The organism is Streptomyces sp. NPDC059828, from assembly GCF_042731955.1.
Classification (GTDB): Bacteria; Actinomycetota; Actinomycetes; order Streptomycetales; family Streptomycetaceae; genus Streptomyces.
In genome coordinates this window covers 1-49,346 of sequence record NZ_JBHWIW010000055.1, presented here as the reverse complement: position 1 = coordinate 49,346, position 49,346 = coordinate 1, and the positions used below count along the sequence as shown (strand labels likewise).

The 49,346-nt window shown below is 70.3% G+C and carries 44 protein-coding genes; 29 read left to right on the top strand and 15 right to left on the bottom strand.

All coding sequences use genetic code 11. The features are described 5' to 3' along the window. Positions 1 to 41: 41 nt before the first annotated feature. From ACFV6V_RS26880 to ACFV6V_RS26865, 4 genes are all read right to left on the bottom strand, one after another. The gene (locus ACFV6V_RS26880; protein ID WP_385569809.1) at positions 42 to 812 is read right to left on the bottom strand and encodes a succinate dehydrogenase/fumarate reductase iron-sulfur subunit; all 771 of its coding nucleotides are present in this window, start codon (positions 810 to 812) and stop codon (positions 42 to 44) included. After that, a complete protein-coding gene (locus ACFV6V_RS26875; protein WP_385569806.1) occupies positions 809 to 2,782 on the bottom strand; it encodes a fumarate reductase/succinate dehydrogenase flavoprotein subunit in 1,974 nt (657 codons plus the stop codon). Before ACFV6V_RS26875 ends, ACFV6V_RS26880 begins: the two co-directional genes overlap by 4 nt. Positions 2,783 to 2,817: 35 nt before the next feature. Continuing rightward, a complete protein-coding gene (locus ACFV6V_RS26870; protein WP_385569803.1) occupies positions 2,818 to 3,645 on the bottom strand; it encodes a hypothetical protein in 828 nt (275 codons plus the stop codon). A 79-nt stretch (positions 3,646 to 3,724) separates the two neighbouring features. After that, a complete protein-coding gene (locus ACFV6V_RS26865; protein ID WP_385569801.1) occupies positions 3,725 to 3,949 on the bottom strand; it encodes a hypothetical protein in 225 nt (74 codons plus the stop codon). A 329-nt stretch (positions 3,950 to 4,278) separates the two neighbouring features. Between ACFV6V_RS26865 and ACFV6V_RS26860 the strand changes: the two genes are divergently transcribed. The 12 genes from ACFV6V_RS26860 to ACFV6V_RS26805 all read left to right on the top strand — a co-directional run bounded on the left by ACFV6V_RS26860 (position 4,279) and on the right by ACFV6V_RS26805 (position 21,224). Next, a complete protein-coding gene (locus ACFV6V_RS26860; RefSeq protein ID WP_385569799.1) occupies positions 4,279 to 6,939 on the top strand; it encodes an ABC transporter substrate-binding protein in 2,661 nt (886 codons plus the stop codon). Positions 6,940 to 7,178: 239 nt separating this feature from the next. Continuing rightward, entirely contained in the window at positions 7,179 to 9,086 is a 1,908-nt protein-coding gene (typA, locus tag ACFV6V_RS26855; protein WP_385569796.1) for a translational GTPase TypA, read from the top strand. Between the two features lie 443 nt (positions 9,087 to 9,529). Next, on the top strand, positions 9,530 to 11,155 hold the full coding sequence (locus ACFV6V_RS26850; RefSeq protein WP_385569794.1) for an ABC transporter substrate-binding protein: 1,626 nt from the start codon (positions 9,530 to 9,532) through the stop codon (positions 11,153 to 11,155). Between the two features lie 154 nt (positions 11,156 to 11,309). Beyond that, entirely contained in the window at positions 11,310 to 12,233 is a 924-nt protein-coding gene (locus ACFV6V_RS26845) for an ABC transporter permease (RefSeq protein WP_385569791.1), read from the top strand. After that, a complete protein-coding gene (locus tag ACFV6V_RS26840; RefSeq protein ID WP_385569788.1) occupies positions 12,226 to 13,182 on the top strand; it encodes an ABC transporter permease in 957 nt (318 codons plus the stop codon). The genes ACFV6V_RS26845 and ACFV6V_RS26840 overlap by 8 nt, the downstream gene beginning before the upstream one ends. Before the next feature lie 10 nt (positions 13,183 to 13,192). After that, positions 13,193 to 14,251, top strand: a complete 1,059-nt coding sequence (locus tag ACFV6V_RS26835) for an ABC transporter ATP-binding protein (protein ID WP_385569786.1) — start codon at positions 13,193 to 13,195, stop codon at positions 14,249 to 14,251. Beyond that, a complete protein-coding gene (locus ACFV6V_RS26830) occupies positions 14,244 to 15,392 on the top strand; it encodes an ABC transporter ATP-binding protein (RefSeq protein ID WP_385569783.1) in 1,149 nt (382 codons plus the stop codon). The genes ACFV6V_RS26835 and ACFV6V_RS26830 overlap by 8 nt, the downstream gene beginning before the upstream one ends. Positions 15,393 to 15,562: 170 nt before the next feature. After that, a complete protein-coding gene (locus ACFV6V_RS26825; RefSeq protein WP_385569780.1) occupies positions 15,563 to 17,200 on the top strand; it encodes an ABC transporter substrate-binding protein in 1,638 nt (545 codons plus the stop codon). A 55-nt stretch (positions 17,201 to 17,255) separates the two neighbouring features. Next, a complete protein-coding gene (locus ACFV6V_RS26820) occupies positions 17,256 to 18,179 on the top strand; it encodes an ABC transporter permease (RefSeq protein WP_385569778.1) in 924 nt (307 codons plus the stop codon). Beyond that, positions 18,172 to 19,167 carry an ABC transporter permease gene (locus tag ACFV6V_RS26815; protein ID WP_385569775.1) on the top strand — a complete coding sequence of 332 codons (996 nt, stop codon included), beginning with the start codon at positions 18,172 to 18,174 and terminating at the stop codon, positions 19,165 to 19,167. Before ACFV6V_RS26820 ends, ACFV6V_RS26815 begins: the two co-directional genes overlap by 8 nt. Before the next feature lie 13 nt (positions 19,168 to 19,180). Beyond that, the gene (locus ACFV6V_RS26810) at positions 19,181 to 20,158 is read left to right on the top strand and encodes an ABC transporter ATP-binding protein (protein WP_385569773.1); all 978 of its coding nucleotides are present in this window, start codon (positions 19,181 to 19,183) and stop codon (positions 20,156 to 20,158) included. Next, positions 20,151 to 21,224, top strand: a complete 1,074-nt coding sequence (locus ACFV6V_RS26805) for an ABC transporter ATP-binding protein (protein WP_385569770.1) — start codon at positions 20,151 to 20,153, stop codon at positions 21,222 to 21,224. The genes ACFV6V_RS26810 and ACFV6V_RS26805 overlap by 8 nt, the downstream gene beginning before the upstream one ends. Here the strand turns inward: ACFV6V_RS26805 and ACFV6V_RS26800 are convergent. Then, positions 21,221 to 21,832 (bottom strand): GNAT family N-acetyltransferase, encoded by a 612-nt coding sequence (locus ACFV6V_RS26800; RefSeq protein WP_385569768.1) that lies wholly within the window; start codon positions 21,830 to 21,832, stop codon positions 21,221 to 21,223. The genes ACFV6V_RS26805 and ACFV6V_RS26800 overlap by 4 nt on opposite strands. Positions 21,833 to 21,864: 32 nt before the next feature. Further along, positions 21,865 to 23,937, bottom strand: coding sequence for a penicillin acylase family protein (locus ACFV6V_RS26795; RefSeq protein ID WP_385569766.1), 2,073 nt, complete (start codon positions 23,935 to 23,937; stop codon positions 21,865 to 21,867). Positions 23,938 to 23,998: 61 nt separating this feature from the next. Between ACFV6V_RS26795 and ACFV6V_RS26790 the strand changes: the two genes are divergently transcribed. Then, positions 23,999 to 24,727, top strand: a complete 729-nt coding sequence (locus ACFV6V_RS26790; protein WP_385569764.1) for a siderophore-interacting protein — start codon at positions 23,999 to 24,001, stop codon at positions 24,725 to 24,727. Positions 24,728 to 24,884: 157 nt separating this feature from the next. Here ACFV6V_RS26790 and ACFV6V_RS26785 read toward each other — a convergent pair whose 3' ends face one another. After that, complete coding sequence (locus tag ACFV6V_RS26785; protein WP_385569761.1) at positions 24,885 to 27,089, bottom strand: prolyl oligopeptidase family serine peptidase; 2,205 nt, start codon at positions 27,087 to 27,089, stop codon at positions 24,885 to 24,887. Between the two features lie 156 nt (positions 27,090 to 27,245). On the opposite strand from ACFV6V_RS26785, the gene ACFV6V_RS26780 reads away from it, so the two are divergent. The 4 genes from ACFV6V_RS26780 (at position 27,246) to ACFV6V_RS26765 (ending at position 31,332) form a co-directional block, all read left to right on the top strand. After that, complete coding sequence (locus tag ACFV6V_RS26780) at positions 27,246 to 27,440, top strand: hypothetical protein (RefSeq protein WP_361278816.1); 195 nt, start codon at positions 27,246 to 27,248, stop codon at positions 27,438 to 27,440. A 266-nt stretch (positions 27,441 to 27,706) separates the two neighbouring features. Further along, positions 27,707 to 28,600 (top strand): N-acetyl-1-D-myo-inositol-2-amino-2-deoxy-alpha-D-glucopyranoside deacetylase, encoded by an 894-nt coding sequence (mshB, locus tag ACFV6V_RS26775; RefSeq protein WP_385569758.1) that lies wholly within the window; start codon positions 27,707 to 27,709, stop codon positions 28,598 to 28,600. Further along, positions 28,597 to 29,049, top strand: a complete 453-nt coding sequence (locus ACFV6V_RS26770; RefSeq protein ID WP_385569755.1) for a DUF6113 family protein — start codon at positions 28,597 to 28,599, stop codon at positions 29,047 to 29,049. Before mshB ends, ACFV6V_RS26770 begins: the two co-directional genes overlap by 4 nt. A 186-nt stretch (positions 29,050 to 29,235) precedes the next feature. Continuing rightward, positions 29,236 to 31,332 carry a hypothetical protein gene (locus tag ACFV6V_RS26765; protein WP_385569752.1) on the top strand — a complete coding sequence of 699 codons (2,097 nt, stop codon included), beginning with the start codon at positions 29,236 to 29,238 and terminating at the stop codon, positions 31,330 to 31,332. Positions 31,333 to 31,454: 122 nt separating this feature from the next. Here the strand turns inward: ACFV6V_RS26765 and ACFV6V_RS26760 are convergent, their stop codons facing one another. The 3 genes from ACFV6V_RS26760 to ACFV6V_RS26750 form a co-directional block, all read right to left on the bottom strand. Next, positions 31,455 to 31,802, bottom strand: coding sequence for an NTP pyrophosphohydrolase (locus tag ACFV6V_RS26760; protein WP_385569749.1), 348 nt, complete (start codon positions 31,800 to 31,802; stop codon positions 31,455 to 31,457). A 435-nt stretch (positions 31,803 to 32,237) separates the two neighbouring features. Beyond that, complete coding sequence (locus ACFV6V_RS26755) at positions 32,238 to 33,077, bottom strand: tetratricopeptide repeat protein (protein ID WP_385569747.1); 840 nt, start codon at positions 33,075 to 33,077, stop codon at positions 32,238 to 32,240. Between the two features lie 26 nt (positions 33,078 to 33,103). Further along, a complete protein-coding gene (locus ACFV6V_RS26750; RefSeq protein ID WP_385569745.1) occupies positions 33,104 to 34,120 on the bottom strand; it encodes a GNAT family N-acetyltransferase in 1,017 nt (338 codons plus the stop codon). A gap of 139 nt (positions 34,121 to 34,259) precedes the next feature. Between ACFV6V_RS26750 and fdxA the strand changes: the two genes are divergently transcribed. Together fdxA and dapC are read left to right on the top strand one after the other, a co-directional pair. Beyond that, positions 34,260 to 34,580 (top strand): ferredoxin, encoded by a 321-nt coding sequence (gene fdxA / locus ACFV6V_RS26745; RefSeq protein WP_010474859.1) that lies wholly within the window; start codon positions 34,260 to 34,262, stop codon positions 34,578 to 34,580. A 124-nt stretch (positions 34,581 to 34,704) separates the two neighbouring features. Continuing rightward, on the top strand, positions 34,705 to 35,799 hold the full coding sequence (gene dapC / locus ACFV6V_RS26740; RefSeq protein ID WP_385569743.1) for a succinyldiaminopimelate transaminase: 1,095 nt from the start codon (positions 34,705 to 34,707) through the stop codon (positions 35,797 to 35,799). Between the two features lie 131 nt (positions 35,800 to 35,930). Here the strand turns inward: dapC and ACFV6V_RS26735 are convergent, their stop codons facing one another. Both ACFV6V_RS26735 and ACFV6V_RS26730 read right to left on the bottom strand, forming a co-directional pair. After that, positions 35,931 to 36,602 (bottom strand): ATP-binding protein, encoded by a 672-nt coding sequence (locus ACFV6V_RS26735; protein WP_385569742.1) that lies wholly within the window; start codon positions 36,600 to 36,602, stop codon positions 35,931 to 35,933. Positions 36,603 to 37,026: 424 nt separating this feature from the next. Next, positions 37,027 to 37,983 (bottom strand): hypothetical protein, encoded by a 957-nt coding sequence (locus tag ACFV6V_RS26730; RefSeq protein ID WP_385569739.1) that lies wholly within the window; start codon positions 37,981 to 37,983, stop codon positions 37,027 to 37,029. A gap of 71 nt (positions 37,984 to 38,054) precedes the next feature. Between ACFV6V_RS26730 and dapE the strand changes: the two genes are divergently transcribed. After that, the gene (dapE, locus tag ACFV6V_RS26725; protein WP_385569736.1) at positions 38,055 to 39,134 is read left to right on the top strand and encodes a succinyl-diaminopimelate desuccinylase; all 1,080 of its coding nucleotides are present in this window, start codon (positions 38,055 to 38,057) and stop codon (positions 39,132 to 39,134) included. Between the two features lie 107 nt (positions 39,135 to 39,241). Then, a complete protein-coding gene (locus ACFV6V_RS26720; protein ID WP_385569811.1) occupies positions 39,242 to 40,024 on the top strand; it encodes a TIGR00730 family Rossman fold protein in 783 nt (260 codons plus the stop codon). 96 nt (positions 40,025 to 40,120) lie between these two features. Here the strand turns inward: ACFV6V_RS26720 and folP are convergent, their stop codons facing one another. After that, entirely contained in the window at positions 40,121 to 40,993 is an 873-nt protein-coding gene (gene folP, locus ACFV6V_RS26715) for a dihydropteroate synthase (RefSeq protein WP_385569733.1), read from the bottom strand. 112 nt (positions 40,994 to 41,105) lie between these two features. Here folP and ACFV6V_RS26710 point away from each other — a divergent pair, with 112 nt between their 5' ends. Beyond that, complete coding sequence (locus ACFV6V_RS26710; RefSeq protein WP_385569730.1) at positions 41,106 to 41,462, top strand: DivIVA domain-containing protein; 357 nt, start codon at positions 41,106 to 41,108, stop codon at positions 41,460 to 41,462. Continuing rightward, complete coding sequence (locus ACFV6V_RS26705) at positions 41,459 to 42,040, top strand: DNA-3-methyladenine glycosylase I (RefSeq protein ID WP_385569728.1); 582 nt, start codon at positions 41,459 to 41,461, stop codon at positions 42,038 to 42,040. Before ACFV6V_RS26710 ends, ACFV6V_RS26705 begins: the two co-directional genes overlap by 4 nt. A 52-nt stretch (positions 42,041 to 42,092) precedes the next feature. Here the strand turns inward: ACFV6V_RS26705 and ACFV6V_RS26700 are convergent, their stop codons facing one another. Further along, positions 42,093 to 42,893, bottom strand: coding sequence for an enoyl-CoA hydratase/isomerase family protein (locus ACFV6V_RS26700; RefSeq protein WP_385569725.1), 801 nt, complete (start codon positions 42,891 to 42,893; stop codon positions 42,093 to 42,095). A gap of 359 nt (positions 42,894 to 43,252) precedes the next feature. Between ACFV6V_RS26700 and ACFV6V_RS26695 the strand changes: the two genes are divergently transcribed. Continuing rightward, positions 43,253 to 43,420, top strand: coding sequence for a DUF3117 domain-containing protein (locus tag ACFV6V_RS26695; RefSeq protein ID WP_003966491.1), 168 nt, complete (start codon positions 43,253 to 43,255; stop codon positions 43,418 to 43,420). A gap of 110 nt (positions 43,421 to 43,530) precedes the next feature. On the opposite strand, the gene ACFV6V_RS26690 is transcribed toward ACFV6V_RS26695, so the two are convergent. Next, positions 43,531 to 44,196, bottom strand: a complete 666-nt coding sequence (locus ACFV6V_RS26690) for an O-methyltransferase (RefSeq protein ID WP_385569723.1) — start codon at positions 44,194 to 44,196, stop codon at positions 43,531 to 43,533. A 161-nt stretch (positions 44,197 to 44,357) separates the two neighbouring features. Here ACFV6V_RS26690 and sigE point away from each other — a divergent pair, with 161 nt between their 5' ends. The 5 genes from sigE to ACFV6V_RS26665 all read left to right on the top strand — a co-directional run bounded on the left by sigE (position 44,358) and on the right by ACFV6V_RS26665 (position 49,285). Continuing rightward, entirely contained in the window at positions 44,358 to 45,140 is a 783-nt protein-coding gene (gene sigE / locus ACFV6V_RS26685) for an RNA polymerase sigma factor SigE (RefSeq protein WP_385569720.1), read from the top strand. Beyond that, positions 45,137 to 45,970 carry an anti-sigma factor family protein gene (locus ACFV6V_RS26680; RefSeq protein WP_385569717.1) on the top strand — a complete coding sequence of 278 codons (834 nt, stop codon included), beginning with the start codon at positions 45,137 to 45,139 and terminating at the stop codon, positions 45,968 to 45,970. Before sigE ends, ACFV6V_RS26680 begins: the two co-directional genes overlap by 4 nt. Before the next feature lie 128 nt (positions 45,971 to 46,098). Next, positions 46,099 to 47,835, top strand: coding sequence for a trypsin-like peptidase domain-containing protein (locus tag ACFV6V_RS26675; protein WP_385569716.1), 1,737 nt, complete (start codon positions 46,099 to 46,101; stop codon positions 47,833 to 47,835). Between the two features lie 108 nt (positions 47,836 to 47,943). Beyond that, the gene (locus ACFV6V_RS26670; protein WP_385569713.1) at positions 47,944 to 48,378 is read left to right on the top strand and encodes a sec-independent translocase; all 435 of its coding nucleotides are present in this window, start codon (positions 47,944 to 47,946) and stop codon (positions 48,376 to 48,378) included. Between the two features lie 241 nt (positions 48,379 to 48,619). Next, positions 48,620 to 49,285, top strand: coding sequence for a hypothetical protein (locus tag ACFV6V_RS26665; protein WP_385569711.1), 666 nt, complete (start codon positions 48,620 to 48,622; stop codon positions 49,283 to 49,285). The last annotated feature ends 61 nt before the right edge of the window (positions 49,286 to 49,346 follow it).

The following is a 49,346-nucleotide window of genomic DNA, read 5'->3' as shown; positions in this document are numbered from 1 at the left end:
GCCGCGAAGCGTACGGCCTTGGCCACCCGCACCGCGACCTGTCACTGCGTCCGGCGCCGGATCCTGCTCCCCAGCCAGACCAGCGGGTCGTACTTGCGGTCCACCGCACGTTCCTTCAGAGGGATCAGCGCGTTGTCGGTGATCCTGATGCCCTCGGGGCACACCTCGGTGCAGCACTTCGTGATGTTGCAATAGCCCAGGCCGTGCTCGTCCTGGGCGGTGCGCTTGCGGTCGATGCCGGAATCGGCGGCGGCGTCGAGGGGGTGCATGTCCAGCTCGGCGACCCGCATCAGGAAGCGGGGGCCGGCGAAGGCGGACTTGTTCTCCTCGTGGTCACGCACCACATGGCAGGTGTCCTGGCACAGGAAGCACTCGATGCACTTGCGGAACTCCTGGGAGCGGTCCACATCGGACTGCTGCATGCGGTACTCGCCCGGGGCGAGCCCGGGGGGCGGGACGAAGGAGGGGACCTCACGGGCCTTGGCGTAGTTGAAGGAGACATCCGTGACCAGATCGCGCACCACCGGGAAGGCCCGCAGCGGGGTGACCGTGATCGTCTCCTCGCGCGAGAAGACCGACATCCGGGTCATACACAACAGCCGCGGGCGGCCGTTGATCTCCGCGCTGCAAGAGCCGCACTTGCCCGCCTTGCAGTTCCAGCGCACCGCCAGATCCTGTGCCTGGGTGGCCTGGAGCCGGTGGATGATGTCGAGGACGACTTCACCGTCGTGGACCTCGACCGTGAAGTCCGAGAGACCCCCGCCCTCCTGGTCGCCCCGCCACACCCTGAACCGAGCGTCGTACGTGCTCATGCGTACAGCTCCTCTTCGGCGAGGTACTTGACCAGCTCCTCCTTCTCGAACAGGGCGAGCAGGTCGTTGCGGATGGGCTCGGCGTTCGTGCGGACGAGTTCGATCTGCCCCCGCGCCGGGTCGGTGGCCGCGAGTGCTCCTGTGGGGTCCGCCAGCCGGCACAGCAGATTGACCCGGCGCCACTCGCGGTCCATCCCGGGGAAGTCCTCACGGGTGTGCCCGCCACGGCTCTCGTTGCGTTCCAGCGCCGCCCGGGCGATGCACTCGCTGACCAGCAGCATGTTCCGCAGATCCAGGGACAGGTGCCAGCCCGGGTTGAACTGCCGGTGCCCCTCGACCCCGGCACGCCGGGCGCGGACCCTGAGCTCCGCGAGCTTCTTGAGGGCCTGCAGCATCTCGGGCTCGCGCCGGATGATGCCGACCAGGTCGTTCATGGACTGCTGGAGCTCCTGGTGGAGCGTGTACGGGTTCTCGGGCGCCGCACCGGGCTCCGGGCTCTCCGCACTGAACGGCCGCAGCGCCTCCGCCGCGGCCGTGTCGATCTGGGCCCCGTCCACGACCGGCCTGTTCCCGTCGAGGCTCGCCGCATACCGGGCGGCGTGCAGCCCCGCCCGGCGGCCGAACACCAGCAGGTCGGAGAGCGAGTTGCCACCCAGACGGTTGGACCCGTGCATTCCCCCCGCGACCTCGCCCGCCGCGAAGAGGCCGGGGACGCCGACCGCGGCGGCGCTGTCGGACTCGACCGCGACACCGCCCATCACGTAGTGGCAGGTGGGTCCGACCTCCATCGCCTCCGCCGTGATGTCCACGTCCGCCAGCTCCTTGAACTGGTGGTACATGGAAGGCAGCCGACGCCGGATCACCTCGGCGGGCATCCGGGTCGACACATCGAGGAACACCCCGCCGTGCGGGGAGCCACGGCCCGCCTTCACCTCGGCGTTGATGGCGCGGGCCACCTCGTCACGAGGGAGCAGCTCGGGTGGTCGCCGGTTGTTGTCCGGGTCCTCGTACCAGCGGTCGCCCTCCTCCTCGGACTCCGCGTACTTCTCCTTGAAGACATCCGGGACGTAGTCGAACATGAACCGCTTGCCGTCGCTGTTGCGCAGCACCCCTCCGTCGCCACGCACCGACTCGGTGACGAGGATCCCCTTCACCGACGGCGGCCAGACCATCCCGGTCGGATGGAACTGCACGAACTCCATGTTGACCAGCGGAGCCCCGGCGAGCAGCGCCAACGCCTGACCGTCGCCCGTGTACTCCCAGGAGTTCGAGGTCACCTTGAAGGACTTGCCGATCCCGCCGGTGGCCAGCACCACGGCGGGCGCTTCCAGCACGAAGAAGCGGCCCGACTCGCGCTCGTAGCAGAAGACCCCCGAGACACTGCCCCCGAGCCCCCGGCCGGGGGGTGCCCCCGCCTCGCTTCGCCCGTCGTCCTTGAGGACGCGGGTCACCGTGCACTCCTGGAAGACCTTCAGCCGGGCCTCGTAATCCCCGAACGTGGCCTTGTCCTCCTGCTGGAGGGAGACGATCTTCTGCTGGAGGGTCCGGATCAGCTCCAGGCCCGTCCGGTCGCCGACATGGGCGAGGCGCGGATACTCATGGCCGCCGAAGTTGCGCTGGGAGATCCTCCCGTCCTTCGTGCGGTCGAAGAGCGCGCCCCAGGTCTCCAGTTCCCAGACCCGCTCGGGCGCCTCCTGGGCGTGCAGTTCCGCCATCCGCCACTGGTTGAGGAACTTGCCGCCGCGCATGGTGTCGCGGAAGTGGACCTGCCAGTTGTCGTGGGCGTTCGCATTGGCCATGGAGGCGGCGATCCCGCCCTCCGCCATGACTGTGTGGGCCTTGCCGAAGAGCGACTTGCAGATCACGGCGGTACGTGCGCCCTGCTCGCGCGCCTCGATGGCGGCCCGGAGTCCCGCACCCCCCGCGCCCACCACGACGACATCCCACTCCTGGCGTTCCAGCTCGGTCATCGATGAGCACCTTCCCTAGCACCTGGACGAAGCACCTAGAAGAACCGCGGGTCGGCGAAGGCGCCGCTGGCGAGCAGATACACGTAGAAGTCCGCGAGCGCCACGCTGACCAGCGATGCCCAGGCGAGCAGCATGTGATGCCCGTTCAGCCTGCTGACCAGGCCCCACAGGCGGTAGCGCACCGGGTGCTTGGAGAAGTGCTTCAGGCGGCCGCCGATGATGTGCCGACAGGAGTGACAGGACAGGGTGTACGCCCAGATCAGCACGATGTTGACGAGGAAGACGAGCGTGCCGAGCCCCATGTGGCCCCAGGCGTAGTGCTCGTCGCGAAACGCCAGCACGGTGTCGTAGGTGAGGATTCCGGCGACCGGCAGCGCCAGGTAGAAGAAGTACCGGTGCACGTTCTGGAGGATCAGCGGGAAGCGGGTCTCACCCGTGTACGTGCTGTGCGGCTCGGCCACCGCGCAGGCCGGTGGTGACGCCCAGAAGCCCCGGTAATAGGCCTTGCGGTAGTAGTAGCAGGTCAGCCGGAAGCCGAGCGGGAAGATCAGGATCAGCAGCGCGGGGGACAGGCCCCACCAGCTCCCGAAGATCTCCCAGTTGGGCCCGCCCCGCATGGTCTCGCAGTTCTCGGCGAGGCAGGGCGAGTAGAACGGCGAGACATAGGGCGCGGCGTAGTAGTCGCTGTTGGCGAAGGCTCGCCAGGTCGAGTAGACGACGAAGGCGAGCAGGCCGGCCGCGGTGACGGCGGGCGCCAGCCACCAGCGGTCGGTCCGGAGATGGCGGGGGGTGATGGCGGCGCGGGACGCGCTGTGCACGCCCGTCCCGCTGTGAGCGCTATGAGGTTGGGTGCCTGTGGCCAACGAGGTCTCCTTGGACAGCTCTTTCGGGGGCGTGCGTCAGCGGCACGCGAGCCTTACGAGTCCGGAGGAACGTCGGCCGTTACGGGGCGTGTCGGTCGCGCGCGCCCAGGCCCTCGTCGTCCGAGTCCGTCCACAGGGTGCTGTCGTATGGAGTGTCGGGAATGCTGACCAGGTGCTCGGGGCGGTGGACCGACTGGGCGCGGGAGGCGTCCTCACGCAGAAGGCTCTGCTCCAGCCGGTTGACCGTACGGGTCAGGTCGTCGAGACAGCGCTTGACCGCCGTCAATTCGTCCTGCACGGACATGTGTTGCCCTCACTTCCGCGGTCGCGGGTGGCATGCGGGTGTCTGGGGTTGCTCCCCAGAGGGCTCCTTGTGCGCCTGCGAGTGTCGCGCGTCACATCCCCCGTTGTGAAGGCGTGTGCACCGATTCCCGCCGCGCGCCACCCGGAGGAGGGCATCCCCGGTGGGCCGCATGGGTGGGTTTGCCGGCCGCCCCGCCGTGTCGGCGGCGCGCCCTTGCCACCGTGCCTTTCAGTGTAGGCGGAATCAGTGTGATCATCCCTAAATTTCCCTGTCAGCCTGAAGTGTCCTGAACCGGGACGAATCCGAACCAGCACGAAGAGGTACAGGCCATGCCCGACGTCGTCGCCGTGCGCCGGTTGCGCCGCAGGACCCTGCGCTCCGCTCTCGCCCTCCTCACCAGCGGGGTGATCGCGCTGCCCGTGCTGGCCGGGTGCACCACGGCACAGCCGGGGGCGCGCGCGAAGCCGGTGCCCATGGACATCGGTGCAGCCGCCCCCGACCGGCTCGACGACGGCGGCACCGTGCACTGGGCCGTCGACGCCGTGCCGGCGACCTTCAACGCCTTCCAGGCCGACGCCGACGCCGCGACCTCCCGGGTCACCGGCGCGGTGCTCCCGGCCCTCTTCCGGCTCGACGAGCACGGCCGTCCGCAGCGCAACGCGGACTACCTGGTATCGGCCGAGGTCACACAGCGCGAGCCCCGGCAGGTCGTGGTCTACAAGCTCAGCGAGCAGGCGGTCTGGGGCAACGGCCGGGAGATCGGGGCGCCCGACTTCGTCGCCCAGTGGCGGGCGCTGAGCGGCAAGGACACGGCGTACTGGAGCGCGCGCAATGCCGGCTACGACCGGATCGAGAAGGTCGAGCGCGGCAAGAACGACCTGGAGGTCCGGGTCACCTTCGCCAAGCCCTACGCCGACTGGCAGGCCCTGTTCACACCGCTTTACCCCAAGGAGGTCATGGGGGCTCCGGCGGCGTTCAACGAGGAGGCCCGCAACGCCCTGAAGACCTCCGCGGGCCCCTTCATGCTCCAGTCCACCAACCGCGAGGCCGGGACGGTGACACTCGTCCGCAATCCGCGCTGGTGGGGGACGCCCGCCCGGCTCGACTCGCTTGTGCTGCGGGCGGTGGCGCGCGACAAGCGCGCCACCGCGCTCGCCGCGGGCACGGTCGACGTGGCCGATGTCGACCGGAGTGTCGCGGACCGAATCGCCGTCGCCGTACGGGACGGGAAGAACGGTCCCACCGCGCGGACTTCCGGTGCCCCCGGCATGGGGTCCACGCCGACCTCCCTGGCCAAGGCCTACGGGGCCGACGAGGACGAGGCCGAGACGGCCCAGCTCGCCGGGGGACCCGGCGAGGCCGCCCAGGCGGAGTACGCGAAGGAACAGATCGCGCTGCGGGACTTCGTGGTCCGCAAGTCGCTGGAACCCGCGTACACCCAGCTCGCCCTCAACGGGGAGTCCGGGCCGCTCGCGGACGAGCGGGTACGCCGTGCGGTGGCCCGCGCGCTCGACCGCAAGGCGCTCGCGGAGACCGTGCTGGGGCCGCTGGGTCTGCCCGCCCAGCCGGTCGGCAGCCATGTCGCGCTCGTCGGCCAGCGGGCCTACGCCGACAGCAGCGCGGCACTCGGCGGTCACGACACCGAGGAGGCGCAGGCGCTGCTCGCTGACGCGGGCTGGACGAGGGAGGGCGCACGCCAGAAGGTCCCGGACGGGACCAAGGCGGGAGCGGAGGCGGACGCGGGCCGGGGCACGGCCGGGAAGACCCCCGCAGCGCAGCCCCCCGCCGCGCAGACCCCGGCCGCTCCGGGGGCCGCTGCCGAGAGCTCCGCCGCGCAGACCCCGGCCGTGCCGTCCGGCGGGGTGACCGGCGCCGAGTCCCCAGGCGCGGCCGAAGCCGGCTCCGGTGACCAGGCCCAGGACCCGGACCAGGCCCAGGACCCGGACCAGGCCCAGGACCCGGACCAGGCCCAGGACCGGTACGTCGGCGGCAACGGGTCCGACGACATGGACAGCTCCGGCGCCCAGGACGAGTCCGACGACAGCGTCTCCGACGAGGACGGCGGAGCCGCGGGCTTCGCACCGGACGACGACGAGGCAATGCCGGACGAGGACCCCGGCAACCCCAGTGACGACAAGCCCGGCGATGTGGTCCCCGGCCGTGAGGCGGGATGGAACGTCTTGGCTCCCGCCCGCAGCGCCGCCGTCCAGCGCGCGGCCCTGCGCCGTCAGGCCGACGCCCTCGACCGTGTCGACAGCGACCGCACCCGCGACATGGACGTGTACCTCGGTGACGGCACCCGCGACGACTCCGCGGCCGGTGACGACATGGACGCGTACGGGTACGGGACCGGGGACGCCAAGCAGGGCGGGGGCGGTATGGCCGGCGCCTACGCCCCTGTCGGCACCCGCGCCCCCGCTCCCGCGGGCACCGCCGGGCACCCGGCGAGCGGCCCGCTCGGCAAGGACGGCAAGCCGCTCACCCTGAGGTTCGTCCTCCCCTCGGGTCCCGGCTCGGGGACCCTGCGCACCGTGGGCAACCGGATCGCCCGCATGCTGGACGAGGTCGGCATCCGCACCGAGATCACCAAGGTCGCCGACGAGAGCTACTTCAAGGACCACATCGCGTCCGGCCAGTACGACCTCGCCCTCTATTCCTGGCCCACCAGCGCCTTCCCCGCGACCGACGCCCGGCCGATCTTCGCCAAGCCCCGTCCCGCCGCCGACGGCTCCCTGCTGGTGGAGCAGAACTACACCCGGGTCGGCACGGACCGGATCGACCAGCTCTTCGAGCGGGCGCTCTCGGAGCTGGACGAGAAGGACTCGGCGGAGCTGGTGAAGCAGGCCGACGCGCACATCTGGGCAGCAGCCGGATCCATTCCCCTCTACCAGCGCCCGCAGCTCGTGGCGGTCAGGCACGATCTGGCCAATGTCGGGGCCTTCGGCTACGCGTCGCCCCGCTACCAGGACATCGGCTTCAAGCAGCCGTAAGCAGCCCCAAGCGGCTGTAAGTGATCAAGAACGTCCGAACCGGAACACAACCGCGGATACATCCCTGCCCGCCGGGAACCCCGGCGGGCAGGGCCATGCCCGGAAGCCCTCGGAATCGGGCCGGGAAGCCCCTTCCGCGACGGCCCCGTACCATGGACACAGCCGTGGCGCGTCCGCCCGGCGGGCGTACGAGCACACAGACGCCGCATCCCACGATCCGAGAGAAGCGCAAGCCACTCATGCCCACGCGCCACGACATCCGTAACGTAGCCATCGTCGCCCACGTCGACCACGGCAAGACGACCATCGTCGACGCCATGCTGAAGCAGGCGGGAGCCTTCGCCGCGCACCAGCTCGACTCCGTCGACGACCGCGTCATGGACTCGAACGACCTGGAGCGTGAGAAGGGCATCACGATCCTCGCCAAGAACACGGCGGTGAAGTACCACCCCAAGGACGGCGGGGCCCCGATCACGATCAACATCATCGACACCCCCGGCCACGCCGACTTCGGCGGTGAGGTCGAGCGCGGTCTGTCGATGGTCGACGGCGTCGTGCTGCTGGTGGACGCCTCCGAGGGCCCGCTGCCGCAGACCCGTTTCGTGCTGCGCAAGGCGCTCCAGCGGCGGATGCCCGTCATCCTCTGCATCAACAAGACGGACCGTCCGGACTCCCGGATCGACGAGGTCGTCAACGAGACCTACGACCTCTTCCTCGACCTGGACGCCGACGAGGAGCAGATCGAGTTCCCGATCGTCTACGCCTGCGGCCGTGACGGCATCGCCTCGCTGACCAAGCCGGAGGACGGTACCGTCCCGGCCGACAGCGAGAGCCTGGAACCGTTCTTCTCCGCCATCCTGGATCACATCCCGGCGCCGGTCTACGACGACGAGGCGCCGCTCCAGGCGCACGTCACCAACCTCGACGCCGACAACTTCCTCGGCCGTATCGCGCTGCTCCGGGTCGAGCAGGGCGAGCTCCGCAAGGGGCAGACGGTCGCCTGGATCAAGCGGGACGGCTCCATCGCCAACGTCCGCATCTCCGAGCTGATGATGACCGAGGCGCTCACCCGCAAGCCCGCCGAGAAGGCGGGCCCCGGTGACATCTGCGCCGTGGCCGGTATCCCCGAGATCATGATCGGTGAGACCCTGGCCGACCCGGAGAACCCGATCGCGCTGCCGCTGATCACGGTCGACGAGCCCGCGATCTCGATGACCATCGGTACGAACACCTCGCCCCTGGTGGGCCGCGGCGCCACCGGCAAGGGCGCGGACAACAAGGCGGCCGTCAAGGACCGCAAGGTCACCGCCCGCCAGGTGAAGGACCGTCTCGACCGCGAGCTCATCGGCAACGTCTCGCTGCGCGTGCTGGACACCGGGCGCCCCGACGCCTGGGAGGTGCAGGGCCGTGGTGAGCTCGCCCTGGCCATCCTGGTCGAGCAGATGCGCCGCGAGGGCTTCGAGCTGACCATCGGCAAGCCGCAGGTGGTCACCAAGGAGGTCGACGGCAAGGTCCACGAGCCCGTCGAGCGCATGACGATCGACGTGCCCGAGGAGCACATGGGTGCGGTCACCCAGCTCATGGGCGTGCGCAAGGGCCGCATGGACAACATGTCGAACCACGGCTCCGGCTGGGTGCGCATGGAGTTCGTCGTTCCCTCCCGCGGCCTCATCGGCTTCCGTACCGAGTTCCTGACCCAGACCCGCGGCACGGGCATCGGCCATTCCATCCACGAGGGCCACGAGCCGTGGTTCGGCACCCTGACGACCCGCAACAACGGCTCGCTGGTCGCCGACCGCTCCGGCGCCGTCACCGCGTTCGCGATGACGAACCTCCAGGAGCGCGGCGTGCTGTTCGTCGAGCCGGGCACCGAGGTCTACGAGGGCATGATCGTCGGTGAGAACTCCCGTTCCGACGACATGGACGTGAACATCACCAAGGAGAAGAAGCTCACGAACATGCGGTCCTCGTCGGCCGATTCCTTCGAGGCCATCGTCCCGCCGCGCAAGCTGTCGCTCGAGCAGTCCCTGGAGTTCTGCCGGGACGACGAGTGCGTCGAGGTGACCCCGGAGGCCGTGCGTATCCGCAAGGTCAACCTGGACGCCCGTGAGCGTGCCCGCGCCGCCTCGCGCGCCAAGCACGGCTGACCTAGCGACGACGAAGAACCGGCCCCGCAGATCCTGCGGGGCCGGCCGTCGTTCACCCCTGTGCGTACGAGGCGTCCGGCCTCCTGGACTGCCCGGACTCCGCGGAAGCGGAGTCAACCACTTTTCGGTGCGAGCGTCCGGTTTCCGGACGTTGCTCGCCGGAACTTGTATTAACAGTCCGTTTCGCGGGTGTCTGTCTGTGCTCCCTTTGTCCGGATATTGGCCATCTGGGCACGAGTGATGTTGTCAAACCGAGACTCTTTAGGTGTGGTTTACGGCGCGAAGGTAGCCAATAGTTGGCTTCATTGAGCTCGGGTCAACGGGTCAAGCGCTGTGGGGAGCGCCGACTCACGAGCACACTCAGGGTGCGGAAGTCATCGCCGTCAGGGGTGTCGGCGATTTTTTGTGCCCTTCTCGAAGTGACAACTCATGAGGAGGAACCCATGCGCGGTGCCAAGAGCGCCAAGTGGGTCGCGGGTGCGATCGTTGTCGCCCTGGCCGCGACCGCCTGTGGTGGCGGTAGCGGTAGCAATGGCAAGGGCGGCGCTGCCCGTCAGATCGTGATGGAGCTCGGGGAGCCCCAGAACGGTCTGGTCCCGTCGAACACGTACGAGTCCGAGGGCTCCGAGGTCATGAACGCCCTGTTCACCGGCCTCGTGCGGTACGACGAGAAGAACGAAGCCCAGCTGGACATGGCTGCGTCGATCGAGACCAAGGACAGCAAGGTCTGGACGATCAAGCTCAAGGACGGCTACACCTTCCACAACGGTGAGAAGGTCACCGCGCAGTCCTACGTCGACGCCTGGAACTACGGCGCCAACCAGGACAACACCCAGGAGACCAACCCGCTGTACGCCAAGATCGATGGCTACGCGGACCTGAACCCGGGCGAGGGCAAGAAGCCGGCCACGGACAAGATGAAGGGCCTGAAGGTCGTCGACGAGAAGACCTTCGAGGTCACGCTCTCGGCGCCGTTCAGCAGCTTCAAGACCATGCTGGGCTTCAACTCCTTCTACCCGCTGCCGAAGGCGTTCTTCTCGGACCCGAAGGGCTTCGAGACCGCCCCGATCGGCAACGGCCCCTTCAAGATGGACGGCAAGTTCGTCCACAACCAGCAGATCAAGACGGTCAAGTACGACAAGCACCCCGATGTCAAGGACATCAAGATCGCGGGTGTGACCTTCAAGATCTACAACAACCAGGACACGTCCTACCGCGACCTGCTCGGTGGCGCCGTCGACATCATGGACAACATCCCGACGTCCGCGATGGCCACCGCCTCCAAGGACCTCGGCGAGCGTTACATCGAGGGCACGGACTCCGGTGTCGGTTACCTCGGCTTCCCGCCGGCGACGACCAACAAGGCCTACTCGAAGCCCGAGATCCGCAAGGCCATCTCGATGGCGATCGACCGGAAGTCGATCACCGAGAAGATCTTCCTCAACACCCGTACCCCCGCGGACGACTTCATCAACCCGCTGGTTCCGGGCTACCGCCAGGGTGCGTGCGGCGACGCGTGCAAGTACAACCCGACCGAGGCGAAGAAGGCCTTCGACGCCGCGGGCGGCCTGCCGGGCAACAAGATGGAGCTCGGCTACAACGCCGACGGCGGCCACAAGGAGTGGATCGAGGCTCTGGCCGCGCAGCTCGAGAAGAACCTCGGCCTGGACGTCACGGTCAAGCCGTTCGAGCAGTTCGGCGCCATCCTCGACGACCTGGGTGCCAAGAAGTACAAGGGCGCGTTCCGTATGGCCTGGTCGATGGACTACCCGGCCGCCGAGAACTACCTGCGTCCGATCTTCTCCGAGGACGCCATCACCAACGGCTCCAACTACTCGGGCTACGTCAACAAGGACGTCGAGAAGTTCCTGGACCAGGCCGACACGGCCACCAGCGAGGACGCCGCGGTCAAGGCCTACCAGCAGGCGGACGACGTCCTGCTGAAGGAGCTGCCGTACATCCCGGTGTACTTCTACAAGCTGAACGCCGGTACCAGCAAGAACATCAAGCCGGGCTTGCGTATCGACAACATGACGCAGGTGGACTGGACTTCGGTCAACCCCGCCTGACGGTTCACGGGACCTTCTGAGAGGTCCTGACAGCATGGGGGTGACGGGACTAAGCGCCCGTCACCCCCCTCTGCCGTCTCCCTGTCGATAACCCCACCCGGGTGTGCTGAAAACCCTCCGTTGTGCACCCGGTATCCGTACAACTGGAGACCTGATGGGTCGATACCTGATTAGGCGTCTGCTGCAGGCGATACCCGTACTGCTCGGCGCGACCATCCTTCTGTACTGCCTCGTCTTCCTGCTGCCAGGTGACCCGATCCAGGCCCTGGCGGGCGAGAAGAGAGCAGACCCTGCCATCGCGGCGCTGCTTCGGGAGCAGTACCACCTCAATGACCCGCTCTACATGCGGTACTGGTACTACATCTCGGGCGTCTTCACGGGTGACTTCGGCGAGACCTACACGGGTCGCCAGGTCTCCGAGATCATGAGCGAGCGTTTCCCGGTCACCCTGAACCTGGCGCTCATCGCGTTCGCCATCGAGGCGCTGATCGGTATCGTCGCCGGTGTCTTCGCGGCCCTTCGCCGCGGCAAGTTCCTCGACAACATCGTCCTCATATCGACTCTCCTTCTCGTCGCCGTGCCGTCGTTCGTGCTCGGTAACGTGCTCCAGCTGACGCTGGGCGTGAAGTGGGCCGTCGCGCCCATCTCGTACGACGCGGAGGACATGACGACCCTGATCCTCCCGGGTGTGGTGCTCGCCTCGGCGTCCCTCGCCTACATCGCCCGGCTCACCCGGACCAGCATGATGGAGACGATGCGCGCGGACTTCGTGCGTACCGCTGTCGCGAAGGGCCTGGGACGGGGACGGGTCATCGTCCGGCACGCTCTGCGCAACGCGCTCATCCCCATCGTCACCTTCCTCGGCGTCGACCTCGGCGCCCTGATGGGCGGCGCGATCATCACCGAGCGCCTGTTCAACATCCCCGGCATCGGCGGGCAGCTCTTCCAGTCCGTCTACCTGCGCGAAGGCCCGGTCGTCGTCGGCATCGTGACCGTGCTCGTCCTCGTCTACATCTTTGCCAACCTCGTCGTGGACCTTCTCTACGCCGTGCTCGACCCGAGGATCCGCTATGCCTGAGAACACCTCTGCAACCGTTGAGGACAGCGTGGCCGCGCCGGTGACCAAGACCGAGGGCGGCAAGAGCGGCAAGGGCAAGGAAGCGAAGCCCGAGCGCGTCGCCAGCATGTGGAGCGACGCCTGGCGCGACCTGAGGCGCAACCCGGTGTTCCTCATCTCCGCGGCGATGATCCTCTTCCTGCTTGTGATGTCCGCCGTGCCGCAGCTGTTCACGAGCGCCGACCCGTTCGCCAAGGGCTTCTGCGACCTGTCGCACTCCGTGGAAGAGCCCAGTGCCGCGCACTGGTTCGGGTTCGACGTCCAGGGCTGCGACATCTACACCCGGGCCGTCTACGGCACCCGCAACTCGATCATCGTCGGTGTGCTCACCTCCGTGCTCGTCACGCTGGTCGGTGGCGCACTCGGCATGATCGCCGGTCTGCGCGGCGGCCTGCTGGACTCCCTGGTCTCCCGTTTCACCGAGATCTGGTTCGCCATCCCCACCATGCTCGGTGGTCTGCTCGTCCTGGCGATGCTCGGCTCCGGCAACGTGGTCACCGTGTCGCTGATCATGGCGGTGCTCGGCTGGCCCCAGCTGTTCCGCATCATGCGCGGTGGCGTCATCACCAACAAGCACAACGACTACGTGGTGGCGGCCAAGGCGCTCGGCGCCAGCGGCTGGCGTATCGCCATGCGCCACGTCCTGCCGAACTCCCTCGCCGCGGTGATCGTCATGACGACGATCAACCTCGGTGTGTACATCTCCGCCGAGGCGGCCTTCTCGTACCTCGGCATCGGTGTCCAGTCCCCGAACATCTCCTGGGGTCTGATGATCAGCGACGGCCAGGACCGCTTCCTGTCCTCCCCCCACATGGTGCTGTTCCCGTCGCTGTTCCTGAGCATCACGGTGCTGGCCTTCATCATGCTCGGCGAAGCAGTGCGCGACGCCCTCGACCCGAAGCTGCGCTAGGAGGGCGTACGTGACCACCATCGACAAGACCAGTCCGGTCCCCGCGCCGCGCGGGGACGCACACGACAGCGCCCCGCTGCTCGAGGTGAAGGACCTCCATGTGGAGTTCCACACCCGGGAGGGCGTCGCCAAGGCCGTCAACGGCGTGAGCTACAACGTCCACTCCGGCGAGACCCTCGCGGTGCTCGGCGAGTCCGGCTCCGGCAAGTCCGTGACCGCCCAGGCGATCATGGGCATCCTGGACATGCCTCCCGGCAGGATCCCGCAGGGCGAGATCCTCTTCCGCGGTCAGGACATGCTGAAGATGTCCGCCGAGGAGCGGCGCAAGATCCGCGGCCGGCGCATCGCCATGATCTTCCAGGACGCGCTCTCTTCGCTGAACCCGGTGATGAGCGTCGGGTACCAGCTCGGCGAGATGTTCCGGGTGCACCTGGGCATGTCCCGCAAGGAAGCCAAGGCCAAGTCCATCGAGCTGATGGACCGGGTGAAGATCCCGGCCGCCAGGGCACGTGTCAACGACTACCCGCACCAGTTCTCCGGCGGTATGCGTCAGCGGATCATGATCGCCATGGCGCTGGCGCTGGAGCCTGACCTGATCATCGCGGACGAGCCGACCACCGCGCTCGACGTGACCGTCCAGGCCCAGGTCATGGACCTCCTCGCGGAACTCCAGCGCGAGGAGAACATGGGTCTGATCCTCATCACCCACGACCTCGGTGTCGTCGCCGACGTCGCCGACAAGATCGCGGTGATGTACGCGGGTCGCATCGTGGAGACCGCGCCCGTCCACGAGCTGTACGGGCGGCCTGCCCACCCGTACACCCGCGGACTGCTGGACTCCATCCCGCGCCTGGACCAGAAGGGCCAGGAGCTGTTCGCGATCAAGGGTCTGCCGCCCAACCTGATGAAGATCCCGTCGGGCTGCGCCTTCAACCCGCGTTGCCCCAAGGCACAGGACGTGTGTCGCACCGATGTGCCGCTGCTGCGCCCGGTGACCGAGGAGGACGGCGCCGAGCTGCCCGGCCGCGGCAGCGCGTGCCACTTCTGGAAGGAGACGATCCATGGCTGAGACAAGCAAGAAGGACGAGGCCGTGGACGCGACCCCGAACGTCACCGACGTCGAGACGGTCGACGCGAGCACCGATGCCGAGGCCGTAGCGGCCATCGAGGCTCCCGTCGACCGGGGTGAGCCGATCCTCCAGGTGCGCAACCTGGTCAAGCACTTCCCGCTGACCCAGGGCATCCTCTTCAAGCGGCACGTCGGCGCGGTCAAGGCCGTGGACGGGATCTCCTTCGACCTCTACCAGGGCGAGACCCTCGGCATCGTCGGCGAGTCCGGCTGCGGTAAGTCCACCGTCGCCAAGCTGCTCATGCTGCTGGAGACCGCGACCGCCGGTGAGATCTTCTACAAGGGCCAGGACATCACCAAGCTGTCCGGCCGGGCGCTCAAGGCCGTCCGCCGGAACATCCAGATGGTGTTCCAGGACCCCTACACCTCGCTGAACCCCCGGATGACCGTCGGTGACATCATCGGCGAGCCCTTCGAGATCCACCCCGACGTGGCTCCGAAGGGCGACCGGCAGCGCAGGGTGAAGGACCTGCTGGACGTCGTCGGTCTCAACCCGGAGCACATCAACCGCTATCCGCACCAGTTCTCCGGCGGACAGCGCCAGCGCATCGGCATCGCGCGCGGCCTGGCGCTCAACCCGGAGATCATCATCTGCGACGAGCCGGTGTCGGCTCTGGACGTGTCGGTCCAGGCGCAGGTCGTCAACCTGATGGAGAGGCTCCAGGACGAGTTCAACCTGTCCTACCTCTTCATCGCCCACGACCTGTCGATCGTCCGGCACATCTCCGACCGGGTCGGCGTGATGTACCTGGGCAAGATGGCGGAGATCGGCACCGACGTGCAGATCTACGACCACCCGACGCACCCCTACACCCAGGCGCTGCTGTCGGCCGTCCCGGTGCCCGACCCGGCGGTCCGCGAGGGGCGCGAGCGCATCATCCTCACCGGTGACGTCCCGTCGCCGGCGGACCCGCCGTCCGGCTGCCGCTTCCGCACCCGTTGCTGGAAGGCCCAGGACAAGTGCGCCACCGACGTGCCTCTGCTGGCGGTCCCCGAGCGCTTCCAGAGCGTGGACACGCCGGCCGCGCACGAGTCGGCGTGCCACTTCGCCGAGGAGAAGGACGTGGTCCACGTCGCCTGACAGGCGGCGGTGCCAGGTCCACGGCTTGCACACTCAAGGGCGCTCTTCCCGCGGGAAGAGCGCCCTTGGGCGTTTCCCCGTGCCACATCCGACATCACGGCTGCGCGTAATGTCAGGTTTTGGGGTGATATTGGGGTCTACTTGTCTCCCTGGACCCCGAGGAGGCACCCATGCGCCCAGCCGTGCATGCCACACCCGCCGCACGGGCCGCCGTCGCGTTCGCGCTCGCGTGCACTGCGGCTGCCTGCGGCGGTGGGAGCGGCGGCGGAGGCGGGGCCGACGGGATCGTGAGCTCGTCGTGGGGGGATCCGCAGAATCCGCTGGAGCCGGCGAACACCAACGAGGTCCAGGGCGGCAAGGTCCTCGACATGGTCTTCCGGGGGCTCAAGCGGTACGACCCGAAGACCGGCGAGGCGCAGAACATGCTCGCCGAGAAGATCGACACCACGGACTCCACCACCTTCACCGTCACCGTCAAGGACGGCTGGACCTTCTCCAACGGGGAGCCCGTCACCGCGCAGTCGTTCGTGGATGCCTGGAACTACGGCGCCCACCTCGAGAACAACCAGCGCAACGCCTACTTCTTCGGCTACATCGAGGGCTACGACCAGGTCCATCCGGCGTCCGGCGATGCCACCGCCCAGACCATGCGGGGTCTCAAGGTGACCGGTCCGCGGACCTTCACGGTGACGCTCAGCCAGAAGTTCTCCACCTGGCCCGAGACCCTCGGGTACGCCGCCTTCTCACCGCTGCCGAAAGCCTTCTTCACCGACCATGACGGGTGGCTGGCCAAGCCCGTCGGGAACGGTCCGTACACCGTCGATTCCTACGCCAAGGGCGCGCAGATGTCCCTGCGCCGCTGGGACGGCTACCCCGGCGACGACAAGGCGAGGAACGGCGGCATCGACCTCAAGGTCTACACCGACAACAACACCGCCTACACGGACCTGACGGCCGGAAACCTCGACCTGGTCGACGACGTTCCCGCATCGCAGCTCAAGAACGTGCAGGCCGACCTGGGCGACCGCTACATCAACACTCCTGCGGGCATCATCCAGACCCTCGCCTTCCCCTTCTACGACCCGGCCTGGAACAAGCCGGGTCAGGAGAAGGTCCGGCAGGGCCTGTCCATGGCGATCAACCGTGAGCAGATCACCGAGACCATCTTCAGGAAGACCCGCACCCCGGCCAAGGACTGGACCTCGCCCGTGCTCGGCCCCGACGGGGGCTATGACGACGCGCTCTGCGGCTCGTACTGCACCTACGACCCGGTCCACGCGAAGCAGCTGATCGCCGAAGGCGGCGGCATTCCCGGTGGCCGGCTGACGATCTCGTACAACGCGGACAACGGCTCGCACAAGGAATGGGTCGACGCCGTGTGCCACTCCATCAACAACGCCCTCGGAAACGACCGGGCCTGTACGGGGAGTCCGGTCGGCACCTTCGCCGACTACCGCGGCAAGATCACCCAGTCCAAGCTGAGCGGGCCCTTCCGGGCCGGCTGGCAGATGGACTATCCGCTCATCCAGAACTTCCTCCAGCCGCTCTACTACACCAACGCCTCGTCCAACGACGGCAAGTGGACCAACGAGGAGTTCGATCGGCTCGTCGACGCGGCCAACGCCGAGACCGACCCGGCCAAGGCCGTCGGCACCTTCAAGCAGGCCGAGGCCGTCGTGCGCGATCAGATGGCCGCGATCCCGCTCTGGTACCAGAACGGCAGCGCCGGCTACTCGGACCGGATCAGCGATGTCTCGCTGAACCAGTTCAGCGTCCCCGTCTTCAACGAGATCAAGGTGGCCGGCTGACGGGCGGCCACCCGGCCCCGTTCACCCGGACCCGTACCACCCCAGGGAGTCCGTGATGGGACGCTATGTGATCCGCCGCCTGCTCCAGATGATCCCCGTCTTCTTCGGCGCCACGCTGCTGATCTTCCTGATGGTGAACGTGATGGGCGACCCCATCGCGGGCCTGTGCGGCGAACGCCAGTGCGACCCTGCGACCGCCGCACAGCTGCGCAAGGAGTTCGGCCTCGATAGGCCCGTCTGGCAGCAGTACCTGACCTACATGGGCAATGTCTTCACCGGTGACTTCGGCACCGCCTTCAACGGACAGCCCGTCACCGAGCTGATGGGCACCGCCTTCCCCGTCACCATCCGGCTCACCCTCGTCGCGATCTTCTTCGAGATCGTCATCGGCATCACCCTGGGGGTGCTCACCGGACTGCGGCGCGGGCGGCCCGTCGACTCCTCCGTGCTGCTGCTGACCCTGGTGGTCATCTCCGTCCCCACCTTTGTGACAGGGCTGCTGCTGCAACTGCTGCTCGGTGTCGAATGGGGCTGGATCAGGCCCTCGGTCTCCTCCGAGGCGCCACTCGGCGAACTGCTCGTCCCCGGGCTCGTGCTCGCCTCCGTCTCGCTCGCGTACGTCACCCGGCTGACCCGGACCTCCATCGCCGAGAACCGGCGTGCCGACTACGTCCGTACCGCCATCGCCAAAGGGCTCCCGCGCCGCCGGGTGATCGGCCGCCATCTGCTCCGCAACTCGCTGATCCCGGTCGTCACCTTCATCGGTGCCGACATCGGGGCCCTGATGGGCGGGGCGATCGTCACCGAGCGCATCTTCAACATCCACGGTGTCGGCTACCAGCTCTACCAGGGCATCCTCCGCCAGAACACCCAGACCGTCGTCGGCTTCGTCACCGTGCTGGTGCTGGTGTTCCTGATGGTGAATCTGCTGGTCGACCTGCTCTACGCCGTACTCGACCCGAGGATCCGCTATGCATGAGCCGCAGCAGTACGACGGCGGGGGAGCGATCGCCCCGACCGGTGCCGGTGGCGCGATGGACCTGGCGACCAGCGAGGGCGCCACCCTGGAGCGGGGGCCGGCGGGCGGGCCGGGCGCGCCGCTCGGCGGCGGGCCCGCGGGGCGGCCCCGGAGCCTGTGGTCCGACGCCTGGCGGGATCTGCGCCGCAACCCCGTGTTCGTGATCTCCGCCCTGGTCATCCTGTTCCTGGTGGTCATCTCGATCGCACCCTCACTGATCGCCTCCGGCAATCCACTGGACTGCGACCTGGCCAAGGCCCAGCAGGGCTCCCAGCCAGGACACCCCTTCGGCTTCGACGGCCAGGGCTGCGACGTCTACACCCAGGTCGTCTACGGCGCCCGCACGTCCGTCGCCGTCGGCGTCTGCGCGACGCTGGGGGTCGCGCTGCTCGGGTCCGTACTCGGCGGTCTCGCCGGCTACTTCGGCGGTCTCGCCGACTCCCTGCTCTCCCGGCTCACGGACGTCTTCTTCGCCATCCCCGTGGTGCTGGGGGGCCTGGTGCTGCTCTCCGTCGTCACCAGCGACACCATCTGGCCGGTGATCGGCTTCATGGTGCTGCTCGGCTGGCCGCAGATCACCAGGATCGCCCGGGGCTCGGTGATCACCGTCAAGGAGAACGACTTCGTACAGGCCGCGCGAGCCCTCGGCGCGTCCCCCGCGCGGCTGCTGCTCCGCCATATCGCGCCCAACGCCGTGGCCCCGGTGATCGTCGTGGCCACCATCGCCCTCGGTACGTATGTCGCGCTGGAGGCGACGCTCTCCTACCTCGGTGTCGGGCTGCGCCCGCCCACCGTGTCCTGGGGCATCGAGATCTCCGCCGCGTCCCCGTACATCCGCAACGCCCCGCACATGCTGCTGTGGCCGGCCGGCGCGCTCGCGATCACCGTGCTCGCGTTCATCATGCTCGGCGACGCGGTGCGTGACGCGCTCGACCCCCGACTGCGCTGAGGAGCCAGCCGCCATGCTGCTCGAAGTACGCGATCTGCACGTGGAGTTCCGCACCAGGGACGGGGTCGCCAAGGCCGTCAACGGCGTCAGCTACGCCGTCGACGGGGGCGAGACCCTCGCCGTGCTCGGTGAGTCCGGCTCCGGGAAGTCCGTCACCGCCCAGGCGATCATGGGCATCCTCGATGTCCCGCCCGGCCGGATCACCGGCGGTGAGGTGCTGTTCCAGGGCAGGGACCTGCTGAAGCTCGGGGAGTCCGAGCGCCGCGGGATCCGGGGCGCCCGGATGGCCATGATCTTCCAGGACGCCCTCTCCGCGCTCAACCCCGTGCTGACCGTCGGCGACCAGCTCGGGGAGATGTTCACCGTGCACCGGGGCATGTCGAGGAAGGACGCCCGTGCCCGTGCCATCGAGCTGATGGACCGGGTCAGGATCCCGGCCGCCAGGGAGCGCGTCAGCCAGTACCCCCACCAGTTCAGCGGGGGCATGCGTCAGCGCATCATGATCGCCATGGCGCTGGCACTGGAGCCGGACCTGATCATCGCGGACGAGCCGACCACCGCGCTCGACGTGACCGTGCAGGCCCAGGTGATGGAGCTGCTCGCGGAGCTCCAGCGCGAGTACCGCATGGGCTTGGTCCTGATCACCCACGACCTCGGGGTCGTCGCCGATGTCGCGGACAGGATCGCCGTGATGTACGCGGGCAGGATCGTCGAGACCGCACCCGTCCACGAGCTCTACAAGGCACCCGCCCACCCCTACACCCGGGGTCTGCTGAACTCCATTCCGCGCCTGGACCAGAAGGGCCGCGAACTGTACGCGATCAAGGGGTTGCCGCCGAACCTGATGCACATCCCGCCCGGCTGCGCCTTCCATCCGCGCTGCCCGATGGCCCGGGACATGTGCAGGACGGACGAGCCCGAGCTGTCCGCCGTGGACCGGCCGGGCCGGTCGAGTGCCTGCTTCTTCTGGAGGGAGTGCCTCCATGGCTGAGCCGATCATCGAGGTGCGCGGGCTGCACAAGCACTACCCGCTCACCCGCGGTGTGCTGTTCAGGAAGCAGGTGGGGGAGGTGAAGGCCGTCGACGGGGTCGACGCCGACCTGTTCCCGGGTGAGACGCTGGGCATCGTCGGCGAGTCCGGCTGCGGCAAGTCGACGCTCGCCCGGCTGCTCGTCCATCTGGAGCGGCCGAGCAGCGGGCAGATCCGCTACAAGGGCGAGGACATCACCAGGCTGTCCGGTCGTGCGCTGAAGGCCGTGCGCCGCCAGATCCAGATGGTGTTCCAGGACCCGTACACCTCGCTCAACCCGCGGATGACGGTCGGGGACATCGTCGGGGAGCCGTACGAGATCCACCCGGAGGCCGCACCGAAGGGCGACCGGCGCCGCCGGGTGCAGGAGCTGCTGGATGTGGTCGGGCTCAACCCGGAGTACGTGAGCCGCTATCCGCACCAGTTCTCCGGCGGTCAGCGCCAGCGCATCGGCATCGCCCGCGGGCTCGCCCTGCGGCCCGAGGTCATCGTGGCGGACGAGCCCGTGTCGGCGCTGGACGTCTCCGTGCAGGCGCAGATCGTCAACCTCCTGGAGAAGCTCCAGGACGAGTTCCGGCTCAGCTATGTGTTCATCGCCCACGACCTGTCGATCGTGCGTCACATCTCGGACCGGGTGGGCGTGATGTATCTGGGCAGGATCGTGGAACTCGGCCGGAACGAGGAGATCTACGACCACCCGACGCACCCCTACACCCAGGCGCTGCTCTCGGCCGTCCCGGTGCCGGACCCCGAGGCACGGGAGCGGCGTGGACGGATCATCCTTTCCGGTGATGTGCCCTCCCCGGCGAATGTCCCGTCCGGCTGCCGCTTCCGCACCCGCTGCTGGAAGGCACAGGAGCGGTGCGCCACCGAGGTGCCCGCGCTCGCGGTGCCGGAGGCATTCCGCCTGGCCGAGGGATCCGCGAGGCACGACTCGGCCTGCCACTTCGCCGCGGAGAAGCGGGTGGTGCCCGGACCGGGCGGGGACGGCCCGCCCGGTCTCGGGGCCAGGCCCCGACAGGACTAAGCGGCGGTGGCTTCGAGCCTGGCGCGGTCGAGGAAGGCCAGCCGGGCCGCCTTCTGCGGGATGAACACCTCCGGGAGGTTCACCTCGGGCAGGACCACCTCGGCGCCCAGCTCGAAGCCGGCGCGCTCCAGCCGCCTCACTGCCTTGTCGTTGCGCAGATCGGGTTCCGCCACGACCCGCTGGATCCCGGGGTCCCGCAGGAGGAAGCCGGTGGCGAAGGACAGCAGCACGCCGGTGAAGCCGGGGCGCGGAGCGCCGTGGGCCGGGCCGACCAGGACGTGCAGGCCGATGTCCCCCGTTCTGGCGTCATAGCACTCGCTGACCCGGTCGGCCTCGGGGTCGTAGCTCTGGAACAGCATCAGGGGTGTGCCGTCGCTCTCCACCAGCCAGGCGTGATGGGTGGTGAGCGTGTCCATGTGCCGGTAGATGTCCCGGACCTCGTCGCGTGTGGTCTCACCCATGCCCCAGAAGCGGGCGCGGTCCTCGGTGACCCATGTGTGGATGAGATCGGCGTCGCGTTCGGGGTCCAGGGGGCGGATGCTCAGCGTTCCGAAGCCGTCGACGGCCTTCTCGTAGACGGCCGACCGGTAGGCGGGCTCAGTGGTCATGCCTCTCCTTGGTGCGGTACTGCTGGTGGTGCTCAGGCGGTGGGCTCGGGGCTGAGCCCGCTGAAGTCGGTGACGACGGGGACGAGTTCACCGCGCAGCCACAGTGGCAGCTGGTCGCGGTGGTGGGGGTCGCCCGGGATACCGCGGGCACCCAGCGGGACCACCCAGCGGCTGTCCTCGCGACGCCGCAGGTCCCAGACGTAGCGTGCGGCGGGACCTCGGGCGGCGTGGTCCGTGATGCCGGGGACGCTGGAGGTGGCCAGGACGCAGTCGTGGTCACCGGCCAGCCCCGGCCACTGCTCGTCGTCCAGCGGCAGCGCCCGCCAGGGCGCGAGCCGGTGCCGTTCGCCCCAGGCGTCCCGGGTGCGGGCCGGGTGCGCCGCGACCTCTTCGAGCGCCTCGCGGACCACTTCGGCGCGGTCGATGCCCGGCAGCAGCCGGGTCGCGAGCAGCCCCTCCAGGGCGTAGCCGACCTTCACCAGGAGGGTGAGCCAGGGCTGGAACACGTCTGGGTACGGCAGCGGTTCCCTCAGGCAGGCCAGTTCCGGGTGGACCGCGATCCGCCGGACCACCGCATGCCGCACCTCGGCGTACGCGGTGGCTGCCGTGCTGTCGGCGTCCATGCGCCGGTCCCAGGCCAGCAGTCGCTCGCGCAGTTCCGAGGCCGCCGGGCTGAGCCCGGCGGGCCCGTCGGGAGCGGCGATCAGGTCCAGCAGCGGGCGGGCGGACGCCAGATGGGTGTCCATGTGCACCGTCGTCATCTCCGCCGCACTCCAGCGGTCCGAGGCACGCAGCAGGCCGGCTATACGGTCCGCGCGGTGCGGCGGCGCGAACTCCACGCCCAGGGGTCCGGCCAGTACGCGTTCGTTGGCCATGACCGCGAAGTCGGCGACCTCGGTGCGTGGCATCGGCTCGTGCATGCCCTGCCACTCGTGCCCGTGCTCCCAGGCCGGCACCACCCGCAGCCGGTTGTCCCGGTGTCGCAGCGGCACGCGGCCCGCGGTCCGGTGCAGCAGCCCGCCCGAGGTGTCGGCGGCCAGCACCACGTTCACCGGCTCGACCCAGCGCTCGAACGCCCGGTCGACGTCGGCGACCGTACGCGCCCTCATCAGCTCGGCTGTCGCCGCGAAGCCCAGCTCCGCGGTGACGCGCGGGACGTACCGCAGGCTGACGGCCTCCGCGGTCCCGTCGCCGGCGGGGGCCTCACCGATGATCACCGGGCCGCGGGCGGTCTCGATCACCTCGACGCGTACCGGATCACCTCCGGCGACCTCCACCGTCTCGGTGTGGTGTGCGGCCGGTCGCCAGCCGTCGGGGCCGAGGGCCTCGACGCCGTCGGCGGTGCGCCGCAGCCGCTCGCGGTACAGGTCCTGGTAGTCGGCCATCGCGTTGGTGATCGCCCAGGCGACGCTTCCGGTGTGGGCGAAGTGGGCGACACCCGGCACCCCGGGGAAGGCGAGCCCGACCACGTCGTAGTCGGGGCAGACCAGATGGACCTGCTGGTAGATGCCGGGGTCCTCGATGAAGCGGTGAGGGTCGCCCGCGATGAGCGGGGCGCCGGTGCTGGTGCGTCCCGCGGAGACGAGCCAGCCGTTGGAGCCGGCGGTGCCGGGCCCGTCCACGGCGAACAGCTCGATCGCCTCGTCCCCGAGCCGCCGCGCGACCTCGTCGCGCCACAGCTTGGTCGGGAAGCCGGCGAAGAGGATGTGCGTGGACAGCCAGAGCGACAGGGGGGTCCACGGCTCCCACGTCCCGGGGGCGAGTCCGGCTTCGGCGAACTCGGGCGCGTTCGCCGCGCCCCGGCCCAGGCCGACGTTCACCCCGTCCACGTACGCAGCCACCCAGTCGCGGGTCTCCCCGTCGAGGGCCTCGTAGCAGCGCCGCGCGGTGTCCGCGAGCCGCGCCTGCCGGGCGAACCGGTCCCAGGCGAGGGCCTCGGCGCCCAGGAAGGCGGCCGAGGTGCCCTGGGCACGGTGCCGCTCGACCTCGAGCTGCCAGGCGCGGTCGACGGCTGCGTTGTGGCCCTGGGCGTACGCGAGTTCGTTCGCGCTGCCCGCGCGCAGATGCGGGATGCCCCACGCGTCACGGAAGACCTCGGTCCTCACAACGACACTCCTTTAGGTTAGGCTGCCCTAACCTTAACCGTTCGCGTGGGAGGAGAGCACGGTGGGGCATGGCTGGGAGGGCGTCGTCCTCAAGCTGATGCGGGGCAGGGACTTCACCCTCACGGTGACCGGCGCCGAGCAGGTCGCCGAGCGGTACCGCCGACTGTGCCTGAGCGACGGCGGCATGCTGCGGGCGACCGGCGTGCACCCCACTATGTGGGTGCGGCTCTGGTTCGAGAGCGAGGGCAGGCCGCACCAGCGCGCCTACACGCTCGTGGACCCGGACCCGGTCGAGGGAACCTTCAGCCTGGAGTTCGCCCTGCACGACGGGTGTGCCAGCGACTGGGCCCGCACCGCCAAGCCCGGAGACACGATCGAGGCGACCGTCCAGGGCACCGGCTTCACCGTGCCCGACCCGCTGCCGTCGCGGATGTTCGTGATCGGCGACCCCGCGTCCCTTCCGGCGATCAACTCCCTGCTCGGTGCCATGCCGGAGACCCCCGCCACCGTCTGGTTCGAGACCCCGCATCCGTCCGACGCCGACCTGCCGGTGCGGACCGACGCGGAGCGCCATGACCTGCGCAGGGTGCCGCGCCGGGACGCCGGGGCGCACCTCGTGGACGAGGTGCGGGCCGCGCTCCCCGCGCTGCTCGACGGGAATCCGTCCGCGGCCTTCGTGTGGATCGCCTGCGACGCCGCGACGACCCGCCGGCTCACCGCGTACCTGCGCAAGGAACTCGGCATCCCCAAGGACCGGGTGAACGCCCTCGGCTACTGGCGCACCGTCTGATTTCCCCCGGGCGGCCTCACTTGGGCCTGCGGCGCGTTAACGCCCGGGCAACGCCACCGAAGCGAATCCGATATACGGACGCGGCACGCTGAACTCCGTACGGCCGTGCGGGTGCCGTTGACCGGCCGGGAGACGGGAGTCCCCCGGCCGGTCGCCCTCAGTCCCCGGTCGTCATCCCCAGGGCCCGCTTCAGGAAGTCCACCTGAAGCAGCAGCAGATTCTCCGCGACCTCCTCCTGCGGGGTCATGTGGGTCACCCCGCTGAGCGGCAGCACCTCGTGGGGGCGGCCCGCCGCCAGCAGGGCGGACGACAACCGCAGGCTGTGCGCCGCCACCACGTTGTCGTCCGCCAGACCATGGATGACCATCAGCGGTCGCGCCGGTTCCGCCGCACCACTCAGCCCCTCATCGGTGACCAGGGAGTTGGCGGAGTACACCGCGGGCCGCTCCTCCGGCAGGCCGAGATAGCGCTCGGTGTAGTGGGTGTCGTAGAGCAGCCAGTCGGTCACCGGCGCACCCGCGACACCCGCGTGGAACACGTCCGGCCGGCGCAGCACCGCCAGCGCCGCCAGATAACCCCCGAACGACCAGCCGCGGATCGCGACCCTGCCCAGATCCAGGGGGTATCGGCCGGCGAGTGCGTGCAGCGCCTCGACCTGGTCGTCCAGCGTGCGGGTGAAGTCGTGGGCGATGGCCTTCTCCCAGGAGGGGGAGCGGCCCGGGGTGCCCCGGCCGTCCGCGACCACCACCGCGAAGCCCTGCTCGGCGAACCACTGGGAGGTGAGGTGCGCATGGTGCGCGGCGACAACACGCTGCCCGTGGGGTCCCCCGTACGGGTCCATCAGAACCGGTAGCGGACCGTCCGATTCCCGCCAGTTGGACGGAAGCAGGACGGCGCACGGGATCCTTCGCGTGCCCCCTTCCGTGAGCTCCATGCGCGGGGACAGCACCGGCTGCTGCGCATGCGAGGCGATCACGGCGACCTGCTTGCCGTCCTTCACCACCCGTACCGTCGTGCCGCTCGATTCCGGCCGGGCCGACGCGAGCACGGTCACCCCGCCGGAACGCACCGCCGAATGCACCCCCACGCCATCGGAGACCCGCTCCACGCCCAGCTCATCGACCCGGTACACATGGATCTCGCCGATCTCCGGCTCCGCCGCCTCCGCGCCCGCGGACGCCGACACCAGGACGTCGGAATCGCCGATGTCCAGCACGGACCGCACATGCAACTGAGGCCCGGTCAGCGCCCGGTCGCCCCATGCCAGCACCCGGGCCCCGCCCTCGTCGGTGACCCGTACCAGCTGCCCGTCCGGCGCCCAGGCGGGCACCCCGCCGCACAGCTCGAGCCAGATCGGGTCCTCGTCCCCGTGCACCGTGCGCGTGGCACCGCTCGCGGTGTCCACGGCGAGATGCGCCGCCTTGCCCTGCCCGCGCTCCTGCACCAGCAGCAGCGGATCCCCGCACGCAGACCAGTGCACCCGGGCCAGATACGGGTACCGCGCCCGGTCCCACACGACCTCGGTACGGGACCCGTCGAGAGCGACCAGGAACAGCCGCACCTCCGCGTTGGCCGTCCCCGCCGCCGGGTAGGCGACCCGAGCCGGTTCCGTCTCCGGCCGCGCCGGATCCGCGATCCACCAGCGCTGTACGGGGGATTCGTCGACCCGCGCCACCAGCAGCCGGTCGCTCTCGGGCGACCACCAGAACCCGCGGGCGCGCCCCATCTCCTCGGCCGCCAGAAACTCCGCGACGCCGTAGGAGACCCCGGCGTCCTCCGGCGTTGCCAGCGCACGGTCCCCGTCGCCCCCCGCGTCGATCACCCGGAGCACGCCCTGCGCCGAGTAAGCGACGAACCTCCCGTCCGGAGACGGCCGCGGATCGATCACCGGTCCGGCCGCAGGCAGTTCGCGTGCCGTACCAGCCCGCAACTCCGCTGCGAAGAGCCGCCCGGACAGCGCGAACGCGGCCAACTCCGCGGCGCGGTCCACGGCATACGAGACGATGCCCCCGGAGCCCTCACGGCTGCGCTCCCGACGTGCCCGCTCCTCGGCGGACAACTCCTCCGCCGACCCGCCCAGCAGCACCTCGGGGTCCGCCGCCACCCGCTCGCGCACCTGGCCACCGGAACCGTCTGCGCCGTCGAGGTCAAGCACCCACAGCCGGTGGGCCCGTTCCGTCCCCGAGGCCGAGCGCAGGAACACCGCACGCGAGCCGTCGGGCGACACCGTGAACGCCCGGGGAGCGCCGAGCCCGAAGCGCTGGGTTCTGGCGTGCTGGCGGGGGAAGCTGAGCGGGGCTGAGCCGGTGGCAGGGGCCGAAGGGGCCGGGGGAGTGGGGGAGTGCTGCTGCCTCGAGGTCATATGGCCGAATCTAATGCCGTGCGCCCCCGTGTGCTGCCGTGCACCGATCGATGCGTGCCTATGGATAGTTATGATCCCTAGCGCGAGGTGGGTATGACTCCTCCGGCACATGCGATCTGCCCCTTACCGGCCGAATATCTGTGGAGGTGAACCGCCGTGGCACTCTCGATTTCGGCGGTGGTGCTGCTGGCGATCATCGTCTTCCTGCTGGTCAGGAAATCTGGCCTGAAGGCGGGGCACGCCGCAGTCTGCATGCTGCTCGGGTTCTATCTCGCGAGCTCGTCCATCGCGCCCACGATCAGCGAGCTGACCACGAACGTCGCGGGGATGATCGGCGGCCTCAAGTTCTAGGTCCTGTCCGGGGGGCGACCTTTGAGCGCGGCGTCAGACGCATGGGGTCCCCCCGGCCCTCCGGAGTCGAGGGGACGCATCGCAAGGCGATGGGGTTCCCCCGCCGGAGGCAGGGGCAGATCGCCCTCGTACCGGGCGTACTCGGGCGAGTCCGGCAGTGCAGTGTGGGAGTGCCACCCGGCACAGCCATGGGGAGCGCCGTAGCCGGCGTCGAGGTCCCGCGACGCCCGGACAGGACCCGGTTCCGCGCCTCGTAGGCTGGGGGCATGACGGACCTCCCAGCCCGTCGTCTGCTGCTGGTGCACGCGCACCCCGACGACGAGTCGATCAACAACGGTGCCACGATGGCGCGGTACGCGGCCGAAGGCGCCCATGTCACCCTCGTGACATGCACCCTCGGCGAGGAGGGCGAGGTCATCCCGCCCGCACTCGCCCATCTGACCGCCGACCGGGAAGACGGACTCGGCACGCACCGGATCGGGGAACTGGCCGCCGCCATGGCCGCGCTGGGCGTCACCGACCACCGCTTCCTCGGCGGCCCCGGCCGCTTCCGCGACTCCGGGATGATGGGCCTGCCGCAGAACCAGCGCAGCGGCGCCTTCTGGAGCGCGGACGTGGACGAGGCCGCGTGTCACCTCGTTCAGGTGATCCGTTCGGTACGGCCGCAGGTCCTCGTCACCTACGACCCGAACGGCGGCTACGGCCACCCCGACCACATCCAGACGCACCGGGTCGCGATGCGGGCCGCCGAACTCGCCGCCGACCCCGCCTGCCGGCCCGACCTCGGTGAGCCGCACTCCATCGCCAAGATCTACTGGAACCGGGTCCCGGAGTCCGCAGCCGAGCACGGCTTCGCCGCACTGCGCGCAGCCGGGCCTTCCGGCGCCTTTCCCGGGATCGCCGACATGGCGGACATCCCCGGCATCGTGGATGACGCGGAGATCACCGCCGAGATCGACGGTGGCGTGTACGCCGACCGCAAGGCGGCGGCGATGCGCGCCCATGTCACCCAGATCGTGGTGGATGGTCCGTTCTTCGCGCTTTCGAACGGCCTCGGCCAGCCGCTGTTCACCACCGAGTGCTACCAGTTGGCGCGTGGCACGTCCGGCGCTCGCGCGGGCGACCGCGAGCACGACCTGTTCGAGGGAGTAGCCCTGTGAGTGAGCAGCGCCAGTCGCGTCAGCCGAACGAGCGGCCCCGGTCCGAGACGGCCCGGCCCGGCTCCTGGCTGACCCGCGGGCTGAAACCCGGACGGATCGCTGGATATGTCGGGCTGCTGGTCCTCGGGTTCGTGGTGGGCGCCGCGGGATCGCTGGTCCAAGCCGCATGGTTCCCTGCCGGGTTGCTGCTCGCCCTCTTCGGCTGCGCGGGGCTGTTCTACGGAGGCGTGCGTGCCGCCGGGACGCAGTTCGGAGCGCTGGTACCCGCCGGTGGCTGGATGGCGGCGGTGCTGCTGCTGAGTGCCGGACGGCCGGAAGGTGACGGCCTCTTCGCGGGCGGGCTCGGCGAGATCCTGTTCCTGCTGGGGGGAGTGGCGCTGGCTGTGATCTGTGCCACCATGTCGCGGTCGTGGTCACCGGCCGGGCAAATCAGCCGACTTGGCGCGTGAGGTGTCCTTCTCGGGCCGAAATGGCCCCTGTGGCCGGACGGTGACGGGCGGCGTGCGCACCGTACCGCTTCCCCTGTCCATGGGTGCAGGGTCGGCGGCGGCCAGTATGGTGGTGCGCGCTGCCGAGTCGCCCGAAGCAGTGGTACCAGTAGGAACGGGCGGCGGAGCCGATCGGGAGAACCAGCTTTGAGTCGTGAAACTGACAGTTCGTCCTCCGGCCCCCAGGGGCGCGGTGGAGCCGCGTACCCCTCGGGCACACCGCCGTACGGATCGCGCCAGTATCCGTCGCTGCACCCCACGCAGGACGCACCGGACGAGAGAGCCGAAGCCGCTCCGAAGCCGGACGAGCCCAAAACAGAGACCACGCTGACGACGCGCATCCGGATCAACATTCCGGGCTCGCGGCCGATTCCGCCGGTCGTCATGCGTACGCCCATGAGTGATGTGGACGCACGGCGCGCAGCGGGGGGCGCGAAGGGCACGGAGGGCACGGAGGGCGCGAACACCGCGAAAGCCGCGCCGGGTGCGCAGGGGGGCGGCGGTGAGCGGGTGTCCGAGCGCACCGGCAGCACCCCGCGGCCCGCGGCGCCCGTCGAGGTTCCGGAGGCGTCCGCGCCCGTCCGGCCGCGCGACGAGTCTCCGGCCGAGGCGGACAACCCGGCGGAGGTGCCGGGGGACAAGCCGCCCGAGCAGCGGACGAGCGACTGGTTCGCACCACGCAAACCGCCCGCCCAGGCTTCTGTGCCCGCGCAGGCCGCGCCCCCCGCGCCCGCTCCGGGAGCCCCGGCCGGACGCACCGCGCCCCCGGGCCCGCGCCCCCAGAGCACACCCGGTCCGGCCGGACCCGCTGGGCCGACCAGCGGTCCGGTCACCGGCACGTCCCCCTTCGCCAAGGGGGCCCCGGGCGGCTCAGGAGCTCCGGGGGTGCCGGGAACCCCGGCCCGCGGCGGCGACCGCGCCGTCCCGCGGATGGGCGACGACACGGCCGTACTGACCCCGCAGAAGTCGCCGTCCGACACCGGGCCCACCGCCATGCCGGGACCGTCCACCCCCGCGGGCAACGTCTCGGGTGACACGCTGACCAGCGGTATCCCCGTGGTCCCGTCCCAGCAGCGTTCGCCGTTCGCGCCACCGGAACCCGTGGCACCCGCGGGTGGCCCGGATGTGAGCCCCTGGCCCTCGTCCGGTCCGGCCGCGGACTTCGCCGCGCCGGACTACGTCAGCCGGGCCTTCCCCGGCCCGTCCGGACCGCCGTCCCCCTTCGCCCCCGGCGCCCCGGCGCACGACGACGCACCCGCCCCGGCCGCGTCGCCGCGTCCGGCGAAGCCCGCGAAGAAGGGCCGGTCCAAGACCGTCCTCGCGGGAGCGGGCGTGTTCGGGGTGCTGGTCGTCGCGTACGGCACCGGACTGCTGCTCAACCACTCCGATGTGCCCGAGGGCACCACAGTCCTGGGCGTCGACATCGGCGGTGGCACCAAGGAAGAGGCAGTCACCAAGCTGGACGCCGCCCTCGGCAGTCGGGCCGCGGCCCCGCTGGAGCTCTCGGTCGGCCAGAAGAAGGAGAAGCTCGCTCCGGGCAAGGCAGGCCTCGCCCTGGACAGCCAGGCGACCGTGCGCGCCGCCGCGGGCACCGACTACAACCCCGTCTCCGTCATCGGCTCCCTCTTCGGCGCCGAGCGGGTCGCCCAGCCCGTGATCCCCGTCGACGAGGAGAAGCTCCAGGTCGCACTCTCGGACCTGGCGATCGCCTCGGGCTCCGCCACCGAGGGCACGATCAGGTTCGAGCCGGGCAAGGCCGTCGCCGTGCCGGGCAAGGCGGGCTCGTCACTGGATGTCGGGAAGTCGATGATCTCGGTCAAGGACGCCTATCGCGCCCAGGTCGAGACGGGCCGTCCGAATCTGGTCGAACTGCCCGTGGGTGCCAGCGAACCCACCATCACCCAGCAGGAACTGGACCGGGCGATGAAGGAGTTCGCCGAGCCCGCCATGTCCGGACTCGTCACCATCCAGGCAGGTGGCAAGGAGATCCAGTTCGGCCCCGCCCGCTCGCTGCCGAAGATCCTCTCGATGAAGCCCGTCGACGGCCGGCTCGTCGAGGTCTACAACAAGCAGGCGATCACCGAGCTGCTGGACGGCGTCTTCGACGGCATCACCATCACCAAGCGCGACGGCAAGGAGCACCCGGTGTCCGCCGATGACGTCGCATTGGCGATGCAGCAGGCGCTGCTGGGCAAGACCCCCCAGCAGCGGACCCAGGAGATCCCGCTCAGTCCGCAGGGCTAGGCCGTGTGTGAGAACTGGCGTCGCGAGCCAGGCGGGAGTTCTCACACACACCTGGTTCCGGTCACGGCGCCAGATCATGTCCGAGGCCCTGCCCCCGTCACGACGGGGGCAGGGCCTCGGAGTCAGTCCACCGGGCGGACCGTCCGCGGTCCCGCGCACCGGGCGCCGAGTGCCTGCACCCGCTCGCGCAGTTCCCGATCGGCCGTGACCACCACGCAGTCCTGCCCGGCGTAGCCGGCGGCGAGTTCCACGATCAGGTCGTCGCCGCTGCCGGGCGCGGAGTCCACCCGCACCCCGGGCACGGACGCGACGTCGCGTGCGGAGCCCTCGACGACCAGGATGATCTCCTCGTCCCCGGACCTCGCCGCCAGCCGGTCGCGCAGCCGCTCGGCGGCGCCGCGCCGGTCCTTCCACCAGCCGTCGGGCACGGAGCCCACCACGTTCGCCGCATCCACGATCAGCACGGTCATGGGGTCATTATGGTGAGCGGTTCGGCAAGCCGCCGTCTCCCCGATCGGCCAGGCGACTTCAGGCCGGTTCTCCGGGTGGCCGGGTGTGCCCTCCAGTGGCGGAAGATCTCCCGGACCGGTCCGGCGAAGGTGAAGCCGTGCTCGGTGATCCAGGTCGCGACGGCGTCGTACGCGGTCCGGATCTCCGGGAAGACGGCTGCCGGCCCTCCATTACCGTGCTGGCACAGGCGGCTTCCGGGATGCGTCCGGGTCGGCAAGGGCCGGTGCCAGCAGACCACTCGCGTCGTAGTGCCGCAGCGTGCTGACGGCGAGGCCACTGGTCTGCGAGAACTGCCTGATCGGCAGCAGGTTTGTCCTGTCCGCGAGCGAGACTGTGCCGTCTCGGATGACCTGAGGGTCAAGCGAGGGGCGGTGGCCCGGTGCGGCGCCGGCGGTTCAGTTCAGCATCGACCGTGCCGCGTTGGCCCGCTGTCTGATGGTCGCCGCCGCGGTGGGCTCGACCGCCGCGACGATGTCGGCGTACGCGTCCATCTCCGCCGCACCCGCGAGGAAATCCCCGCGCTGGACGAGGAGCTGGGCGCGCTCGAAGCGGAGCCTGGCCGGGTGGGTGGGGAGCAGCAGCGAGAGTTCGACGGCCCACAGGGCCACGTCCGTGCGTTCCGGGCGGGCGGCGGACCAGGCGCGGATGTTGTTGAGGATGCGCAGCACGATCTGCAGGGGCCCGGCGGGCACCAGCATCGAGGGGACGAGCGGCTCGCCGGTCGCCCCGGCCACGAGCAGCTCGGCGTCCGCGCCGGTGAGCAGCCGGCCCCCTGCGAAGGGGTCGGCGAGCACCGGCTCCGACGGGTCGCCGAAGCCGACCACGAAGTGGCCGGGCAGGGCCACCCCGTACGCCGGTGCGCCCGCGCGGCGTGCGACCTCCAGCCAGACGACGGAGAGCAGGATGGGCAGCCCGCGCCGCCGCCGCAGGACCTCGGGCAGCAGGGACGACTCCAGGCGCTCGTAACAGCCGGGGGTGCCGCGGAAGCCGCAGCGCTCGCCGAGCAGCGAGGCCAGCGCCGCAACCCACGCCTCCGGCTCCCGGAGGCCGTAGGGCAGCAGGCCCGCGAGCCGGTCCAGCTCGATGTGGGCCACGTCAAGACCGGTCTCGTCAAAGGCGGGATCCGCCTCCGCCCCTACCAGCAGGCACAGCGTCGCGAGATCGGGCCGCTCGGAGCGTGCCTCGTCGGCGAACCGGCTGCGCCACGGGGTGGCCTCGGGCTGTGGCGGGTGCATACGCGTCTCGTACCCGTTCAGGAAGATCAGGAGCAGCGGAAATGGTGATAGAGGTGATGGACCGCAAAGCCCATCCCCTCGTACATCGCGCGGGCACCGTCGTTGTCGCTCTCGACCTGGAGCCAGGCCGCCGAGGCACCCTCCTCCAGGGCCCGGCGCGCCAGCGCCGTCATCACGGACTTCGCCAGCCCCTGCCTGCGGCGAGCCGGGTCGACCTCCACCGCCATGAACCCCGCCCAGCGTCCGTCGACCACACACCGGCCGATGGCCGCAGGCACCTCGGACTCGCCCGGCACGGTGGCGAACCACACCGACGGCCCGCTCGACAGCACCGACCGCACATGGGGCCCGGGCACACCGGATCGGTGGTAGCGGCGCAGCCAGCCCTCGCCGGCGCCGCCCGCGTCGTCGATCGACCGGTCCAGCCGCACCCGGGACACATCGGCGTCCAGATCGCCGACGGGCGCGAGACCGCCCACCCGCAGCTCCGCCGACACCTCACGCTCCCAGCCGCGGCGCTCCAGCTCCACGCAGAGTGCCTCCTGGGTGCCGTCTCCTCCGGTCGCCGTCTGGATGTACGCGGGCAGGTCGCGCGCCCCGTACCAGGCCCGCACCCGCTCCAGCGCGTCGTCCAGCGGCATGCCCGGGTCACCCAGGGGCAGCACCGAGTTCGCCCGCCGGGTGAACCCTGACGAGGCCCGCAGCAGCCACCCGCCGAGCGGTTCGCTCTCGACCGGCTGCCAAGCACGCGCCGAGATCCGTGCAAGCTCTTCGAAAGAGGCTGCCGGGAGCCCGCGTCTGCGCGCCGGAACCGAAGGGATGACCTTGCCCGCGACCAGCGAAGATTCCAGGATCCGGACGGATTCCCCGGTCCTTCGTGTGATCACCAGCACACCGTCGTCCCACGATATGAGAACCCCGACCGTGTCGGTGAACTTCGCGTCAGCCTCACCGGCCTCGGCGAGCCGTCGTACGGATACTCGTTTTCCCACGTCAAAAGGGGTGATACGGACCTCCCAAGGTCCGCTTGCAGTGAATTCCACAGCTCGGTCCGCCCCTCCTGTTCGGATCATCCCCAGGAACGGAGATACTAGGTGCGGGCATCGACGACGCCGCGCTCCCGCGCAGCCCCGCGGCGAGCCGCAGACCGGACGCCGCGCCCTACGGAGGAGGAACGACAGCGTGACCTACGTCATTGCGCAGCCTTGTGTGGACGTCAAGGACAAGGCGTGCATCGAGGAGTGCCCCGTCGACTGCATCTACGAGGGCCAGCGGTCCTTGTACATCCACCCGGACGAATGCGTCGACTGTGGTGCTTGCGAGCCGGTCTGCCCGGTCGAGGCGATCTTCTACGAGGACGACACTCCTGAGGAGTGGAAGGACTACTACAAGGCGAACGTCGAGTTCTTCGACGAGCTCGGTTCGCCCGGTGGCGCCTCCAAGCTGGGCCTGATCGAGCGGGACCACCCCTTCATCGCCGCTCTGCCTCCGCAGAACGGCTGATAGTTCGATCCCGGTCCCGTACGGTGCGTCCGCCGTACGGGACCGTGGCGTTTACGGGCGGCCACCGGCGTCCGCGCGCCCGTGCCCACCCGTGCGAAAGCGAGAAATCGAGAAAGTGAGCACCGTGTCCGCAGTCTCCTCGCGTCTCCCCGCCTTCCCCTGGGACAAGCTGGAGCCGTACAAGGCGACCGCCACCGCCCATCCCGGCGGCATCGTCGACCTCTCGGTCGGCACACCCGTCGATCCGGTGCCGGCCATCGTCCAGCAGGCCCTGATCGCCGCCGCCGACTCGCCCGGCTATCCGACGGTGTGGGGCACGACCGCGCTGCGGGACGCCCTGGTGGGCTGGTGCGAGCGGCGGCTCGGCGCGGTGTCGTTCGCCCACCCGAACGTGCTTCCGGTGGTGGGGTCCAAGGAGCTGGTGGCCTGGCTTCCGACGCAGCTCGGTCTCGGTGCCGGTGACAAGGTCGCCTACCCGCGCCTGGCCTATCCGACCTACGAGGTCGGCGCCAGGCTGTGCGGGGCGGCGCCCGTCGTCTACGACGACCCCACGGAGCTGGACCCCGCCGGGCTGAAGCTGCTGTGGCTGAACTCGCCGTCCAACCCGACGGGACGGGTCCTGTCCAAGGACGAGCTGACCCGCATCGTCACCTGGGCGCGCGAGCACCGTGTGCTGGTCTTCAGCGACGAGTGCTATCTGGAGCTGGGCTGGGAGACGGAGCCGGTCTCCGTGCTCCACCCGGACGTCTGCGGAGGGACGTACGAGGGCATCGTCTCCGTCCACTCGCTGTCCAAGCGCTCGAACCTCGCGGGCTACCGCGCCGCGTTCATCGCCGGTGACGCGGCGGTGCTCGGCGAACTGCTGGGGATCCGCAAGCACGGCGGCATGATGACGCCCGCGCCGGTGCAGGCGGCGACCGTCGCCGCGCTCGGCGACGACGTCCATGTCAGGGAGCAGCGGGCGCGGTACGCGGCGCGGCGGGCTGCGCTGCGTGAGGCACTGCTGGGGCACGGCTTCCGGATCGAGCACAGTGAGGCCAGCCTCTATCTGTGGGCGACGCGCGACGAACCCTGCTGGGACACCGTCGCCCACTTGGCCGAGCTGGGCATCCTCGTGGCGCCCGGGGACTTCTACGGAGCGGCCGGGGAACGCTTTGTGCGGGTCGCCTTCACGGCGACGGACGAGCGTGTCGAGATGGCGGTCAAGCGGCTGGGCTGAGTGGCGGCACCACGCCGGTGTACGGCCGGGACGGTCCGGGTGTGAGGCGGACGGACGGGGCCCCGGGGAGCACGTGTGACGCTGTGCTCCCGGGGGCCCCTTCCGTGTGCGCCCGAGGTCGGCGCTCGCGACTACTGGGCCGGCAGCGTGTGCGCCGGAAGGACGTCTCCCGGAAGCGTGTTGGCCGGAAGCGTGTTGGCCGGGAGGGTGTCGACGGGCAGCGCGGTCATCGGAAGCGGGGTGGCGGGGACCGCGTTCGCCGGGATCGGGGTGGCGGGCAGCGGGGTGGCCGTCAGCGTGTCGGTGGGCAGCGCCTGAGCCGGGAGCGTGTGGGCGGGGATGGGCGTGGTCGCCATCGGGTCCGCGGGGAGGGCGTCGGCGGGCAGGGTGGTCCCCGCGGCCGGCACACCAGCGGCCAGAGTCCCGGCCGCGGGCAGGCCGTGCTGGTTCGACGTGGCCTGGTCCAGCGCGGTCGTCGCGGAGTCGACGGTCTGCCCGGCCGTCTCCTCGGCGGCAGGAGCGCTGCCGCGGGCCGCCTGGGTGAAGGTGCCGCTCGCGACGGGCAGGGCCGTGCCGACCAGCTTCCCGCCGGCCTCCGTGGCCGTCGTGGCCGCCTTCTGCGCCGTACCGTCCGTGGCGTCGCCGACCGCGACGCCGTCGAGCTGGGTCAGGCCACCGCCCAGGTCGTGGGTGGGCGCGAGGTCCACGGCGCTCGCGGAGCCGGCCGCACCGACCACGGGAGCTGCGCCGGCCGCGACGAGCAGCGCGGCACGGGCGATCCGGCGGGTCAGGGGGAGGGACATGGTGCTCCTTCGACGAGAACGTTTGGTGTTGCCTGTCCGGCGATCGGACGCCATGACAACCGCTCGTGGGCCCGGGATGGTTGCGGTACCCGAAGGTAAAGAGTCGGTAATGCATCGCATAATCAGCTGTGGACAAAAACGGGCGAACAACGCCCGTTCCGACAGTCCGCTGAACCGTCACTTCCCTGTCGTGACAAGGGAAGCGGCGGGTTGCGTCGAACGTCGCCGAACGAGTCCCAGGAGGGCCACCCGGCACGGCAGGGGTGACCACTTCCGGGCGATGCCCCGGACGTGTGCCCGACCACGCGTGCAGGCCTGTCCGGCCCATCCGGACTGTCCGCCTCGCGTCCTGACCGGCCTGTCCGGCCGTGTTCAGTCCTGCCGGGCGGTCCGGCCGCCCGGACCGTCCCCGGGACCGTCAGGGCTACCGGCCGACCCGGATCCTGACCTCGCCGGTGCCGCCCGGGCCCTGCCCCACCTGCTGCCAGCCGTCGTACGCCTCGTCCGCGCTCCAGACCCGGTCCCCGTAGGAGATCTCCGCGATGCGCAGCTCGTCCGCCTGGGCCACCGCCCAGTGCGCCAGCTCCCAGCCCCGCCGCGCCTTCGCCGACTCGGAGTCCCCGCCCGCCGCCCTGGTGACCGGCACCCTCAGCTCGCCCCCCGCCCCGGCCCCTTTCGCGTGCGGGGCAGCGGCGCGGCCCGAACCCGTGGCCGGGGGCAGCACACCGTTGCCGAAGGCCCGGGTCAGCGCGACGCGTACCTTCGCCGGGTCACCGGCCCCCGGCTGCTGCCCCGTGGTGCAGGTCAGCGCGGCCGAGGCGCGTCCGGTGAGGGCCGCCGCCAGCAGCGCGGCATCCGGCTCGTGCTTGGCGTACGCCTGGGGGTACCCGCTGCGCTGGACCTGCTGGGCGGCATCGGTCAGGGGGAGCTTCGCATAGTCCGGCACCTCGTCGAGGTGCTCGTAGAACTTCCCGGCGGAGTAGACCGGGTCGAGGATCTGCCGCGGGGTTCCCCAGCCCATCGACGGCCGCTGCTGGAACAGCCCGAGCGAGTCCCGGTCGCCATAGCTGATGTTGAGCAGCGTGGACTCCTGGAGGGCCGTCGCCAGGGCGATGGTCACCGCGCGCTCCGGCATCCCGCGGGTGGTGCCGACGGCGGAGATCGTGGCGGCGTTCGCGGCCATCTCCGGGGTCAGCTCGAAGGAGGTCTCCGAGTCGGGGCCGCCGGCGGAACGCACCACGCATCCCGGTGCGCCCGTGCCCTTGCTCACGTACTGCATGACCACATACGCGACGAGCGCCAGCAGCACGGCGAACGCGGCGGCGACGCGCACCAGGCGGCCACGCCGGACGGGGGAGGCGGTCGAGGCGATCTCGGTCACGCGCCCACGGTACCGGCCCGGGCCGCATGCCCCTCCAGGAACGGGGACGAGGGCAACGTTAGGGTCGGGGCATGCCCGAAACCGCGCTTGATCTCAGCCTGGACGGCCCGGCACTGACCGCCCGCCTCGTCGACTTCCCCTCGGTCAGCGGGAACGAGAAGCCCCTCGCCGACGCGATCGAGGAGGCACTGCGCCCGCTGCCGCACCTCACCGTCGACCGGCACGGCAACAACGTCGTGGCGCGTACGCGGCTGGGCCGGGCCGAGCGGGTCGTGCTCGCCGGACATATCGACACCGTGCCGATCGCCGACAACGTCCCCTCCCGGCTGGACGAGAACGGTGTGCTCTGGGGCTGCGGCACATCGGACATGAAGTCGGGCGTGGCCGTGCAGCTGCGGATCGCCGCGACCGTGCCCGCACCCAACCGCGACCTCACCTTCGTCTTCTACGACAACGAGGAGGTCGCCGCACACCTCAACGGACTCGGGCGTGTGGCCGAGGCGCACCCCGACTGGCTCGAGGGCGACTTCGCCGTCCTGCTGGAGCCGTCCGACGCCCAGGTCGAGGGCGGTTGCCAGGGGACGCTGCGGGTCCATCTGCGGCTGACCGGAGAGCGCGCGCACTCCGCGCGCAGCTGGATGGGCGCCAACGCGATCCACGCGGCGGGGCCCGTGCTCGCCCGGCTCGCCGCATACGAGCCGCGGCGCCCGGTGATCGACGGACTCGAATACCGCGAGGGCCTCAACGCCGTGGGCATCGAGGGTGGTGTCGCGACCAACGTCATCCCCGACGCGTGCACCGTGGTGGTCAACTACCGCTACGCCCCGGACCGAGGCATGGCGGAGGCGGAGGCCCATGTGCGCGAGGTCTTCGCGGACTGCGGTGTCGCCGAGTTCGTCGTCGACGATCACACCGGCGGTGCGCTGCCGGGGCTCTCGCACCCGGCGGCCGTCGCGTTCATGACGGCCGTGGGCGGCACGGCCCAGCCCAAGTTCGGCTGGACGGACGTGTCGCGGTTCAGTGCGCTGGGCGTACCCGCGGTGAACTACGGGCCGGGAGACGCGCTCCTCGCCCACAAGCGGGACGAGCATGTGGCCACGGAAAGGATCACGCACTGCGAGGAGCGGCTGCGGAGCTGGCTCACCGCCTGAACCCCGGCTTCTGTGGATCTCCCTGTCCGACCTGTGGAATTTCGCTCTTGTCCACCTCCGTGGACCTACGCTGACCAGGAACGAGCATGCAGCGGAGGGAGCAGGTCATGGGCAATCCCGAGGAAGCAGGGCGACCGGAGGAGCAGCGGACCGGGCCGGTACTGCGCCGCAGGGACCAGATCCAGCCCGGCACCACGGACCAGCGTCTGCTGGACACCGAGGGTGACTCCGAGTGGGTGCACACCGACCCCTGGCGGGTCATGCGCATCCAGTCGGAGTTCGTGGAGGGCTTCGGTGCCCTCGCCGAACTGCCGAGCGCGATCAGTGTCTTCGGCTCGGCTCGGACCGCCGCCGGCAGCCCCGAGTACGAGGCGGGAGTCCGTATCGGCAGGGCGCTCGTCGACGCCGGCTTCGCGGTGATCACCGGTGGCGGCCCGGGGGCGATGGAGGCCGCGAACAAGGGTGCGAGGGAGGCCCGCGGGGTCTCCGTCGGCCTCGGTATCGAGCTGCCCTTCGAGCAGGGCCTCAACCCGCATGTCGACATCGGGGTGAACTTCCGCTACTTCTTCGTCCGCAAGACGATGTTCGTGAAGTACGCACAGGGGTTCGTCGTGCTGCCCGGTGGCCTCGGCACCCTGGACGAGCTGTTCGAGGCCCTCACCCTCGTCCAGACCGGAAAGGTGACCCGTTTCCCGATCGTGCTCTTCGGCTCGGCCTACTGGAACGGGCTGGTCGACTGGCTGCGGGACACCGTGGTCGCGCAGGGCAAGGCGTCCGAGCACGATCTGCTGCTGTTCCATGTCACGGATGACGTGGACGAGGCGGTCGCGCTGGTCACCAAGGAGACGGGCCCGCCCGTCCCGGCGCCCTTCGAGGGGTACGAGGCCTGACGGGCACCATGACGCGGCACGCGGTACGAGGCTGAGGCGCGAGCCTGCCCGGCTGCCGCGCCCTCCGGCCGCGGCAGCCGGGTGCTGCCCGCCGGCTCAGGCCAGCCCGCGGCGGGCCACGGCCGGTGGCCGGTGCCCGGCGATGGAGGCGACCATGTCCAGCACCTGGCGGGTCTCCGCCACCTCATGGACGCGGTAGACCTGAGCGCCCAGCCACGCCGAGACGGCCGTGGTCGCGAGGGTGCCGATCAGTCGCTCCTTGACCGGGCGGTCGAGGGTCTCGCCCACGAAGTCCTTGTTGGACAGCGACACCAGCACCGGCCAGCCCGTCCCGGCCATCTCACCGAGGCGCCGGGTCGCCTCCAGCGAATGCCGGGTGTTCTTCCCGAAGTCGTGGCCGGGGTCGATGAGGATGGCGTCCCTGCGCACCCCGAGCCCCGCTGCCCGTTCCGCGAGACCCGTCGTCACCCGCAGGATGTCCGCCATCACATCGTCGTACGCGATCCGGTGCGGCCGGGTCCTCGGCTCGGCCCCTCCGGCGTGCGTGCAGACCAGACCCACGTCATAGCGGGCGGCCACCTCGGCCAGCTTCGGGTCCACCCCGCCCCAGGCGTCGTTGAGCAGGTCAGCGCCCGCCTCGCAGACCGCGGCACCCACATCGTGCCGCCAGGTGTCCACGCTGATCACCACATCGGGGAAGCGACGGCGGACCTCGGCGACGAAGCCGACCGTGCGGCGGGCCTCCTCCTCGGCCGACACCTCCTCGCCGGGACCGGCCTTGACGCCTCCGATGTCGACGATGGCGGCGCCCTCCGACACCGCCTGCTCGACGCGGGCGAGCGCCGGCTCGTCCCGGAACGTGGCGCCCTGGTCGTAGAAGGAGTCCGGGGTCCGGTTCACGATCGCCATGATCACCGGTTCACGCGCACCGAATTCGCGCCGGCCCAGCCGCAGATTTCCGCTGCGCATCCCGTGTTTCCTCCTCTTTCCTCCCCGCGTTCCGTCGCCTGCGACCTTAACTGTCGGTGGCGCATGGCACGATCGGCAGCAGACGGTTTCCTGCTCCGGGGAGAGGCGCGCTGTGTTCTGGTTCTTGCTGATCGCGATGGTCGTGGTCGTCGCCGCGGTCACGCTCGCGATGGTCGGCGGCGGGGGGAACGAGGTCCTTCCGGAAGCGGCGCCCGAGCAGCTCGTGGACCCGCTGCCGGTGACACGTCCCGTGGGACCCGCCGACATCGAGGCGCTGCGACTGCCCCTGGCGCCCCGGGGGTACCGGATGGCCGATGTCGACGACGTGCTCGACCGCCTGGGAGCCGAGCTCGCCGAGCGCGACGCGCGGATCTCCGAGCTGGAGTCCGCGCTGGCCGGCCGGCAGCAGGAGGGCGGCATGTGGGACAAGCGCCCGCAGCCCGGGCCGGGCGGGGAGCAGGACGGATGAGCGGAGGCGCGATCGCGGGCCCCGACGGGCGGCTGCGCTGCCCCTGGGGCCTGTCGACCCCGGACTATGTCGCGTACCACGACGAGGAATGGGGCCGCCCGGTCCACGGGGACGACGCCCTGTTCGAGCGGCTCTGCCTGGAGGCGTTCCAGTCCGGGCTCTCGTGGATCACGATTCTGCGCCGCCGGGAGACCTTCCGTCTGGCCTTCGACGGCTTCCGTGTCGCCTCGGTCGCGGCCTTCACCGCAGCCGACCGGGACCGGCTGCTCGCCGACCCCGGGATCATCCGCAACCGCGCCAAGGTCGAGGCGACCCTCGCCAATGCGCGGGTCCTGGCGGAATGGGCCCCAGGCGAGCTGGACACGCTGATCTGGTCGTTCGCCCCCGACCCCGCGACCCGGTCGGCGCCGCGAACCCTGGCGGATGTACCGGCCGTCACGGACGAGTCCAAGGCCCTCTCCAAGGACCTCAAGAAGCGCGGGCTCCGTTTCGTCGGCCCCACCACCGCGTACGCCCTGATGCAGGCCTGTGGGCTGGTCGACGACCACCTGGCCGACTGCGCCGCGAGAGGGGCGTAGCCGGCCGGTGCGGGGCGTGTCCAAGAGCCACCCCCGCACCCGCCGGGGGTCCTCAGCGGCCCAGGTACTTCGGCTTCTCCTTGTTCAGGAACGCCTGCACCGCGATCCCGTGGTCCTCCGAGGCCCCCGCCCGGCTCTGGACCTCGTCTTCCTTCTCCAGCGTCTCGGCCAGCGAGTGCGAGGCGCCGAACGCCAGGGACTCCTTGATGGCCGCGTACGCGAGCGTCGGGCCCTCTGCCAGTGCCTGGGCGACCGACGCGGCCTCGGCCGCGAGCTGGTCCGCGGGGACGAGACGGTTCGCGATGCCCAGGTCGTAGGCTTCCTGCGCCGAGATCGACCGAGGGAAGAGCAGCAGGTCGGCCGCGCGGCTCGCGCCGATCAGGCGGGGCAGGGTCCAGGAGACCCCCGAGTCGGCGGTGAGCGCGACCCCGGCGAAGGCGGTGGTGAACTTCGCCGAGTCGGCGACGACCCGGTAGTCCGCGGCCAGCGCGAAACCGAAGCCCGCTCCGGCAGCGACCCCGTTCACCCCGGCGACCACCGGCTTCGGCATCTCGGTGAGCGCCCGCACGATGGGGTTGTAGTGCTCACGCACCGTGCTCATGGTGTGGCGGGTGCCCGACTGCTTGTCGGACATCAGCAGCGTGACGTGCTCCTTGAGGTCCTGGCCCACACAGAAGGCCTTGCCGGTGGCGGTCAGCAGCACCGCCCGGACGGCGGTGTCATCGGCCGCGGCGCGCAGGCTGTCCCGGAGTGCCTCCTTGGCCTCGACGTTCATCGCGTTCATGGCCTCGGGCCGGTTGATCGTGATGGTGGCGAGTCCGTCGTGCACCTCGTACAGCACGGTGTCGGCCATGGTCGTGTCCCCTTCGCGGCTGGGTTTCGGCTCGGTGTTGTCGTCGTGTGGGTCGTGTCGAGCCCAGCATGGCGGAGATCGTCCGGGCCGGACATACGCACCGGTATGTGACCTGCGTCAAAGGGAGCGCCGGAGAAAATGTGCCTCCGGTGACGGCGCGGTGGCGAAGTATCGCAGGCGGATCCCCGAATTGGGTGGTTTTGCGAAAGCGCGTTGCGCAAGCGATGCAGACCGATGTTGGTCATCGGGTCCCGCCATGCGGGATAATGGCCGGGAAGCAATGTGTTCGATGCCGGTGACGTGTGCCCACCCAGGGGGCCGTCGGTGACGATGAGCTGGTTTCAGGAAGGGGAACGAGCATGGCGGCCATGAAGCCGCGGACGGGCGACGGCCCGCTCGAGGTGACCAAGGAGGGGCGGGGCATCGTCATGCGCGTTCCGCTCGAAGGCGGCGGTCGGCTCGTGGTCGAGCTGACCCCGGACGAGGCAGACGCCCTTGGTGACGCCCTCAAGAAGGTCGTCGGCTGACGCGGAAGCGCCCGCACCCTTCTGTGTTCACGCAATGCCCCGGCACGGTCCGACCGTGCCGGGGCATTGCCATGACCGGCCTCGGTGCGCGGCCACCGCGCCGGGCGCTGCTACCCGCGCCGTACCGCGCACAGCAGTCCGTCACCCACTGGCAGTAGCGACGGCAGTAGTTCCTGGCTCTCCCTGACCGTCCTCAGCAGCTCCCGCATCCGCAGCACATCGATCGGCTGTGCCGCTGCGTCGACCGTGCGGCCATCGGCGAAAGCCCCTTCGAAGCACACAAGACCCCCAGGTCGCAGCAGGCGCAACGATTCAGCTAGGTAGTCCAGCAGCTCCAGCCGGTCGCCGTCGCAGAAGACGAGGTCGTATCCGCCGTCGGCGAGCCGGGGCAGCACATCCAGCGCACGTCCGGGGATGAAGCGCGCCCGGTTGCCGGCGAAGCCCGCGGCGCGGAACGCCTCCCGGGCGAACTGCTGCCGCTCCGGTACCGGGTCCACGGTGGTCAGTACGCCGTCGGGCCGCATGCCCTGCAGGAGGTAGATCCCGGAGACACCCGTACCCGTGCCGATCTCGGCCACCGCCTTGGCGTCGGCCGTCGCGGCCAGCAGTCGCAGGGCGGCGCCGGTACCTGGAGACACCGAGGGCAGCTCCACGTCCCGGGCCCGCTCACGGGCCCAGCGCAGCGCTTCGTCCTCGGCGACAAAGGCGTCGGCGAACGCCCAGCTCGTCTGCCGGTTGGCGGTAATGGCCCTCTCCTGTTCCCGTAGTTGGCGCAACGGTGACTGTATCCGCTATGCCCGGGAACCCGCAGATGGGACCGGGCGTTATGTAGGGGCACAGGCGAGGCGTGGAGAGGCGGAAGGAACGCGCGGGCGACCACCCACCGTTCTCAAATTCGCGTAAAGATTCTTATCCGGAGCTAACGGGCGAGGTGGCTATGGTAGGGGCTCCACTGGACACCACCAGAGCCGACAGGGGAGGTGCGGCTGCGCCTGTGGATCGGAAAGGGTTGCTGCGGCGGCTGCTCCGGTCGGCGGGTGAGCCGAAATCCGTGATCAACACCGCTGACGACGCCCGCTCCGGCCAGGCCGACTCCGTACCCACCGCGACGTTCGCACCGATGGCGGAATCGACCGCGTGGACCCCTCCCACCTGGGAGGACATCGTCAGTACGCACAGCGGCCGCGTCTACCGCCTCGCCTACCGTCTGACCGGAAACCAGCATGACGCGGAGGACCTCACCCAGGAGGTCTTCGTCCGGGTCTTCCGTTCCCTGTCCACGTACACGCCCGGGACGTTCGAGGGCTGGCTGCACCGCATCACGACGAATCTCTTCCTGGACATGGTCCGCCGCAAGCAGCGGATCCGCTTCGACGCGCTCGGCGACGATGCGGCCGAGCGGCTGCCCAGCCGGGAGCCGTCCCCACAGCAGGTCTTCCACGACACCCACTTCGACGCCGATGTGCAGCAGGCGCTGGACACCCTCGCGCCGGAGTTCCGCGCGGCCGTGGTGCTGTGCGACATCGAGGGACTCTCGTACGAGGAGATCGCGGCCACGCTCGGCGTCAAGCTGGGCACCGTCCGCAGCCGTATCCACCGCGGGCGCTCCCATCTGCGCAAGGCGCTCCAGCACCGCTCCCCGGAGGCCCGGGCCGAGCAGCGCACCCCCGCGGGAGTGGCGGCCGCGGCGACAGCGGCTGGGGAGGTCGGTTCGCAGTGAGCGGCATCGGTCCGTCCCCCGCGGAGCAGCATCTGGGGGACCGGCTCGCCGCTCTGATCGACGGCGAGCTGAAACATGACACGCGTGACCGGGTGCTCGCGCATCTGGCGACATGTCCCAAGTGCAAGGCCGAGGCCGATGCGCAGCGCCGCCTCAAGAGCGTGTTCGCGGCGACCGCACCTCCGCCGCCGTCCGAAGGGTTCCTCGCCCGCCTGCAGGGCTTGCCGGGCGGGCCGCCCGGAGGGCAGCCCGCCGATGACAACGACCATGGTGGAACCTTCGGCGGAGGGCGCCTCCCCGAGGGCGTCTTCGGCATGACCCCGGAGAGCTTCGGGTACGCACCGGGCCATGGCTCCCGCTCCCGTTCCGACTCCGGCTTCCGGATCCACGACGTGGGGCGGCAGGAAGCCGAGCGGTCGGTGTGGCGTGGCCGGAGGTTCGCGCTGACGGCGGCCAGCGCGGTGTCGTTCGCGGCGATCGCGCTGGGCGGGACACTGCCGATGGGCCCTTCCGGCGATGGCACGGCCCGCGGAGACGGCCGGGGGAACAACGTCACCCCGCAGCGGAGCGTGACACCCGCCCAGGTGTCGGGCACGGACGGACGGCGCCGCGGCGGCGGCGCGGCGCAGCAGGCGACCGGTGCGGGCTCAGCGTCCCTGGCGCCGGTGCGGCCCCTGTCCCAGCCCCTTGTGCCCTCGCACTTGTTCAGCCCCACGCCACCGGCACTCATACGACCCGTGGACTCCGTCTACCAGCTCGCGGACGCCCGCGGGCCGGCATCGTCCGCCTCCCCGCATCCCACCCGGCTCGTCGCGCCCCGCAGCCGCTGACGCCCTCCCCGGGCAGCTCCCACCCGGTCTCCGGGCCGCCCGCACTGTGTGACGCCATCCGCAAACCTGGTTGAATCCAGGGTGGGGTGCCCGGCGGGGCGCAAGGACGAGCGGTTGCGGGGAAGAGCATGGAGCACGGGAAGCAGACGGGTCCGAAGCCGAAGTGGTGGAGCCGACCCGGTGATGCCACCCCGGAGCCCGGCCTGCTGGATACGGTTCCGGCCCCTGCTGACGCGCTTCCCGTGGACGATCAGGCCGAGTACACCCTCGCGGCGCCAGGTCCCGCGCCCCTGACCGCCGAGGCGCCCACGGTGCCCGCTCCCAGGGCGGGTGAGCCCGCCGAGGCCCTGGGCCCAGACACTTCGGGCCCAGACACCTCCGGCTCAGTCGCCCCGGGTGCCGACGGCCCCGGTCTCGATGCCCCGGCCCCCACCATCCCGGCCCAGGCCACCGGCGTGCACCCGCTGCACGAGCCCGACGAGTACCGCACTCCTCCCTACGGTGGCCCCGGGCCCTGGGCTCCTGCCCCGCCGGTCCAGCGACCGCCCGGCACCCCGGCGCACGGCACCGCCGTACCCCCGCAGCCACCTGCAGCCGACGGATATGCCCCGCCCGCGCCGCCCGCGCCTGCGCCCGCTCCGGTGCCCGCGCCCGCCGCCGCACAGCCGCCGCAGTGGGGGCAGTACGACCCCTGGAGCGCGCCCGGCACGGCCACACTGAGCCAGACCGGTGAGCCCCCGAAGAAGAAGCCACGCAGGGGCGCCGGAATCGCCGTGCTGCTTGCGTTCGGGCTGGTCACCGGGATCGCCGGGGGAGCCGTCGGCGCCTACCTGGAGCGCAACGGGGGCGGCATCACGGCACTGGAGCTGCCTCAGGCCGCCGCCGAAAACTCCGGACGGGCCCCCGACAGCGTCGCGGGCATCGCGGCCAGTGCCCTCCCCGGGGTCGTCACGCTGCATGTGTCCGGAAGCAGCGAGCAGGGCACCGGCACGGGCTTCGTGCTCGACACTCAGGGCCACATCCTCACCAACAACCACGTCGTCGCCCCGGCCGGCAGCTCGGGCAAGATCAGCGTCACTTTCAGCGGCGGCGAGACGGCCGAGGCCAAGCTGATCGGCAAGGACAGCGGTTATGACCTCGCGGTCGTGAAGGTCAGCGGGGTGTCCGGCCTCAAGCCGCTGCCCCTCGGCAACTCCGACAGTGTCCGGGTCGGCGATCCGGTCGTGGCCATCGGCGCCCCCTTCGACCTCCAGAACACCGTCACGGCCGGAATCATCAGCGCCAAGGAGCGCCCCATCACCGCAGGGGGTGAGAAGGGCGACGGCAGCGACGTCAGCTATGTCGACGCGCTCCAGACGGACGCCCCCATCAACCCCGGCAACTCCGGCGGGCCGCTCGTGGACACCAAGGCCCGGGTGATCGGCATCAACAGCGCCATCAGGGCGGCCGGCAGCGGTACCGGTTCCGAGGGCGAGGGGGGCCAGGCCGGCTCCATCGGCCTGGGTTTCGCCATCCCCATCAACCAGGGCAAGCGGGTCGCCGAAGAGCTCATCAACAAGGGCAAGGCCACCCACCCCGTGATCGGTGTCAGCCTCGACATGCAGTACACGGGCGACGGCGCCCGGATCGGCGACAAGGGCAAGGGCGACACCCCGTCCGTCACCCCCGGTGGCCCCGCCGCCAAGGCCGGTGTCCGCCCCGGGGATGTGATCACCAAGGTGGACGGCCAGCGGGTGCACAACGGCGAGGAGCTCATCGTCAAGATCCGGGCCCACCGGCCGGGCGACGCGCTGGAGCTCACCGTGCTGCGCGGCGGCAAGGAGCAGACGAGGACGCTGACCCTCGGTTCGTCCAGCGGTACGTAACGGACACCTCGGAGGTACCGCCCCGACAGATTTGCCGGGTACCGTGGACCCGGCCGCATGTGTGGTGGTCAGGCGGGACACGGAGAACGCGAACACAAGGAGCAGCAGGTGTTCAATGACATAGGCCCACTCGAGCTCGTCACGCTCGTGGTCCTCGCCGTGCTCGTCTTCGGCCCGGACAAGCTGCCGAAGGTCGTCCAGGACGTCTCGCGATTCATCCGCAAGGTCCGGGAGTTCTCCGACAACGCCAAGCACGACATCCGTCGGGAACTCGGCCCGGAGTTCAAGGACTTCGACTTCGAGGACCTCAACCCGAAGGCGTACCTCCGCAAGCAGCTCGAGAACGACGACCTCAAGGAAATCCGCAGCAGCTTCGATTTCCGGCAGGATCTGAACGATGTCGCCGACGCGGTGAACGGCAAGGAGCCCAGCGCTTCCACCCCGGCCGCCGTGAACGGCTCGCCGGGCACAGGTGACCGGCTCAGGAAGCGCGAAACGGTCGACACGGGCGAGCGCCCGCCGTTCGACGCGGACGCCACCTGAGTCATCCCGGGCGGTGCGAGAACCCCCGTCAGTCCACGCGCCTGAATGGGGAGACCCCATGCGCCGGACGCCTCGAGCCGCGCCTTTCGGGCGGACGGCACTGGTTCCTGAAACACGGACCAGTGCCATCAATCCCGGCGAGCCGGTGCGGGGTGGCTATCCTCCATCTGTCCGGGAAACGAGGACGCCCGAGGGGGGCGGGCCACTCCGGACCCTGGTGAACGAGGAGGCGGCCGGATAGATGGAGACGACGAGTCGGGTAGGGGCGGCGCAGAGCACGCCCGGTGCATCCACCGCTGAGGAGGTGCCCGCGGCCCGGCGCACGGTCGACGGCTATCTGCGCGCACCGTTCCCGTGGTACGGACTGGACGAGGCCTTCAGCGGGCCGCGCTGGCTGATCCAGGTCGGCGCAGCCGCCGACGGGACGGTGCAGCACGGGTCCATGGGCCATGGCGACGAGCCGACGATAAAGTCCGACGCCACCACCGCCGAGAAGGAACGCTTCGCTGTGGTCGTGACGGTCGCCGCGAGCCCGGTGCGGCGCACCGGCGACGGCACGGGCGTCCTGGACGCCACCACGGTGTCGTCCGCAGCATGGCTGGCCGGCTCGGGGCTGTTGGCCTACACCTGGCCCGGGCAGTTGGACCACGTCCTGCGGGACGACTGGCTCAGCCAGCAGACCGAGACGGCGTTCGAGCTGGCGGACGACCTGGCGGGTCCGGCCTGGTCGGAGCTGTCGCTGCCTGTGGACGGGGTGCCGATGCCCTTCCACTACCGCGAGTCGGAGTTCGGCTGGGTGCTGGCCGGGTCGTCGGAGAACGGCGTGCACATCGGCGCGTTCGGGCGCGGGATGAGCGCGTACGGGCTCGGCTTCTCGGTGGTGCGGGACCTCGGGCCGTACACGTAGGCGGACCGGACCCCGGACCCGGATACGCGGCGAGGGGCACCGTTCCACCGGAACGGTGCCC

Excerpts from the sequence above, each read along its gene's own strand:
- ACFV6V_RS26880 (WP_385569809.1), bottom strand. The coding sequence starts at position 812 with ATGAGCACGTACGACGCTCGGTTCAGGGTGTGGCGGGGCGACCAGGAG.
- ACFV6V_RS26875 (WP_385569806.1), bottom strand. The coding sequence starts at position 2,782 with ATGACCGAGCTGGAACGCCAGGAGTGGGATGTCGTCGTGGTGGGCGCG.
- ACFV6V_RS26865 (WP_385569801.1), bottom strand. The coding sequence starts at position 3,949 with ATGTCCGTGCAGGACGAATTGACGGCGGTCAAGCGCTGTCTCGACGAC.
- ACFV6V_RS26860 (WP_385569799.1), top strand. The coding sequence starts at position 4,279 with ATGCCCGACGTCGTCGCCGTGCGCCGGTTGCGCCGCAGGACCCTGCGC.
- typA (WP_385569796.1), top strand. The coding sequence starts at position 7,179 with ATGCCCACGCGCCACGACATCCGTAACGTAGCCATCGTCGCCCACGTC.
- ACFV6V_RS26850 (WP_385569794.1), top strand. The coding sequence starts at position 9,530 with ATGCGCGGTGCCAAGAGCGCCAAGTGGGTCGCGGGTGCGATCGTTGTC.
- ACFV6V_RS26845 (WP_385569791.1), top strand. The coding sequence starts at position 11,310 with ATGGGTCGATACCTGATTAGGCGTCTGCTGCAGGCGATACCCGTACTG.
- ACFV6V_RS26840 (WP_385569788.1), top strand. The coding sequence starts at position 12,226 with ATGCCTGAGAACACCTCTGCAACCGTTGAGGACAGCGTGGCCGCGCCG.
- ACFV6V_RS26830 (WP_385569783.1), top strand. The coding sequence starts at position 14,244 with ATGGCTGAGACAAGCAAGAAGGACGAGGCCGTGGACGCGACCCCGAAC.
- ACFV6V_RS26825 (WP_385569780.1), top strand. The coding sequence starts at position 15,563 with ATGCGCCCAGCCGTGCATGCCACACCCGCCGCACGGGCCGCCGTCGCG.
- ACFV6V_RS26820 (WP_385569778.1), top strand. The coding sequence starts at position 17,256 with ATGGGACGCTATGTGATCCGCCGCCTGCTCCAGATGATCCCCGTCTTC.
- ACFV6V_RS26815 (WP_385569775.1), top strand. The coding sequence starts at position 18,172 with ATGCATGAGCCGCAGCAGTACGACGGCGGGGGAGCGATCGCCCCGACC.
- ACFV6V_RS26810 (WP_385569773.1), top strand. The coding sequence starts at position 19,181 with ATGCTGCTCGAAGTACGCGATCTGCACGTGGAGTTCCGCACCAGGGAC.
- ACFV6V_RS26805 (WP_385569770.1), top strand. The coding sequence starts at position 20,151 with ATGGCTGAGCCGATCATCGAGGTGCGCGGGCTGCACAAGCACTACCCG.
- ACFV6V_RS26800 (WP_385569768.1), bottom strand. The coding sequence starts at position 21,832 with ATGACCACTGAGCCCGCCTACCGGTCGGCCGTCTACGAGAAGGCCGTC.
- ACFV6V_RS26785 (WP_385569761.1), bottom strand. The coding sequence starts at position 27,089 with ATGACCTCGAGGCAGCAGCACTCCCCCACTCCCCCGGCCCCTTCGGCC.
- mshB (WP_385569758.1), top strand. The coding sequence starts at position 27,707 with ATGACGGACCTCCCAGCCCGTCGTCTGCTGCTGGTGCACGCGCACCCC.
- ACFV6V_RS26760 (WP_385569749.1), bottom strand. The coding sequence starts at position 31,802 with ATGACCGTGCTGATCGTGGATGCGGCGAACGTGGTGGGCTCCGTGCCC.
- ACFV6V_RS26755 (WP_385569747.1), bottom strand. The coding sequence starts at position 33,077 with ATGCACCCGCCACAGCCCGAGGCCACCCCGTGGCGCAGCCGGTTCGCC.
- ACFV6V_RS26735 (WP_385569742.1), bottom strand. The coding sequence starts at position 36,602 with ATGTCCCTCCCCCTGACCCGCCGGATCGCCCGTGCCGCGCTGCTCGTC.
- dapE (WP_385569736.1), top strand. The coding sequence starts at position 38,055 with ATGCCCGAAACCGCGCTTGATCTCAGCCTGGACGGCCCGGCACTGACC.
- ACFV6V_RS26720 (WP_385569811.1), top strand. The coding sequence starts at position 39,242 with ATGGGCAATCCCGAGGAAGCAGGGCGACCGGAGGAGCAGCGGACCGGG.
- folP (WP_385569733.1), bottom strand. The coding sequence starts at position 40,993 with ATGCGCAGCGGAAATCTGCGGCTGGGCCGGCGCGAATTCGGTGCGCGT.
- ACFV6V_RS26705 (WP_385569728.1), top strand. The coding sequence starts at position 41,459 with ATGAGCGGAGGCGCGATCGCGGGCCCCGACGGGCGGCTGCGCTGCCCC.
- ACFV6V_RS26700 (WP_385569725.1), bottom strand. The coding sequence starts at position 42,893 with ATGGCCGACACCGTGCTGTACGAGGTGCACGACGGACTCGCCACCATC.
- ACFV6V_RS26695 (WP_003966491.1), top strand. The coding sequence starts at position 43,253 with ATGGCGGCCATGAAGCCGCGGACGGGCGACGGCCCGCTCGAGGTGACC.
- sigE (WP_385569720.1), top strand. The coding sequence starts at position 44,358 with ATGGTAGGGGCTCCACTGGACACCACCAGAGCCGACAGGGGAGGTGCG.
- ACFV6V_RS26675 (WP_385569716.1), top strand. The coding sequence starts at position 46,099 with ATGGAGCACGGGAAGCAGACGGGTCCGAAGCCGAAGTGGTGGAGCCGA.
- ACFV6V_RS26665 (WP_385569711.1), top strand. The coding sequence starts at position 48,620 with ATGGAGACGACGAGTCGGGTAGGGGCGGCGCAGAGCACGCCCGGTGCA.